This window comes from Streptomyces sp. AN091965, assembly GCF_022698285.1.
Lineage (GTDB): Bacteria > Actinomycetota > Actinomycetes > Streptomycetales > Streptomycetaceae > Streptomyces.
This window is the reverse complement of sequence record NZ_JALDMY010000001.1, coordinates 5,246,708-5,303,198: the sequence shown is the minus strand read 5'-3', so window position 1 is coordinate 5,303,198 and position 56,491 is coordinate 5,246,708. Positions and strand designations below refer to the sequence as shown.

Here is a 56,491-nt window from a genome sequence, read left to right as displayed (position 1 = left end):
CGGCCCTCGGCCTTGGGCAGCGTGAAGGAGATGTCGGTGAGGCCCGTCGCGGCGGCCGACACGTTCTGGACGATCATGTCGAGGTTGATCTCGGCGTCGGCGACGGCGCGGAAGATCGCGGCGGCCTCGCCCGGCTTGTCCGGCACGCCGACGACCGTGATCTTGGCCTCGGACGTGTCGTGCGCGACACCAGAGATGATCGCCTGCTCCACCTTGCGGTCCCCTTGCGGTTCGTTGCTGACCCACGTGCCCTGCAGCCCACTGAAGGAGGACCGCACGTGGATCGGGATGTTGTAACGGCGCGCGTACTCCACACAGCGGTGGAGCAGCACCTTGGACCCGGAGCTGGCCAGCTCCAGCATGTCTCCGAAGCTGATCCAGTCGATCTTCCGGGCCTTCTTCACGACGCGCGGGTCGGCGGTGAAGACGCCGTCCACGTCCGTGTAGATCTCGCACACCTCCGCGTCGAGCGCGGCGGCGAGGGCGACGGCGGTGGTGTCGGACCCGCCACGACCCAGGGTCGTGATGTCCTTCTTGTCCTGGCTCACGCCCTGGAAACCGGCGACGATGGCGATGTTGCCCTCGTCGAGCGCGGTCCGGATGCGGCCCGGCGTCACATCGATGATCCGGGCTTTGTTGTGGACCGAGTCGGTGATGACACCGGCCTGGCTGCCCGTGAACGACTGGGCCTCGTGGCCCAGGTTTTTGATCGCCATGGCCAGCAGGGCCATGGAGATCCGCTCTCCGGCGGTCAGCAGCATGTCGAATTCGCGCCCGGCAGGGATCGGTGACACCTGCCCGGCAAGATCGATCAACTCATCCGTCGTGTCACCCATCGCCGACACCACGACGACCACCTGGTGGCCGTTCTTCTTGGCGTCGACGATGCGCTTGGCGACCCGCTTGATGCCCTCGGCATCGGCTACGGAGGAGCCTCCGTACTTCTGCACGACAAGGCCCACGTGCGCTCCTCGCTCAGTTACGTCTCTTCCCGCCCACGGCGGTCGGCTCAGTCTAACGAGCGGCCGAATTCCGCCACGGAAGTATCAGATCGTGAGATGTCCCGCTCACGCCTTGATCACCCGGTGCTCCTTGCCCTCCGGCCGCTCCGGACACTCCACTGCCCGCTACGGAGCGGAGCACTCCGTAAAGTGGGGTGGGTCACAGGGGCGCGCGAGGGCCGCACGGGACTCCCCCTCAGTCCGCGTACTCCTTGAGCTTCTCCGTGTCGAGGGTGAAGCCCACCCAGCGCATCGAGGCGTCCTCGATCGTGAGGTGTTCCTTGATCCAGCGCAGCTGCCCCGCCTCGGCCAGGCGGCCCACCGACGTCCGCAATACGAAGGGCTTCCCGATGGCCGCGGAGGGGCTGCGGGCTAGCGGACGGCGGGGTTCGTGGACGGGGGGCCGGTCTGCTCCAGCGCCTCGGACAGGCTGCTCCGGACACTCCCTGTCAGCCCGTGCCCGTCGCCCAGCGCACGGACGCAGACGTCCAGCGTCCGCTCGAGCAGCGTGATCGCTCGCGACGGGTCGCCCGCCGCCTGGTGGACGCGGGCGAGGTGCAGCTGCGACCGCAGCGCGTCCGGGTGTTCTCCGCCCAGCGTCCGCGCGCGATCGGCGACCGTCTGCTCCAGCAGGGCCACCGCGCGCTCCAGGTCTCCCGCGGCCTCACAGCAGTACGCGACGTTGCTGCGCACGACATGGGTGAAGGGGTGATCGCCGCCGAGCACGCGCACGCAGTCGTCCAGCGTCTCCTCGAACATCGGGGCCGCACGCGCCAATTGCCCCGACAGGAGATACGCGTCCGCGAGATTGTTGCGCGAGAGCAGCGTGCTCAGATGGTCGGAGCCCAGGAGGCGCATGCGGTCGGACAGGTTCCGCTCGTGCAGCGGGGTCGCCCGCTCCAGGTCCCCCGCTGACTGATAGGCACTCGCGAGGTTGTTCCGCACGATGAGCGTGTGCGGATCGTCGTCGCCGCTCACTTCGATCCGGGCCGTCAGCGTCCGCTCCAGCAGCGCGATCGCCTCGTCCAGGTCCCCCGCCGCCTCGTACGCGCTCGCGAGGTTGTTGTAGGCGGTCAACGTGCTGGTGTGCTTCTCGCCGAACAGGCGGGACGAAGCGTCCACGGAGCGGTGCAGGAGTGCGATGGCCCGGCCCCGCTGCCCCTGACCCGCCAGGTACTGCGCCCACTCGTTGAGGGCGAAGTCGGTGTCCTCGGTGTCGTCGGCGGGGTCGACCGCGTCCAGCAGGGCTTCGACGTGCGGCAGCAGGCGCCGCCACCCGGGCCAGCCCGCGACGTTGAGGCGCGGGTCGAACGGCAGTACGCGCCGCAACGCCGCTGCCGCCCCGTCCCGCGCCCGGGTGATCCGCTCGGGTGTCCGGTGCGGATCCTCGGGTGAGACCGTGCGCGCCACCCGCTGGACGAGGCGGTGCACGCCCAGCGTCCCCCGGCCCAGCACGATCAGGTTGTAGTCGGCGAGCAGCCCGAGGAGTTGGGCCAGGTCCAGCTCGTCCTCGGCCAGCTCCGTGAACAGTTCCCGGGGGATCTCCGTGGGCGCGTACCACGCGGCCGTGCACAGGAGGTCCACCGCGCGGGGGTCCCTGGCATGCACGGCGTCGAGGGTGATGCGCCAGATCCGGGCCACGGTCCGCGTCGGGTCCGCGCCGCCGGGCGCGGCGGCCGTCGTGCGCTCCGGGTACCGCCGGAGCATGAGCCGGTACTCCCCCAGCGTGCTCCCGGTCTGCGCGACGAACGCTCCCGCCTGCTCCAACGCCAGGGGCAGATGGCCGAGTTCCTCGGCGAGGGCCCGCGCCTCGGCCTCGGCATCGCCGTCGTCCGTCAGCCGGGCGAGGAGGTCGAGCGACGCGCCCTCGTCCAGGACCGGCAGGGCGATCGGGGCACCCGGCCAGCCGCTCCGGTAACGGCTGGTGATCAAGTACCGGCCGGAGGAGCGCAGTTGCCCCGTCACCGTCGCCGCGTCCTCGGGCCGCTCCACGTTGTCGAACACCAGGAGCCAGCCCGGGTGGGTCTGGAGCCAGCCGACGGCCCAGTCGGCTGCCTGGGTGGTGGTCAGGTCCGAGGCGGCGGCTCCCTGGATGCGCAGGGCAAGGGCGGCGAGGCTCGCCTCGATCAGTTCGCGGCTGTCCGAGCGGATCCACCACACCAGGCGGTACGACCCCACGTGCGCGTGGGCGTAGTGCAACGCCAGGGTCGTCTTGCCGACGCCCCCCAGGCCGTGCAGCGTCTGAGTGATGGTCTGGGAGTCGGCGGCGAGGGCTCGCTCCAGCTCGGCCAGCACGTCCGCACGGCCCACGAAGTGGCGGGACGGCAGCTCGGGAAGGTTGTTGAGGCCGGGCGGGGCCTCGACGTCGTACGCCGTCCACGCGCGCGAAGGCTCCGTGGTCAGGCTCTCCAGGACCAGGTCTCCCACCGCCCGTGCGAAGCCGGGCCGCGCCGCGAGCGACTCCACCGACACCGCCGTGAGCTGGTTCGCCTCGTAGTCCCGGGCCCGGTCCGTGGCGAGGACGCCGATCAGCCGCCCCTGTGCGAACAGGGCGGCACCGGAGGCCCCGGCCCAGCGCCCCTCCCCCCTGCTCGGCGCGGCGACTCCGTCGACGTACACCGTGATCACGCCGTTCGCCTTCAGCCCCGTCAGGGTCTCGACGTGCCCGCGGACCTCCTTCGTGTCCCGGACGCCGTCCCGTACCTCCGAGCGGGGAAAGCCGACGGCCAGACAAGAGAGCCTGCCCTCCGTCGGAGGAGCCGCTCCGTCGACGCGGCCCCATCGCACCGGCTCGCCTCCCGGTGGCGCCCAGCACCCACCCACGAGCCGGACCAGTGCCGCGTCCGGGGCGCCGGCCTCCTCCACGGGCCAGAGCACCTCGGCCCGCGCCCACGCGTCGCCGCCGAGGAGCCTGACCTCCACCTCCCCGGCGCCCCGCACGGTGTGGAGCGCCGTCAGGACCAGCCGGTCCGCGACGAGGTAGCCGGTGCCGGAGAGGCCCGCGTCCGGGTTCCACAGCTCGACGACCCGTCGTACGTCCATCGCGCGCTACCGGGGGCGCCCCTGCGCGTCGTGGTCACCGATGACACGGTCCTCGCCCGCCCCGTCCACCGGCTGGAGGGTCACCTTGAGGCGGTGGGTCGCACCGGTCGAGCGGGCTCCCTTCGCCTCCGCCCCGAAGGGGAGCACGAAGACCTTGGCCCGTGCCTCGCCCTCCTTGCGGACGTCGACGGAGAACTCCAGCTCCACGGGTCCCGTACGGAACCGCACGTTCTCGTCCCGGCCCGCTTCCTCCGCCCGGCGCAGCTCCGCGCGCACCGCGCCGATCGCTTCCGCGAGCCCCGCCCAGGATGTCTCGTCCGCCACCAGCAAGCCCCCTCACCACACGGCAGTAGGGCGCAGCGTAACGCCACGCCCTGCCCCGCGAGCCCGGAAGGCGGCTACTGGACGGGGCGGAGGCCGAGGGGGCCGGCGATTTCCTCGGCCATGACCTTGCCTGCGGCCTCTTCCAGGGTCTCGTCCGCGAGGTCCTGGTCGGTGTCGAGGCCGTTGAGGTCCTCCAGGGGCTGGTTCAGCCGGACGTGGGCGACCAGGGACTGGAGGGCGCGCAGGGACGCGGAGGCCGTGGAGCCCCAGTTGGAGAAGTAGGAGAACTGCCACCACCACAGGGCCTCCGTGGTGCGGCCCTCGCGGTAGTGGGCCAGGCCGTGGCGGAGGTCCGTGACGACGTCGGCCAGGTCGTCGGAGATGCGGCAGGCGACCGGGGCCTTGCGCGGCTCGTAGGGGTCGAAGACCTCGGAGTAGACGTCGATCGGGTCGAGCAGGACGGCCAGGCGCTCGCGCAGCTCGTCCACGTCGCCCTCGGGGCCCAGGTCAGGCTCGTAGCGCTCGTCGGGGACGATGTCCTCGTGCGCGCCGAGGCGGCCCCCGGCCAGGAGCAGCTGGGAGACCTCCAGGAGGAGGAAGGGGACGGCCGAGTCCGGCTCGGCGCCCCGGGCGACCTCCGTGACCGCGACGATGAAGCTCTCGATCTGGTCGGAGATCTGGACCGCGAAGTCGTCCGGGTCCTGGGACGCGGCGTGCACCAGCGTCTTCGGCTGCGGCTCAGGTGACTTAGACATCTAGGAGTCGTCTCCCCTCGAAAGCGCGGCCCAGGGTGACCTCGTCCGCGTATTCCAGATCTCCCCCGACAGGGAGTCCGCTGGCCAGGCGGGTGACCTTCAGGCCCATCGGCTTGATCATGCGCGCGAGGTACGTCGCCGTGGCCTCGCCCTCCAGGTTCGGGTCCGTCGCCAGGATCAGCTCGGTGACCGTGCCGTCGGCGAGGCGCGCGAGGAGTTCCCGTATGCGCAGGTCGTCGGGGCCCACGCCCTCGATGGGGCTGATGGCGCCGCCGAGCACGTGGTACCGGCCCCGGAACTCGCGGGTCCGCTCGATCGCCACGACGTCCTTGGGCTCCTCGACCACACAGATGACCGAGGGGTCCCTGCGGGCGTCACGGCAGATGTTGCAGAGCTCCTCCTGCGCCACGTTCCCGCAGGTCGCGCAGAAGCGGACCTTCTCCTTGACCTCCAGGAGCGCGTGCGCGAGGCGCCGGACGTCCGTCGGCTCCGCCTGGAGGATGTGGAAGGCGATCCGCTGCGCGCTCTTGGGACCGACGCCGGGCAGCCTGCCCAATTCGTCGATGAGGTCCTGGACCACGCCTTCGTACAACGGACTGCCTTTCCTGCGGGTTTTCCGGATCAGTGTTCGGGGGTCAGGGGGCTTTGATACGTACCGTAGTTGGCCGCCGGGCGACTTTGAAGGTAACGGCGATTAGAACGGCAGGCCGGGGATGCCGCCGCCGCCCAGGCCCTGCGCGAGCGGGCCGAGCTTCTGCTGCTGGAGCGCCTGCGCGTTCTCGTTCGCCGCGTGCACGGCGGCCACGACCAGGTCCGCGAGGGTCTCCGTGTCCTCCGGGTCGACCGCCTTCGGGTCGATCACGAGGGCGCGCAGCTCACCGGAACCGGTGACCGTGGCCTTGACGAGGCCGCCGCCCGCCTGGCCTTCGACCTCCGTGCGCGCCAGCTCCTCCTGTGCGCTCGCGAGGTCCTGCTGCATCTTCTGGGCCTGCTGGAGCAGCTGCTGCATGTTGGGCTGTCCACCACCGGGGATCACGATCAGCTCCTGGTGTCGGTCGAGTGCGTACGACGTGCTTGTCGGGCGGGTTGACGCCTGGCACGAGCCTACGTGGTGACGGAGGCGAGCGCCCCGGCACTCCCGGCGGCACTCTTTCGGGTGAGATCGACGGTGCTCCTATACCTGATCAAGCACCCCTTCCAGGAGGAAAAGCCGTGAAAACGGCCGCATAGCCACCCATTGGGCGGTAGGACTTGTGCTCGCGCAGAGGCACCGTCCATTACGTTGCGTCACTTATGCGGAACTTATGCGGAAGCCGAGGGAGTGCCGGGTGAGCCACCACCAGCCGGAGATGCAGCCTGAGGGGGTGCCCCATGGGCACGAGGCAGGGGCGGGGGCGCCGGGCGGCGCGGGTGGCGGGCTCGGGGGTGCCCCGGGCGGCCGGGAGTTCCCCACCGGCGACTGGGGCGAGCCCGCGGCGCGGCTCGACGAGCTGTACCGGTGGGTGGAGCGGGGTGCGCTCGACACCGCCGGGTGGTATCTGCGCGACCGCGTCCGCAAGCGGCGCGGGGCCCGGATCCTCCGCGGCGGCGCCGCGCTCGGGGCGCTCGGGGCCGGGGTGCTGCCGCTGCTCGACCTGGTCGGGGCGGCGGGGGGCGTGGCCACGTGGGGATTCGTTTCGCTGCTCGCGGGGGTCGCGTGCGTGGGGTGCGACCGGTACTTCGGGTTCACGTCCGGGTGGATGCGGGACGTCGCCACCGCGCAGGCGGTGCAGCGGCGGTTGCAGGTGCTGCAGTTCGACTGGGCGTCGGAGAGCGTGCGGGAGGTGCTCGGGCCGACGGAGGGGACCGCGAGCGAGGCGGCGGAGCGGTGCCTCGGGGTGCTGCGGAGGTTCTCCGACGACGTGACCGAGCTGGTGCGGGCCGAGACCGTGGACTGGATGGTGGAGTTCCGCGCGGGGGCCGCGCCGCTCGCCATGCAGACCGGCGCGGGCGGGGCCGTGCCCGCCCCCGCCCGCGAGCCCGGCGGGGCCTCCGGCCGCTTCCCGCTGCCGCCGGGGGCCCGGCCGAACATGCCCCGGCAGCGGCCGCCGGAGCCGCGCTGAGGCGAGGGCGCCTCGGCTGCGCGGCGGGCCCCGGTCTCACAGCTGGGCGGCGCCCGGGGACGCCCCGCGCGCCCGCCGGGCGGACCGGCCGCCCGGCGGCGGCACGGCCCGAGGCTAGCTGTAGATGATCATTGAGCCCTGGGCCAGGCTCCGGGTCGTGGCCGCGTGGAGGCCGAGCCACACGTGGCGTTCGCGGGCGAACGGGCTGGAGTCGTGGGGCGGCGGCGGAGCCGGCTCCTCCAGGGTCGTGGGGGACCGGGGCGGGGCCGGGGGCAGCGGCGGGTTCGCGGGGTCTATGCCGAGGGACGGCGCCACGAACTCCAGCTCGCGCAGGAGCGCGTGGGAGGACCCGAGCGGACCCCCGCCCGCGAGCAGCTCGTCGTTGGCGAGCGGCGCGGGGAAGTCCACGGGCACGTACGCCCCGGCGTGGTCGTAGTGCCACACCAGGTGCGACTGCTGGGCGGTCGCGTCGAACATCTCCAGGAGCTGTTCGTAGTCCCCGCCGAGTTCGTCGACCGGAGTGACCTCCAGGCCGCAGACGCGCAGCAGGTACGCGCGCCGCAGGAAATGCAGCGCGTCGTAGTCGAAGCCCGCCACCGGTGCCACGTCGCCGGACAGGCCCGGCATGTACGCGTAGACGGGGATCGTCGGCAGCCCCGCCTCGGTCAGCGCCTTGTCGTACGCGGCGAGTTCCTCCGCGAAGGGGTTGTCGGGGCTGTGGCACAGCACATCGACGAGCGGGACGAGCCACAAGTCGCAGGCCAAGAAGGGCTCCTCGGGTCAGAACGTCGGACGTCGGACGACGCGGGGGTTCGGACGGGTCGGGTGGGGGGTCGGTCGCGCGGTCGGGGCGGACGGGGAAGGGGCGGAAGCGGGGGGGCGGACAAGGTGGTGGACGGGCGCGCGGGGGCGCACGCGGGGGTCGGCTACCGTGCGTGTTGTTCCCGCAGCGTAGTGGCAGCGGGGCCGCTCGGACTCCCCCCTTGCACGTCCCAGATCCACACCCCGTCTACCCACTTTCCGCGCTGTCCAAGAAGATCGTCGAGGGAGCTGCGCAGCGCCGTGTCGGCGGCCTGCGGGGCGAGCACGACGACGCCCGCGTTCCAGTACCGCAGGTCCTCGCGCACGGCCCGCCGCCAGGCGTCCGTGGCCCGCACCGCGCGGCCGGTGCCCCGGATGTCGCGCAGCAGGTTGGAGGTGTTGCGGGGCGGGGCGCCGTAGATGCCGACGCGGTCCGGGCCCCAGGGCCCGTTGAAGTACCCGCCGGGGAGCCGGAAGCCCAGGCCCGCGGTGGTCTGCCAGTGCAGCGCCTCCGCGTTTCCGGGGTCGGGCAGCGGCACCGGGACGAGTGTCTCGCCCGCCGCCGTGTCGACGTACCGCTTCCAGGTGCCGTCGGCGATGAACGCCGGGACCTCGATCCGGTCCACGGCCTTCAGGGGCAGCGGTACGAGGGGCAGCAGGGCGGCGGCGACCGCGCCGAGGCCCGCGTACCGCAGGACGGCGGCCCGGGTGCGGCCCGGTGTCGCGGCCCACGCCGGGGCCCGTCGGGTCCGCTCGACGAGGCCCTCGACCGCGAGCGCGACGAGCATGCCGAGCGCCGGAGCGCACACCATCGCGACGCGCCCCTCGATGACCGACTCGAACAGCGGCCGGTCGGAGAGGAGGGCCCACGGCCCCGGCAGGACCACGTCCGTCAGCGGGATGCGGAACTTCGGGCCCAGGGACAGGAACGCCGCCGCGACCGCCGTGAACGCGAGCGCCTTCACCGCGGGGCGCCGCCACAGCCACACCACGATCGCGAGGGCGAGGGCGACCAGCGGCCAGCCGTAGAAGGCGTTCTGCTCGGTCGGGTTCATCGAGAGCGAGGCGGCCGTCCCCGCGTCGCCCGCGAGGGAGCGCTCGGCGAAGGACAGCAGGGCGAGCGGGCTGTTGCCCGCGTCGTCGCCGTGCAGCACGCTCTTGTAGCTCTGCGGCCCGAAGAACTGCCACCACAGCGGGAAGGCGACCAGCGGCAGACAGACGCCGATGCCGATCGCCAGGCCCCGCGCCAGGGGGCGCCAGGCGGCGCGCGCGACATCGCGGCGCACCACCGCGTAGGCGAGGGTGAACAGCACCATCCCCATCGCCGCGAGCAGCAGCGGCTCCTCGCCGAGGAAGATCTGGTACGTCGTGAACAGGCCGAGGACGACGCCGTCCCGTACGACGTGACGGCCCGCGCACAGGCGCAGCGCCCGGTCGATGATCAGCGGGATCATGAACAGGACGATGAAGTTCGGGTGCGCGTGGGCGTGGCTGACCATCGGCGGTGCGAAGGCGGCGAGCGCCGCGCCCACGGCGGCGGCTCCCCGGTGCCGCACGAGACGGCGGCGGAGCAGCCAGTACCAGGCGGTCGCGGTGGCGGCGAGGCCCAGGGTCATCGCCACGTTCAGGCTGACGGCCGGGCCGAGCGTCCAGGTCACGGGGGCCAGCGGGACGGACAGGCCGAGCATGACCGTGTTGGCCATGAGGTTCACGCCGTCCGGGACGTTCTGGAAGGTCGTGAACAGGGGGTTGTCGAGGTGTCTGACGTTGTGGGCGGTGACCTCGAAGAACCACTCCCACTGGTTCTGGTCCTGGAGGGCGTGCGGCAGGTACCGGGTGTCCGGGGAGATCCAGCGCCGCGCGTACAGGGTGGTCGACGCGATCAGGAACAGGGCGGCGACGAGCAGGTCGGCGGGGCGCAGCGCGCGGGCGCGCAGCGCGGTCAGCTCGGCCAGGACGCGGACGTAGTCCGTGGGCCGCACCTTGGAGCCCTCCTGGTGCGACCACCGCACCGGCACCTCGGCGACCGGCCAGCCGCGGGTGCGGAAGTGGTGCAGGATCTCGACGTCGATGCCCCAGCCGCGCAGCCGGGCCGAGGCGAAGGCCTCGCGGGCCCGGTCGCCGTCGAACAGCTTGAACCCGCACTGGGTGTCGCGGATCCCGGGGACGGCGACCGTGCGTATCAGGAGGTTCCCGCCCCGGCCCAGCAGCTCGCGCAGCCGGTGCTGGTGCACGCCGATCGTCGCGCCGGGGCGCGCCCGGGAGCCGACCGCCGCCGCGTTGCCTTCGGCAAGGGCCTTCTCCAGGGCCTCCAGCTCCTCGATGGGCGCGGCGAGGTCGGCGTCCGTGACCAGGACGCGGCGGCCGTAGGAGGCGAGGACGCCCTGGCGCAGGGCGTGGCCCTTGCCGCGGTTGCTCTCGCCGCGGATCAGCTGGATGCGGGGGTCGGCCGCGGCGGCCGCGGCGGCGATCTCCGCCGTGCGGTCCGTGGAGCCGTCGTCGACGACGATCAGCTCCCACGTCGGGGACTGCGGGGCCGCGTCCAGATAGGCGCGGACGGCCTCCAGGGTGGGGGCGAGGCGGCGTTCCTCGTTGAAGGCGGGGATGACGACGCTGAGGTCCACGGCGGTCATCCGGAGGCCCGCTCGTCGTCCCCGGCGGCCAGCGTCTCGATCAGCTTCAGGGAGTGCGCGTTGTACTCCACGACGATCGCGTGCGCGGCGAGCGGGTCGCGGCGCGACACGGCGTCCACGAGCTCCGTGTGCCGCGACCACAGGCGGCCGCGCAGATCGCCGCCGCGCTCCGCCTCGCGGCGCAGGTGCGGGACCGCGCACACCCAGGACTTGACGCGCAGGCGGTGCAGGAAGTCGGCGAGGTAGGCGTTGCCGAAGAGGGCACTCAGCTCGCGCCAGAAGCGCAGGTCGTAGCCGATGAGGACGGTGAGGTCGCCCGCGGCGGCCGCGCGGGCGGCCTCCTCGCCGCGGCGGCGCACCGACACGAATCCGGCCGGCGGGACGGTGCGGCGCTCCGCCGTCACGGCGAGGTCGCGGAAGATGCCGTCCGCGACGAGGCCACGGGCCTCGATCATGCCGCGGTAGTCGGCGAGCGTGTGCTCGTGCACGCGGAAGCCGCGGTGCTGCACGGAGTCGAGAAGGCCCTGCGCGGAGAGGTTCACGAGCGCCTCGCGGACCGGCGTTGCGGAGACGCCGTACTGCTCGGCTATCTCCTTCACCGTGAACTCCTGCCCCGGTATGAGGCGGCCCGCGAGGATCTCGTCGCGCAGGGCGTCGGCGATCTGCTGGCGCAGGGTGCTGCGGATGACGGCGGGGCCGTCGGCTCCGGGCATGGTGGGTGGCCTCCCCCTGCGAGGTCTGGTGCGGCTTCGCTCGACGACGTCGGCACGCGTCGTCGCTCACGAGCACGTCAGACTACGCGGTCGGGGTTCCGCCTCCCGAGCCACGCCCGGCGCCGGGGCTCAGGCCACGTGGGCGTCGGCGACGTCCAGGGCCCGGTCGAGGGCGGCGAGGCCGTCCTTCGCCTCGGCGTCCGTGATGGTGCACGGCGGCACCACGTGCGTCCGGTTCATGTTCACGAAGGGCCACAGGCCGTTCGCCTTCGCGGCGGCGGCGAACGCGGCCATGGGGGCGTTGGCCTCGCCGCTCGCGTTGTAGGGGACCAGGGGCTCCCGGGTCTCCCGGTCCCGGACGAGCTCCAGGGCCCAGAACATGCCGACGCCCCGCACCTCGCCCACGCTCGGGTGCCGCTCGGCCAGGTCGCGCAGGCCGGGTCCGATGACGTCGGCGCCGACGCGCGCCGCGTTCTCGACGACGCCCTCGTCCGCCATGACGCCCAGGGTGGCGACGGCGGCGGCGCAGGCCAGCGGGTGGCCGGAGTAGGTGAGCCCGCCCGGGTAGGGCCTGCGGGCGAACGTCTCGGCGATCGCCGACGAGATCGCCACGCCGCCCAGCGGCACGTACCCGGAGTTCACACCCTTGGCGAAGGTCAGCAGGTCCGGTACGACGCCGTCGTAGTGGTCCACGGCGAACCACGCGCCGGTGCGGCCGAAGCCCGCCATGACCTCGTCCAGGATCAGGACGATGCCGTGCCGGTCGCACAGCTCGCGCACGCCCGCGAGGTAGCCGGGCGGCGGGGGCATGATCCCGGCGGTGCCCGGGATCGTCTCCAGGATGATCGCCGCGATGGTCCCGGGCCCCTCGAAGGCGATGGTGTCCTCCAGGTGCGTCAGGGCCCGCTCGCACTCCTGGGTCTCGTTCTCGGCGTAGAACGGGGACCGGTAGAGGAACGGCGCCCAGAAGTGCACGACGCCCGCCGAGGCGGTGTCGGACGGCCAGCGGCGCGGGTCACCGGTGAGGTTGATCGCGGCCGCGGTGGCCCCGTGGTACGAGCGGTACGCGGAGAGCACCTTGGGGCGGCCGGTGTGCAGCCGGGCCATGCGGGTGGCGTTCTCGACGGCCTCGGCGCCGCCGTTGGTGAAGAAGATCTTGTCCAGGTCGCCCGGGGTGCGCTCGGCGATGAGCCGGGCCGCCTCCGAGCGGGCCTCGATCGCGAACGCCGGGGCGAACGTGGCGAGCTTCCCCGCCTGCTCCTGGATCGCGGCGACGACCTTGGGGTGCTGGTAGCCGATGTTCGTGTAGACGAGGCCGCTGGTGAAGTCGAGGTAGCGGTTGCCCTCGTAGTCCCAGAAGTACGAGCCGTCCGCGCCGGCCACCGCGAGCGGGGTGATCAGTTCCTGGGCCGACCAGGAGTGGAAGACGTGCGCGCGGTCGGTTGCGGCGACCGCTGCGCCGAGCTGGGGGTTGGGCTGAGGGGTCATGGGGGCGAGGGTAGGTGTCCGGAATGCGCCCCCGACATGGGCGCGGTGTCTGGCGACCGCCCCATAACGCGACAACCTGTCGCCCGCCACAGCCGCGGGGGCCACCACCCTCACCGCGCCCGCGCCGGGGGCGCAGGGCCTCAGTCGTCCGGGGCCCGTCGGGCCCGGGGCCTGCCGTTCGAGCAGGTGATGTCGTAGGGAAGGTCGTCGCCGTCCTCGGCGACGTCCGCGTCGTCGCTGGGCTCCGCCTCCAGGCGGGCGACGAACCCCGGCCCCCGCACCACGTCCTCGTCGAAGTGATAGCCGTCCGCCGGGCTCCAGGACACCAGGTACACCCGCCCGTCCGACCGGCACTCCACCGTGGCCGAACCCCCGGTGAAACGGACCGTCGACCGCTCGGGGGCGTTCGGGCGCGGGGCCCCGGTCGGCTGCTTCGAGCGCGACGGGCCGGCGCTCGGGCTCGACGGACCCGGGCTCGACGGACCCTGCCCCGAAGGCTCCGGATGCGAAGGCGTCGTGCGCGAGGACCCCGGCCCCGACGCCCCCTCCGCCGTCAGCGCCCTGCGCACCGCGCCCTCGTCCAGCGGGCGGCTGTGCGCCGCGCCGCCGCCGTCCGCGCTCGCCAGCTGCCAGGCCCCCAGGCCGCCCGCGGCCGTGCCGACCGCCACCCACGCGACCGTGCCCGCGGCACTCCACCACTTCCGCATCCGCCCACCCTCCCCCGCCGTTCCCTAACGGCCGGTTAAGAGCCCGGTTAAGAGCCCGGTCAAGGGCCCGGTTCGGGACAGTCAGACGGGAAACCACGGGTGAACCGGACCCGAACTCCTGGCTACCGTGGCCCCATGGCCCATCTTCTCGTCGTGGAGGACGATCCCCAGCTGCGCGGCGCCCTGCTGCGCGCCCTGCGGGACAAGGGACACGCCGTGGCGACGGCCCCGACGGGCATGGCGGGGCTCGACGCGGCCGTGACGCATCCGCCGGACCTGGTGGTGCTCGACCTGGGCCTCCCGGACGTGGACGGGGCGCGGGTGCTGCGGATGCTGCGCGCCGTCAGCGACGTACCGGTCATCGTGGCGACGGCCCGCGACGAGGAGCCGGAGATGGTCGCGGCCCTGGGCGACGGGGCGGACGACTACATCGTGAAGCCGTTCGGCGCCGCCCAGTTGGACGCCCGCGTCAAGGCGGTGCTGCGGCGGCTCGGCGCGGGCGCGGCCGAGGAGCCGCTGCGCGTGGGCGGCCTCACCGTGGACCCGGCCGCGCGCGAGGTGACGCTCGACGGCGCGGCCGTGGACCTCACGCCCCGCGAGTTCGACCTGCTTGCCCATCTGGCCCGGCGCGCGGGCCGGGTGGTGTCGCGGCGCGAGCTCCTCGCCGAGGTCTGGCACCAGCCGCTCGGCGGCGCCGACAAGACCGTCGACGTCCATCTGTCGTGGCTGCGCAGGAAGCTGGGCGAGACCGCGCAGGCCCCGCGCTATCTGCACACCGTCCGCACCGTGGGCGTCAAACTCGCCGCCCCCGGGCCGTCGTAGGACCCGGCCGCCATGCGCCGTCGGCTGCTGCTGCTCACCGCCGCCACCACCGCCCTGGTCCTGGCCGCCCTGCTCGTGCCCCTCACCCTGCTCACCCGCAGCCACGCAGCCGACCGGGCCACCGCCGAGGCCACCGCGCGGGCGCAGTGGGTGGCGCACGCCATCGGGCCGGCCCTCGCGTCCCGCAAGGAGCGGCCGACCGCCGAGCAGACCGTGGAGAGCGTCAACGGCCCCGGCCTGCCGCGCACTTCGCTGGTCCTGGGCAGCGACGCGACCATCGGCCCCGGGCCCGCCGAGATCACCGACGCCGTGCGGCTCGCCCGCACCGGGCGGGCGTTCACCTACGAGCCGTCCTCCGGCGGCCGTGAGGTGCTGGTGCCCGTGCACGGCGCCGCCGACGGCACCGCGGTCGTCCACGTCACGCTCACCCGCCGGCAGTTGTACGCGGGCACGCTCACGTCGTGGCTCGTGCTCGCCGGGATCGGCGTCGGGCTCGTCCTGCTCGGCCTGCTGCTCGCCGACCGGCTCGGGGCCCGCCTCGTGGGCGCGACGCGGGGCCTGGCCAGGACCGCCGACCGGCTCGCCGCCGGGGACCTGTCGGCCCGCGCCGCCCCGGAGGGGCCGCCGGAGCTGCGGCTCGTCGCCGCCGAGCTGAACCGGCTCGCGGCCCGCATCGACGGCCTGCTCACCGCCGAGCGCGTCACCGCCCGCGAGAACGCCGCCGACCTCGCCCACCGGCTGCGCACCCCGGTGGCCGCGCTGCGGCTCGACGCGGAGACGCTGCGGGACCCCGAGGAGGCCCGGCGCATCGCGGCGGACGTGGACGCCCTCGCGCGCAGCGTCGACGACGTCATCCGCAAGGCCCGCCGCCCGCTGCGCGCCGCTCCGGGCGCGGACCTGGCGGCGGTGGCCCGCGAACGCGCCGCGTTCTGGCAGCCGTTGGCCGAGGACCAGGGGCGCCGCGGCGACGTCGACACCCCGGCCGGCGGCCTCACCGTGCCCGTCCCGTACGACGAACTCGCCGCCTGCCTCGACGCGTTGATCGGCAACGTGCTCGACCACACGCCCCAGGGCACCGCCTACCGCGTGACCGTCGCCACCGGCCCCGACGGCCGCGCCCGCCTCACCGTCGGCGACGACGGGCCCGGCTTCCCCGACTCCTGCGCCCGGGCCGCCGCGCGCGGCACCAGCGGCGGCGGGTCGACGGGCCTCGGCCTGGACATCGCCCGGCGCACGGCACAGGACGCGGGCGGCACGTTCGCCGTCGAGCGCCGCCCGACCCGGGTGGTCCTCACCTTTCCCCGTCCGACACATCCGGTACGTCCGACACATCCGGACCGCCCAGTTCCGCCGGACCGCCCAGTTCCGCCGGACCGCCCGGATCCGCCGGACCGCCCGGATCCGCCGGACCGCCCGGATCCGCCGGACCTCCGGGACCCGCCGGATCCCCCGGCACCACCGGCCCTCCCGGAACCCCCACCGCCCGCGGGAACGCGACCCGCACCGCCCGCGCCCAGCGGTTGATCCCCAGCTCCGGGCGCACGGCCGCGAGGCCGCCGCAGTACTTGGTGAACTCCGCGGCCCGCAGCCCGTACCGGTGCAGGACCCGGTCCGCCTCCGTCAGCTTGCCGCGCGTCTTCGTCTCGACGAGGACGAGGCCGCTGTCGGCCGTCGCCGTCCGGCCCGTCGCCACGTCCCGTACGACGAGGGCGGCGTCGCACGTGACCCGCTGCCCTTCGGCCACGAACGTCGCCCGGCGGTAGTGCGTGACCAGGGAGGGCGTCAGGGACGTCGGCGCCTCCACGCCGTACGCACCGCGCAGCACCCCGGCGAGGAAGCCGCGCCGGGTGTCGTCGAGCGCGTGCGCGGCGCCCTCCATGCGCTGGCGGTGCTTGACGGTCTCGCCGCGCCCTGTCTTCAGCTTGATCTCGAACTGCCGCTCCCCGCTGTCCTGGTAGACCCGCTCCCGGATGCGGAAGCGCAGCCTGCGGCCCTGGCGGTGGTCGTGGAAGGTGCGAAGGCCCGGGGTGTCGTAGTACGTCGAGTGGTACCCGAAGCTGCGGCGGCCGCCGATGCTCAGCGCCCGGAAGGGGCCGCCGCGTCTGCGCGGGTCGGTGAGCAGCGCCGCGAAGTCCTCGAAGACCTCGACGGGGACGAGATAGCCGTGGTCGTAGCGGGCGAGCAGCTCCGCGCGGGCGTTCAGCTCCGCGAGGGAGAGGGGGTGTGCGGCGAGCGCGGCGCGGCTCAGGGCACGAAGGGCAGGGTTCACGCGAGCTCCTAGCTGAGGCGTGCGGCCGGTCGTGACGTCGTGGTCGTAGTCGTACGTGCACTCGTACTCCGCGTGAACGGGCGGGAGCCCTCCGTGAGTTCCGGTTGCCGGAAGCGGACTTCCAGGACCATGAGATCGCGGACGAAGTCCACTTCGTGCACGGTCCAGCCGAGCGGCCGCCCGACGCGGCGCTCCAACTCGGCACGCAGGGCGCCCTCGTCGCGGTACACGGCGTCGAGCGTGACGACGGCGCGCCGATCGCGGGCGTACAGGCGCGGGTGGTCGGAGACGTACATCACGAGCAGGAGCACCGCCGCGAGGCCCGCGGCCGACGGCAGGGACAGCCCGGGGAGCCCGCACAGGAGCCCGAGGACGAGCGTCGTGAAGTAGTACGCGACCTCCTGGTGGCGCACCGCGTCGGAGCGGAGCCGGACGATCGAGAGCACCCCGAAGAGCCCGAACCCCAGCGCGAGGCCGCCCCCCTTGGCCTCCGACAGGGCCGCGACGACCGAGAACAGCGCGACGTTCAGGGCCAGGTACGCGGGCACCAGCTCGCGCCTGTGGTGGCGCGGATAGAAGACGGCGAAGGTCAGCAGCGTGACGGCCAGGAGGTCGAGGCCCAGATGGGCGGCGAGTGTCTGCAGGTCCATGCGCCGGACGCTAGGCGGGCCCGGGTTAAGGGGGCTTCCTGGCGGCCGTTAAGCCCCCCCCCCCCCCCCCGGCTCCGGCGTCGGCCCGGGACCCGCCTTCCGCCAGTCCATTGACAGCATGTTGTCGTAATGACAGCATGCTTACATACCCACTCGGGCACGGGCCCGGGTCCGGGAGTCCGGCACTGGAGGTCACCATGAGCAAGGCCGTTCACCTCGCCGTCTACGACACGCTCGCCGACTGGGAGACCGGGTACGCCACGGCGTTCCTCGCCCGCACCGGCCACACCGTCCGCACGGTCGCCGTGACCGCGGACCCCGTCACCAGCATCGGCGGCGTCCGCGTCGAGCCCGATCTCACGCTCGACGCGCTGCGCCCCGAGGACAGCGAGCTGCTCATCCTGCCCGGGGCCGACCTGTGGGACAGCGGGGACGGCCTCGCGCCGTTCGCCCGCACGGCCAGGGCCTTCCTCGACGCGGGTGTGCCGGTCGCCGCGATCTGCGGGGCCACGGCGGGGCTCGCCCGCGAGGGGCTGCTCGACGAGCGCGCCCACACCAGCGCCGTACCGATGTACCTGGACGCGACCGGGTACAAGGGCGCGGACCGGTACGTCGAGTCCGACGCCGTCACCGACGGCGACCTGATCACGGCGGGGCCCACCGAGCCCGTCGCGTTCGCACGCGAAGTGCTCAAGCGCATGGGCGCCTTCGAGGGCGAGCGGCTCGACGCCTGGTACCGGCTGTTCCACGACTCGGACCCGGCCGCGTACGAGACGCTGAACTCATGAGCTCCGCGACCGGCGCCGAGCGCGCCGCCCAGGACCTGCTCAGCCGCACCGCGCTCGGCGTCTTCCGGCTCAACGGCCAGTTCCTCGCGGTCTCCGAGGAACTGGCCAGGCCCGCCGGGCTCACCGCCGCCTGGTGGCAGGTGCTCGGCGCCGTCCTGCGCGAGCCCCTGCCGGTGGCGGGCATCGCCCGCGCCATGGGCATCACCCGGCAGAGCGTGCAGCGCGTCGCCGACCTGCTCGTGCGCGACGGCCTCGCCGCGTACGAGCCGAACCCCGCGCACCGCCGCGCCAAGCTCCTTCGCCCCACCGACGAGGGGCGCGCGGCCGTCGCGAGGATCGACCCGGGCCACGCGGACCTCGCCGCCCGGCTCAGGGACGCGCTCGGCGCCGAGCAGTTCGAGCAGACCGCCCTGGCCCTGGAGCGGCTCTCGGCCGCCCTGACCGCACTGGAGCCGCCTCGCTGAACTCTCCCTGAGCCCTCTGCGGCACCCCCTCCGACACCCCTCGTGGAATTTCCCCCTTCGAGGCCTCGCCATATACCCCCCGGGGGTATATGGTCATGATCGTAGTCCTGAAGGGGCGACGCCGGAAGGCGCACCACGACCATGGGAGATGTCATGAGGAACCACACCGGCCACGACCACACCAGCCACACCGCTCACGGCGCTCACGGCGCTCACGGCGACCAGGCGGCTCATGCCGCCCACGGCGGACATGGCGGTCACGGCAACCACGGCGGTCACGGCGGCGCCCAGCCCGGCGGGCTCGCGGTCTCGCAGGACGGGTACACCCTCGAACTCGACGCGACGGTCCTCGGCGCCGGTGTGCAGCCGGTCAGCTTCCGGGTGGTCGGGCCCGACGGGCGGGCCGTGACCGAGTACGTGGCCGAGCACGAGAAGGAGCTGCACTTCATAGCCGTACGGCGGGACACGGCCGGTTTCCAGCACGTGCACCCGGTGCGGGACGAGCACGGCACCTGGAGCGTCGAACTGGCCCTGGAGCCGGGCGACTGGAGATTCTTCACCGACGTCCACCCGGTCGGCCACGACGGCACCATGACGCTGGGGATCGACGTCGCGGTCGCCGGCCCCTACGACCCGCGACCGCTCCCCGAGGCCACCGGGGTCGCGCGGATCGGCGCGTACACCGTCACGCTCGACGGCACGCTCCTGCCCGGCGAGACGAGCCAGCTCACCCTCACCGTCAGCCGGGACGGCCACCCCGTCACCGACCTCCAGCCCTACCTGGCCGCGTACGGGCACCTGGTGGCGCTGCGGGTCGGCGACCTGGGCTACCTCCACGTCCACCCGGAGGGCGCGCCCGGCGACGGCAGCACCGCGCCGGGGCCCGAGATCGCCTTCATGGCCGCCGCGCCCTCGGCCGGGACCTACCGCCTGTACCTGGACTTCCAGCACGAAGGCGTCGTCAGGACCGCCGAGTTCACGGTGCGGACCGCCGAGAGCGCCGCCCGCACCGGCCAGCCGCACGGCCACCACGCCCACCACTGAGCGCGTGAACGCACCGCGCAGGAAGGGAGCGTCATGCCCCGCCTGACCCCCCTCACGCCCGACACGGCGGTCGGCGCCTCGCGCGACCTCCTCGCCGGCCTCACACCGGGGAGCGACACCGGTGCGTAGGGAAGACACCCCCGTCTGTCTCCGCGGGGCACGGCCGCCACCCCGGGTCCGGGCCCCGCCGCATGGACACGGAAGGAACCCGCCATGCGTCTGTTCGCCATCCGCGACTACCGCCGCCTGTTCGGCGCCCAGGTCATCGCCCTGTTCGGCACCGGACTCACCACCGTGGCCCTCGGGCTGCTCGCCTACGACCTCGCGGGCCCGCGCGCCGGTCTGGTCCTCGGCACCGCCCTGACCATCAAGATGGTCATGTACGTCGTCATCGCCCCGCTGGCCGCCGCGTACATCGACCGGCTCCCCAGGAGACGGCTCCTGGTCCTCCTCGACGTGGTCCGCGGCGCGGTGGTCCTGGCCCTGCCGCTGGTCACCGAGGTCTGGCACGTCTACGTCCTGATCGGCCTCCTCCAGGCCGCCTCCGCGGCGTTCACCCCGACCTTCCAGGCCGTCATCCCCGACATCGTCACCGACGAGTCCGCCTACACGCGCGCCCTGTCCGCCTCCCAGGTCGCCTCCACCATGGAGAGCCTGCTCAGCCCCGTCCTCGCCGCGCTCGCCCTGACGCTCATCAGCTTCGACCGGCTGTTCCTCGGCACCTCCGCCGGATTCCTCGTCTCCGCCCTGCTCGTCCTCGCGACGCGCGTCCCCGACGCCCGTCCCAGCGCCCACACCAAGGCGTGGGACAAGGCCGCGTCAGGGATCAGGACCTTCTTCAGGACACCGCGGCTGCGCGGCCTGATGGCCCTCAACCTCGTGGTCGCGGCGGCCGGTTCGATCGTCGTCGTCAACACCGTCAACCACGTCCGCGACGAACTGGGCGGCTCGCAGTCCGACGTCGCCTGGATGCTCGCCGCCTCCGGCACCGGAACCCTCGTGGCCGCCCTCGCGCTGCCGCGCGTCCTCGACCGGATCGCCGCCCGCACCGTCATGACGACCGGCGCCGGAGTCCTCGTCGGCGCCACGGCCGCCGCCGTGACCCTCAGCGCGCTCGGCCTCGCCACCTGGACCGGTACGGCGGTCATCTGGACCGCGATCGGCATCGGCATGGCCCTGGTCATCACCCCGACCGGCAAGGTCCTGCGCGCCTCCGTCGCGCGGAACGCGGTCCCCGAGGCGTTCGCCGCCCAGTTCTCCCTCTCGCACCTGGCCTGGCTGATCACCTACCCCGTCGCGGGATGGCTCGGCACGGCCGCGGGCACCACCCCCGCCTGGTCCGTCCTCGCCGTCCTCGCCGGGGCGGGAGCGGCCGGCGCCCTCCTCCTCTGGCCGCGCCACGACGGCCCCGGAGCCGTCACCACGCCCGTGGCACCCGCCCTGCGCGCGCCCGGCACGGACCGGTCCGCCCTGTCCAAGGCCGCGTGAGGCCCCGCGTACAGTGCTCTCGCGCGCCGCGCCGCGCCCGGTCCCCCTCGCGGGGCCGGGCGCGGCGCGACCGCGCGCCGTCTCACGGATGGGTCACAGATTCCGTCGACGGCTGCGGAGAAGGCGCCCATGATGTGGGCTGGACGAACCGGAGAAGTCCCTGCTGGACGGGGTGGACGGTCCGTAGACTTCTCGCTCTGTCGTACGGCGGACACGCGCAGTGGCCGCCGGAAAGTGGCTGGAATCTGGGGGAGGACGGCGCCGCGATGGCCATGGAGAAACTGGGCCCGGGGGAACCGCAGCGGATAGGCGCCTACCGCCTGCTCGCGCGGCTCGGCGCGGGCGGCATGGGGCAGGTGTACCTGGCGCGTTCCGGACGGAACCGCACGGTCGCCGTCAAGCTGGTGCGCGAGGAGCTCGCCGCGCAGGAGGAGTTCCGCAGCCGCTTCCGGCAGGAGGTGCAGGCCGCGCGGCGCGTCGGCGGCGCGTGGACGGCGCCGGTGCTCGACGCCGACACGGAGGCCGCGATCCCGTGGGTCGCCACCGGGTACGTCGCCGGGCCCTCGCTGCAGGCCGTCGTCTCGCACGACCACGGCCCGCTGCCCGAGCGGTCCGTGAAGATCCTCGCCGCCGGGCTCGCCAACGCCCTGAAGGACATCCACGCGGCCGGGCTCATCCACCGCGACCTCAAGCCGTCCAACGTCCTGGTGACCATCGACGGCCCGCGCGTCATCGACTTCGGGATAGCCAGGGCCCTGGAGACGGTCACCGACGGCGGCCTCACCCGCACCGGGGCGCTCGTCGGATCTCCGGGGTTCATGGCACCCGAACAGGTGCGCGGCGACCGCGTCACCGAGGCCGCGGACGTCTTCTGCCTGGGATCCGTCCTCGCGTACGCCGCGACGGGCCGGCTGCCCTTCGGCACGGCCAACAGCGGTGTGCACGCGCTGATGTTCCGCATCGCGCAGGAGGAACCGGACCTGGAGCCGGTGCCGGAGTCGCTGCGCGAGCTCATCGAGCACTGCCTGGCCAAGGCGCCGGGCGACCGGCCCTCCCTCGACGACGTGCTCGACCGGACGGGGGCCGAGGACACGGTCTTCGAGGGGAAGTCCCGGGAGCCGTGGCTGCCGGGGGCCCTGGTCGCCCAACTGGGGCGGCACGCGGTGCAGCTCCTTGAGGTCGAGGACCCCGAGGCGGAGCCTCCGGACGGGGCCGCGGCCGCCGCCGGAGCCGGAGCCGGAGCCGCCGGGGCCTCGCCGGAAGCGGAGGGCACCCCGCCCCCGCCCCTCCCCGCGGCACCGCCCGCCACCCCGCCGGGCACCCCCGCACAGCCCGACACCCCGCCCCCGCCCGGCGTGCCCGGCCAGGGCTCCGTCGACCGGCTGCCGACCATGGTCAGCGGAGCGCCGCCCACGCCCGCCCCCACGCCCGCCGCGCCCGCCGCCACGCCCCCGCCGGGCCACACCCCCGCTTACGCCTACCCCCACCAGCCCGCGGGCCCGGCGGGACCGGCCGTCTACGGCTACCCGCATCCGCAGGGGCCGTACGGCACGGGCACCGGCACGCCCCCGTACGGCCCGCCGCCGCTCGACCCGCCGCGCCGCAGCGCCCGGTCGACCGCCCTGCTCGTCGCCGTGGCCCTGATAGTGGCCCTCGGCGCGGGCGGCACCGTGTACGCGGTGATGAAGGGCGACGGCGACCCGAAGGCGCACGGCGGGAGCAAGAACCGCGAGAGCTCCGCGCCCAGGACGCCGGGCACCCCGTCCGACTCCGCGGGACCCGCCTCACCGACGCCCTCCGACTCCGCGTCCGCCGACGAGGGCACCGTGCCGGACAAGTACCTCGGCACCTGGAACGGCACCGTGTCCGGCGAGGCCGGGACCAGCACCCGCCGGCTGACCATCCAGCAGGGCGAGGTCGGCGACACCGTCCTGTCCCTGACCGCCGACGGCCCGCTCAAGGGCGGCGGCACCTACCACTGCGTGTTCCAGGGCACCCTGACGTCCGCGTCCGACAGCGAGCTCCAGATCTCCGGGACCGAGGTCACCGTGGGCCCGCCCCGCACCTGCGAACCGGGCGCCCCCAGCGTCGTCAGCATCCTGCCGAGCGGCGAACTGCACCGGGTCAACACCGACGGCGGCAAGGCGCTCACGTACTCCAAGGGCTGACCCGGCATGACCGCCGCCCGTCCCCCCGTAGGCCGGGCGGCGGCTCCACCCCACGGCGATTCCAACCCGCGGCGGCGTTGTCCCGCACCCCCTCCCCGTGCTCCGGGACAAAAACCCGGGACAAAACCCGGAGCCCCGGTTTTGGCTCGCTCGCGGCTTCCGCGAGGGCGGGCGGCGGAGTTGGGTGGGTGCCCGTCACGCACGTACGGGGCACGCGGGGGGATGCTCGTGGGACGTCGCGAGAAACCGATCGACCCGGCGGCGGGGCCGGTGGAGCGGTTCGCGCACGCGTTGCGCACGCTGCGCCGGGAGGCGGGCACGCCCACGTACCGGGCGATGGCCGCCGACTCCGCGTACTCCGCCACCACGCTCGCCTACGCCGTCGCGGGCGAGAGACTGCCCTCCCTGCCGGTCGCCCTCGCCTACGTGAAGGCCTGCGGCGGCGACCTCGCCCTGTGGGAGCGGCGCTGGCGCGAGGCCCGCGTCGAGGAGGCCGCGCTCCGGCCCCGCGACGCGGCGGAGGACGGCGAACCGCCCTACCGGGGGCTCGCGCGCTTCGACACCGGCGACCAGGACCACTTCTTCGGCCGCGACCGGCTCACCGGCGAACTCGTCGGCCTGGCCCGCGAGCACCGCGTCACCACCGTCTTCGGCCCCTCCGGCAGCGGCAAGTCCTCGCTGCTGCGCGCCGGGCTCATCCCCCGGCTGCGGCAGCCCGCGCCCCCGGCGCCCCGGCCCGCCGCCATCCGCGTCCTCACTCCGGGCCCGCGGCCCCTGCGCACCCACGAGCGGCTCTTCGCCCCGGCCCCGGGCGAGGGCGACACCTGGCTGGTGGTCGACCAGTTCGAGGAGGTCTTCACGCTCTGCCACGACCCGGACGAGCGGGAGGAGTTCATCGCCCGCCTGGTGTCCGCCCGCGCCCCGGCGCTGCGCCTGCGGGTGGTGCTCGGCGTGCGCGCCGATTTCTACGGCCGCTGTCTGCAGCACCGCGAGCTCGCCGACGCCGTCCGCGAGGCCAGTCTGCCGGTGGTCCCGATGAGCCCCGCCGAACTGCGCGAGGCCATCGTCCGCCCGGCCGCCGCACACGGCCTCATCGTGGAGCGCGCCCTCACCGCCCGGCTCATCGAGGAGACCCTGGACGAGCCGGGCTGTCTGCCCCTGACCTCCCACGCGCTCCTGGAGACCTGGCGGCGGCGCCGGGGCCGCACCCTGACGATGGCCGCGTACGAGGCGTCCGGCCGGGTCGCGGGGGCGCTCGCCCGCACCGCCGAGGACCTGTACACGCAGCTGCCCGCCGGACAGCGGGACGTGGCGCGCCGCATCCTGCTCCGGCTGATCACACCGGGGGACGGCGTGCCGGACACCCGGCGGCCGGTGCGCCGGGCCGAACTCGACGACGGGGGCGCGGCGGACGCCGCCGCCCCGGCCGCCCGCGTCCTGGACCGGCTCGCCCGCGCCCGCCTGGTCACGCTCGACCACGACACCGCCGATCTGACCCACGAGGCCGTCATCACCGGCTGGCCCCGGCTGCGCGGCTGGATCGAGGAGGACCGCGAGCGGCTGCGCTGCCACCGCCGCCTCACCGAGGCCGCCGAGGCCTGGGCGGAACTCGGCCGCGACACCGGCGCCCTGTACCGGGGCACCCGCCTCGCCACCGCCGAGGAACACTTCCCCGGCGCCGGCGCCCACCCCGAGCTCACCGCCCTGGAGCGGGACTTCCTGGTCGCCGGCACCGCCGCCCGCGACCAGGAGCAGCGCGCCGCGGCCCGGGTGACGCGCCGCCTGCGCCGGTTCACCACGGCCCTGTCGGTCCTCCTCGCCCTCGTGCTCGCCGCGAGCCTGATCGCCTGGCAGCAGAGCCGGGACAGCGACCGCGAGCGCGACCGGGCGCGGGCCGCGCAGCGCGTGGCCCAGTCCCGGCAGCTCGCCGCGCAGTCGGCGGCCCTGCTCGGCAGCGACCCCGACCTGGCCTCGCTGCTCGCGGTGCGGGCCCACCGCACGGCCGCCACGCCGGAGGCCGCGGGCAGCCTCTACGCCGCCGCCGAGCTGCCGCTGCGGCGCCGCTTCACCGCCGCCGACGGGCCCGTCCTGTCCGTCGCGGTGAGCCCCAGCGGGCGCACCGTCGCCACCAGCGGCTACGACGGCACCGTCCGGCTGTGGGACCCGGCCACCGGCAGGCTGCGGGCCGACCTCGGCAGCGACGCCGGTGACGTCTACTCCGTGGCGTTCAGCCCCGACGGACGCACCTTGGCCGCGAGCGGCGACTCCCGGGTCCGGCTGTGGGACGTCGCCTCCGGCACGGTGCGCCGGGCCCTCCCCCGGCACACCGACGCGGTCTTCACGCTCGCCTTCAGCCCCGACGGCCGCACCCTCGCGACCGGCAGCGACGACGGCACCGTACGCCTCTCGGACGCGGCGACGGGCAGGACCCGGGCCACCCTCAGGGGCCACAAGGGCGAGATCTCCGGAGTGGCCTTCGGCCGCGCCGGGCACCTGCTGGCCTCCAGCGGCGCCGACCGGACCGTACGCCTGTGGGACACGGCCACCGGCGAGCGGCGCGCCACCCTGCGGGGCCACAAGGGCGAGGTCTCCGCCGTGGCCTTCAGCCGCGACGGCCGCACCCTGGCCTCCACCGGCTACGACCGGACCGTACGCCTGTGGGACGTGGCGGCGCGCCGGACGCGGGCCGTCCTGCGCGGGCACACGGGCGAGGTCTCCGCCGTCGCCTTCAGCCCCGACGGGCACACCCTGGCCTCCAGCGGCGCCGACCGGACCGTACGCCTGTGGAACACGGCCACCGGCCGCGCCCGGACCGTCCTCACCGGCCACACCGCGCCCGTCTCCGGGATCGCCTTCGGCCCGGACGGGCACACCCTGGCCTCCAGCGGCTACGACCGGACGGTACGGCTGTGGAACACGGCCCCGCGCACCCCGCACACCACGCTCACCGGCCAGGGCGCCCCGGTCTCCCTCGTGGCCTACGGCCCCGACGGACGCACCCTGCTGACCGGCGGCGAGGACGGCGGTGTACGGCTGTGGAACACCGCCACCGGCCGGACGCGCGCCACCCTCACCGACCGCACCGGGCCCGTCCTCGCGGTCTCGTTCAGCCGCGACGAGCACACCCTGACGACGGTCAACGACACCCAGCGGGTGCGGCGCTGGGACCTGGCCACCGGCAGGCCGCGCAGCACGTCCGTCGACAGCGCCGAGGCCGTCGTGGCGGCGGCCATCGGCCCGGACGGCCGGACCCTGGCCGTCGTCACCGGCCAGCGGACGGTCCGGCTGTGGGGCGGGACGGCGGGCCGGACCCGGACCGTGCTCGACCACCCGGGGGCGGTCCTGGCGCTCGCCTTCAGCCGGGACGGGCACACCCTGGCCACCGGCAGCGCCGACGGTTCGGTACGGCTGTGGGACGCCGCCGGGGGCACGCCGCGCACCACCCTGACCGGGCCCGCCGACGCGGTCGGCGCGGTCGCCGTCAGCCCCGACGGGCGCACGGTCGCCGCGGGCAGCGACGACGGCACGGTCCGGCTGTGGGACGCGCACACCGGCCGGACCCTGGCCGCCCTCACCGACCGCACCGGGCAGGTCCTCACGGTGGCCTTCAGCGGGGACGGGCGCACCCTGGCGGGCGGCGGAGCCGACGGCACGGTCCGGCTGTGGGACACGGCCACCGGGCGTCTGCGGGCCCGCCTGCGCGGGCACGCCGGGTCCGTGCGCACGGTGGCGTTCAGCCCCGACGGGCGCACCCTGGCCACCGGCGGCGAGGACGCGACGACCCGGCTGTGGCGGACCGACCTGCCCACGCCGTCCGGGGCGATCCGGCGGATCTGCCGCGCGGTCGGCCGCGACCTGACCCGGCAGGAGCGCGCGAGCCACCTGCCGGACCATGAGCACGGGCGCACCTGCTGAACGCGCGCGAGCGCCCGGCGGCCGTGGCCGCCGGGCGCTCGTACACGCGACGAACGGGACGGACTAGATGAACGAGTTGATCTCGATCGTCTCGTCGCGGCCCGGGCCCACGCCGATCGCGGAGATCGGGGCGCCGGACATCTCCTCCAGGGCCTTCACGTAGGCCTGCGCGTTCTTCGGCAGGTCGGCGAAGGTCTTGGCCTTGGTGATGTCCTCGGACCAGCCCGGCAGCGTCTCGTAGATCGGCTTCGCGTGGTGGAAGTCCGTCTGGTTGTACGGGAGCTCCTCGACGCGCTTGCCGTCGATCTCGTACGCGACGCAGACCGGGATCTGCTCCCAGCCGGTGAGGACGTCGAGCTTGGTGAGGAAGAAGTCCGTCAGGCCGTTCACGCGGGTCGCGTAGCGGGCGATCGGGGCGTCGAACCAGCCGCAGCGGCGGTCACGGCCGGTGGTGACACCGCGCTCGCCGCCGATGGTGCGCAGCGCCTCGCCGTCCGCGTCGAACAGCTCCGTCGGGAACGGGCCCGCGCCGACGCGCGTGGTGTACGCCTTCAGGATGCCGATGACGCGGCTGATCTTCGTCGGGCCGACGCCGGTGCCCGTGCAGGCACCGCCCGCGGTCGGGTTCGACGAGGTGACGAAGGGGTACGTGCCGTGGTCCACGTCCAGGAGCGTGCCCTGGCCGCCCTCGAACAGGACGACCTTGTCGTCGTCGAGCGCGTTGTTGAGGATCAGCGTGGTGTCGGCCACGTAGCCCTTGATGTTCTCGCCGTGCTCCAGGAGCTGCTCGACGATCTGCTCCGCCTCGATGGCGCGGCGGTTGAACACCTTGGTGAGCAGCTGGTTCTTCTGCTCCAGGGCCGCTTCGACCTTCTGCTTCAGGATCGACTCGTCGTAGAGGTCCTGGACGCGGATGCCGGTGCGGTTGATCTTGTCGGCGTAGGTCGGGCCGATGCCGCGCCCCGTCGTGCCGATCTTCCGCTTGCCGAGGAAGCGCTCGCCGACCTTGTCCACCGTCACGTTGTACGGCGTGATGATGTGCGCGTTTCCGCTGATCAGCAGCTTCGACGTGTCGACGCCGCGCTCGTTCAGACCGCTCAGCTCGGAGAGCAGGACCGACGGGTCGACGACGACGCCGTTACCGATGACCGGTACGCAGTCCGGCGAGAGGATTCCGGAAGGGAGGAGGTGCAGCGCGTACTTCTGGTCGCCTACGACGACCGTGTGGCCGGCGTTGTTGCCGCCCTGGTAGCGCACTACATAGTCCACGGATCCACCGAGCAGGTCGGTGGCCTTTCCCTTGCCTTCGTCACCCCACTGAGCACCGAGCAGCACGAGTGCGGGCACAGGCGTACACCCCTTCCGGGCGGGGCATGTCCAAGGTCAGGGGCCACGGCTCGATGCCGTCGCCACCGGTGTGGGTGTGCCTTGGTCGCCCCGGAATAGACGAAGCCCCTGGCGCAATAGCGCAAGGGGCTCTTGCACAAAGATGCTACCCGAGGACTAAAGAAAGGGCGCACGTGTCGGCTCGCGGCCAGCGCGATGACCTCATCGTGATCATCGACCCGGTCGCCCGGCGCACGGACGGCGAGTCCGTACGCATCGCCAAGGACGTGCTTGGCGCGGGCGCGGCGCTCAAGCTCTGTCTGCCCGAAGGTCCCGAGGAATTCGCCCGTGCCCTGGCCAGACGGGGGACGCGGCGCCCGGTCGTGGTCGGCGACGACGCGGCCCTGCGGCGGGCCGTCGCCGTCCTGCACCGGGAGCGGGCGCTCGGCGCGACCGATCTGGCGGTCGTGCCCGTCGCGGGCGGCGCCACCGGGGTGCGGCTCGCCCGCGCCCTCGGCGTGCCCGCGGGGGCGGTCGCCGCGGCGCGCACCGTGCTCGACGGGGTGCCCCGGCGGCTCGACCTGCTCGTCGACGACCGCGACGAGGTCGTCCTCGGGGACGTGCGGATCCCGTCCCCGGGCGCGGGCCTCGCCGAGGAGCCCGGCGCCGAGCGGCACGGCCACCCCTGGCTGCGGACCTGCCAGTCCCTCGTCCGCACCCTCGGCTCCCGGCCCGCGACGGGCCGGAGCGGGCCCTCGCGGCTGCGGGTGGAGGCCGACGGGGTGACCCTCGTCGACCTCGACCAGCCCGTCGAGGGCGTGTCCGTGGCACCGGGCGGCGGGGGCCTCGCCCGGGTGGAGGTGCGGCCGTCGTCCGTCGGGGCCGGGATGGCTCCCGTGGGGGCGCGGGCCCGCTCCGTGACGGTGTCGGGCCCCGACTTCCGCTACCGCGCGGACGGGACGACGGCCGGACCCGTCCGCACCCGCACCTGGACCGCCCGCCCCCAGGCCTGGGGCCTCACCCTGCCCGCGGACCCGCCCCGCTAGACCTCCACGAGCAGCTCCTCAAGGCCCCGGATCACGAAGTTCGGCTTGCGCCGCGGCTCGGCGGCCAGGCGCAGGTGCGGCGCGCGGCGCAGCAGGGCCCGCAGCGACGCGGCGAGCTCGACGCGCGCCAGGGGCGCCCCGACGCAGTAGTGGATGCCCGCGCTGAAGGAGATGTGCGGGTTCGCCTCGCGGGGGCGGGCGAGGTCGAGCGCGTCGGGGTCGCGGAAGGCGGCCGGGTCCCGGTTGGCCGAGCCGAAGAGCAGCGCCACCTCGCTGCCCCGGGGGATCGGTGTGCCGCCGACCTCGATGTCGTCGAGCACCCACCGTTCGAAGAGCTGGAGCGGGGTGTCGTGGCGCAGCAGCTCCTCCACGGCCGTGGGGAGCAGCCGCTCCGGCTCCGCGCGCAGGGCGGCGAGCTGTCCGGGGTGGCGGAACAGCGCGTACCAGCCGTTCACAGTGGCGTTGACGGTGGCCTCGTGCCCGGCGTTCAGGAGCAGCACGCAGGTGGAGACCAGCTCCTGCTCGCTGAGCCGGTCGCCCTCCTCGTGGGCGGCGATGAGGTCGGTGAGCAGGTCGTCGCCGGGCCGCGCCCGCCGCTTCGCGATCAGCTCCCGCAGATACGCGGAGAACTCCAGGGACGCGCGCACGGCCCGGGCGGCGGTCTCCTCGCCCGGGTTGAGCTCGTACATCCCGCAGATGTCCGCCGACCAGGGGCGCAGCGGCTCCCGGTCGCCCTCCGGGATGCCGAGCATCTCGGCGATCACCGCGACGGGCAACGGCTCCGCGACCCGCGCGAGCAGGTCGCCGCCGCCGTCCGCGACGAGGCCGCGCACCAGGTCGTCCGCGAGGTCCTCGACGTAGGGGCGCAGGCGCTCCACCGTCCGGGGCGTGAACGCCTTCGCGACCAGGCGCCGGACGCGGGTGTGCGCGGGCGCCTCCAGGTCGAGCATTCCGTGGTCGTTGAGGACGTGGAACGGCTCGTGCGCGGCCGGGGGCGCCGCGCGCCCGAACTCCTCGTGCCCGAACCGGTGCAGATAGGTGCGGCCGAGCCGCCGGTCGCGCAGCAGCGCGGCGACGTCCGCGTGGCGCGGGATCAGATACTGGTCGCTCGGCCCGTAGTAGTGCACCGGCCCCCGCGCGCGCAGCCGGGCGTAGGCGGGGTAGGGATCGTCGAGGAAGGCGCCCGACGAGGGCGCGAACACCTCGGCGGCGTCTGCGGGTTCGGCCATGCACGGACGCTAGCCGCGGTCACCCGGGCGTGACCAGCCTCGCCTCGTAGGCGAACACCGCGGCCTGCGTGCGGTCCCGCAGGCCCAGCTTCACCAGGATCCGGCTGACGTGGGTCTTGATGGTGGACTCGGCGACGACGAGCCGCGCGGCGATCTCCAGGTTGGAGAGCCCCTGCGCGATGAGCACGAGCACCTCCGTCTCGCGCTCGGTCAGCTCCCCGTACCGGTCCTGCGCCTGCGCGGTCCCCGCGGGCCGCGGCCGGTCCGCGAGCCGGGAGAACTCGGTGATGAGGCGGCGCGTCACGCTCGGCGCGAGCAGCGCCTCACCGGCGGCGACGACCCGGACGCCGTCCGCGAGCTGCCGCGCCGACGCGTCCTTCAGCAGGAAGCCCGACGCGCCCGCGCGAAGCGCCTGGTACACGTACTCGTCGAGGTCGAAGGTGGTCAGGACGAGGACCTTGGTGGCGGTGCCGTCGGCGGCGACGATCTCGCGCGTGGCGTCGATGCCGTTCAGCTCGGGCATGCGGATGTCCATGAGCACCACGTCGGGGGCGAGTTCGCGCACCCGCTGGACGGCCTCGCGGCCGTTGACGGCCTCGCCGACGACCTCGATGCCGGGCATCGCGTTGAGCAGCACGGAGAAGCCCTCGCGGACCATCATCTGGTCGTCCGCGATCAGTACGCGGATGGTCCCGCCGGTCACGCCGCCTCCCCCTCGGCCGCGCCCGGCGCCACCGCCACCGGGACGGGCAGGAACACCGTGACCTCGTACCCGCCGTCGGCCGTCGGCCCGGCCGTCATCTCCCCGTCCAGCATCCCGACGCGCTCCCGCATGCCGGTGATCCCGTGCCCGGCGCCCATCGCAAGGGGCGGGCGAAGCCCTCGTTGAGGGTCGGTGGCCGGGTGACGGGCGGGCGGCTTGACGAGCCCGGTCGCGGGCCCGTTCACGATCCGCAGGCCGAGCCCGCCGAGCACGTATCCGATCTCCACCCGGGCCGTCGCCCCCGGCGCGTGCCGCAGGCTGTTGCTGAGCGCCTCCTGCACGATCCGGTACGCGGACAGCTCGACGCCCTGCGGCAGCTCGCGCACGCCCCCGGTCACGGCCTTCTCCACAGTCAGGCCGGTCTCCCGGACGTTGTCGATGAGGCGGTCCAGATCGGCGAGCGTCGGCTGCGGGGCGTCGGGCGCCTCGTAGTCCTCCGCCCGTACGACGCCGAGCACGCGGCGCAGCTCGGTCAGGGCGACCACCGCGTTCTCGCGGATCGTCGCGAAGGCCTGCGCCAGCTCCGGCGGCGGGTTCTCCACCCGGTACGGGGCCGCCTCCGCCTGGATGGCGACGACCGACATGTGGTGGGCCACGACGTCGTGCAGCTCGCGGGCGATGTTCGTGCGCTCCTCCAGGAGCGTGCGGCGGTCCCGCTCGACGGCGGTCACGGTGCGCTCGGCGACGACCTCGCGGCGGGCGTCCCGGTTCGCCGACACCAGCGTCACGATGGCGATGACGACGCCGCTGAACGTCAGCATCTCCAGGGAGTCCGAGTTCCAGGCGACGGTCGCGTCGACGAACATCGAGTACAGGGCGGTCAGGGCCCACATCCACGCCGCCGTGCGCGGCCTGGTCCGCGCCGCGACCACCGCCATCACCGCCGTGTGCCCGAGGATCGAGCCGGGCGGCCACGGGGCCCAGCCGCCGCCGCTCAGGACCATCATCAGCGGGGTCATCCCCAGCGAGCACCACCAGGCGAGCACCGGCCGCACCAGCGTGAGCAGTACCGCCCCCGCGGGCAGGAACCCGGTCAGCGCCCAGGCGAACTCCCCGCTCGCGTCCCAGCCGCCGAAGCCGCCCGCGTAGGCGGCGAACAGGGTGAGGAGCGCGAGGGCCGTCACCACGCCGTGCGGCAGCCACACCTCGGCCTGCCCCACCCGTCCCGGCCGCCCCGCGGCACCCCGCCGCAGCGGTTGCAGCGGCCGGTACGCGAACACGTCCTGGAACAGGTCGCCGCGCAGGCCCTGGAGGGCGTTCTGCGCGAGGTGGAACTCTGGGCTGCGCGTCTTCTCGGTCACGTCCAGAACGGTACGGGGGCCCTGACCTCCCGGGCGTCCCCTCTGGGACGGGTTCCCGGGGGTCCGTCGCAAGTACTACGCGGCGGGCCGCGCGGCCCCCTCGGCTCAGAACGCGAGCTGGGCGATCTCCTCCGCGACCACCGCGCACGCGTCCGCCGCCGGGTCGATCAGGGGGAAGTGGCCGACGTCCTCCAAGAGGGTCAGACCGACCACCTCGCCCGCCTTCGCGGCGGCGTCGGCGTAGGACTCGGCGACCGCCTGGGGGACGACGATGTCGGTGCGGCCCTGGACGACGGTCGTGGCGATGCCGGTGGGCAGGAGCGCGGCGGGGTCGGCGTGGGCCAGGCGCTCGGCGAAGCGGGCCTCGGCCGCCGTGCCCTCGGCGTCCAGGAGCTGGCGCACGGCGCCGGAGCAGACGCCGAGCTCGTCCGCCACGCGGAAGTCAGCGATGGGCGCGAGCGCGACGACGCCCCGCAGCGGCGCGGGCCTCGCCGTGCGCCACGGCGAGCCCTCCGGCAGGACGTGCCGGGCCGCGGCCCACAGGGCGAGGTGGCCGCCCGCCGAGTGGCCGACCACCACGGTCCGGCGGGGGTCGGCGACGGGCAGCGCCGTGCGGGCGAGCGCGGGCAGCGCGTCGAGGGCGGCGGCCACGTCGTCGAAGGTCTCCGGCCAGCGCCCGGCCACCGGCCCGGCGGCGCCGCCCTGCGCGGGGATCGGCCCGGCGACGCCGCCCCTGCGGTACTCGACGTTGGCCACGGCGAAGCCGCGCCGGGCCAGGAAGTCCGCGAACGGCGTGATGTGCATCCGGTCGTAGGGGGCCCGCCACGCCCCGCCGTGCAGGACGACGACGAGCGGGGCCGGGCCCTCGCCGCCGCCGCGCGGCGCGTAGAAGTCCACGATCTGGTCCGCGTGCGGACCGTAGGCGGCGGTGGCGTCCGGCCGCACCTCGGGGTGCGAGAAGGCGGACTGCTCCTCGGCGGCGTCACGCGCCACGGCGGCGTCGTCCGGCATGCGGTGGCCTCCCGGCTCGGCGGAGTGCGGAACCGCCGGGCGCCGGTGACAACTGACCGGCACCCGGCGGGCGTTCGTACGACAGTCGGGACCATCCGCCCCGTCGGGCCATGATCCGGATTCGCCGGACGCTATCAGGTGTCCCGGCCGCCCCCGGGGCCCGGCTCCCCGTCGCCTCCGAGGATGCCCCCGAGGACCCGCGCGGCCCGCTCCGCGTCCGCGAACGACACGTACAGCGGGGTGAAGCCGAAGCGCAGCACGTCCGGTGCGCGGAAGTCGCCGACCACGCCTGCCGCGACGAGCTTCGGCATGACCTCCCGCGCGTCCGGGCAGCGCAGCGCGATCTGGCTGCCGCGCTCCGCGTGCGCGGCCGGGGTGACGGACTCGGCCCGCCCCTCGGGCACGTACGCCTCGACGCACTCCAGGAAGAAGTCCGTGAGCGCCAGGGACTTGGCCCGCACGTCGTCGAGCGAGACGCCGTCCCAGACGTCGAGGGCCGCCTCCAGGGCGAGCAGCGACAGGATGTCCGGCGTGCCGACGCGGCCGCGCACCACGCCTTCGGCGGGTTCGTAGCCGGGCCGCATGCCGAAGGGGTCGGTGTGCGAGTTCCACCCCGGCAGCGGCGAGTCGAAGCGGGACTGCAGGTCACGGCGTACGTAGAGGTACGAGGGCGAACCCGGGCCGCCGTTCAGGTACTTGTACGTGCAGCCGACCGCGAGGTCCACGCCGTGCTCGTCGAGAGCGACGGGCAGCGCGCCCGCCGTGTGGCACAGGTCCCACACCACGCGGGCGCCCGCCGCGCGCACGGCCGCCGTGAGCCCCGCCAGGTCGTGCAGGCGGCCCGACTGGTAGTCGGCGTGGTTGAGCAGCACCGCGGCCGTGCGCGGGCCGAGCAGGCCGGGCACGTCGGCCGGGGCGGCCGGGACCACGCGGCAGCCGGTGAGGCGGGCGGCGGACTCGGCGACGTACCCGTCCGTCGGGAAGGTGGTGGCGTCGACGACGACCTCGTCGCGCGCGGCGTCGTCGGCCTGGGCCAGGCGCACGGCGGCGACGACCGCCTTGAAGACGTTCACGCTCGTCGAGTCGGAGACGACCACCTGGCCCGGGGCCGCGCCGATGAGCGGGGCGATCCGCTCCCCGATCCGCTCGGGCGCGGTCCACCAGCCGCTCTCCTCCCAGGAGCGGATGCGCAGGCTGCCCCACTCGCGCGTGACGACGTCGGCGACGCGGTCCGCCACGTGCGCGGGCAGCGCGCCCAGGGAGTTGCCGTCCAGGTACACCGTGTCGTCGAGGACGAACTCCTTGCGCTTGGCGGCGAGCCGGTCGGCGGCGTCGAGGGCGGCGGCCCGCGCGCGCAGGTCTGCTTCCCTCGGCTCAGACATGGCTGCGCGCCGTCCACAGCTCGGGGAACACGTTCTTCGTGGCGCGCTTCTCCAGCCAGGCCACGCCCGCGGAGCCGCCGGTGCCGGTCTTGGAGCCCATGGACCTGCGGGTGGCCACCAGGTGGTCGTTGCGCCAGCGCCACACCAGCTCGGCGACGTCGGTCAGGGCCTCGCCGAGGCGGGCCAGGTCGGCGTTGTCGTCACCGGAGTAGAGCTCGGTCCACACGGCCTCGACGCGGGGCGACGGCTCGTACCTGGCCGCCACGTCGCGGTCGAGGACCTCGGCGGGGACGTCGTACCCGCGGTGCGCGAGCAGCCGGAGCACCTCGTCGTACAGGCTGGGCTCCTGGAGGGCCTTCTCCAGCTCCGCGTACACGCGCGGGGTGCCCCGGTGCGGGACCAGCATGGACGCGGACTTCTCGCCGAGCAGGAACTCCATGCGCCGGTACATCGCCGACTGGAAGCCCGAGCCCTCGCCGAGCGAGCCCCGGTAGGAGTTGAACTGGCCGGGGGTGAGCTGGCCGAGCGGCTTCCAGGAGGCGTTCAGGGCCTCCAGCTCGCGCACGGAACGCTTCAGGGCGGCCACCGCGGTCGGCACGTCGTCGTCGCGCAGGGCGCGCGACGCGGTCTCCCACTCGTGCACGATGACCGTGAACCACAGCTCCATCACCTGGGTCGTGACCAGGAAGACCATCTCGCCCGGGTCGTCGGAGCGCAGGTGCTGGAGGTGGGTGAGGACGTCCGCCTTCACGTAGTCCTCGTAAGGGGTGCTGCCGGCGAAGTCGAGGTTGGGGCTGTCGGGGCTCTCGGTGGGCGTTTCGCCGGACGTCTGCTGTATCTCGTTCATCTCGAGAGTCTCGCCTGCCGTGCTCGCCTCGTGGGACATCGCTGTCTCCTAGATGCGTGATCCGGGTAGCGGTCCGCCCCTGCCGTAGCGGCACGGGGGCCCCGGTCCCCACCCGCATCCTCCGCAACATCCCGGGAAACGGCAAGACCTGCCTGGTCACACCGGGTGGCCCAGGCAGGTCCGCGACGCGAGGGGCTAGCCCAGGGTGTCCGCGGCCGTCGCCGAGGAGTCCCGCAGGAACGTCGAGCAGCGCTCGTACTCCTCCTGCTCGCCGATCGACTGCGCCGCGCGGGCCAGGCCGTGCAGCGCCCGCAGGAAGCCGCGGTTCGGCTCGTGCTCCCACGGCACCGGGCCGTGGCCCTTCCAGCCGGCCCTGCGCAGGGCGTCCAGACCCCGGTGGTATCCGGTACGGGCGTACGCGTACGACTCGACGACGCGGCCCGCCTCGAACGCCTCGTCCGCGAGGCGCGCCCAGGCGAGGGAGGACGTCGGGTACTTGGCGGCGACATCGGCGGCCGCCGTACCGCCCGCGAGCAGCTCCCGGGGCTCCGGGTCGTCGGGCAGATGGGTCGGGGGCGGTCCCCCGAGCAGGTTCTCGTGAATGGCCATGGGCTCCAGTCTGCTCCATGACCCCCCGCACGGGTGCGCCCCGGGCCCCTTCCCCGCCCCGGGGCACCGGGGCCCCGCCGCCCTAGCGCGCGGCGGCCACCGCGCGCACCGCCCGGACCAGGGCCTCGGCGCCCGCCCGCGCCTTGCTCCGCGGGCACCCCACGTTGAGGCGCACGAAGCCCGGGGCGCCGTAGGTGGTGCCCGGCATCACCGCGACCCGCTCCTCGTGCACGAGGTGGTGCTGGAGGGCGTCGTCGGAGGTCTCGCCCAGGACGGGGCGGAGGTCGATCCAGGCCAGATAGCCCGCGTGCGGCGGCCGCCAGTGAAGGGCGGGGAAGGCCGCGTTCAGGGTGGTGGCCACCAGGCGCAGGTTGGCGTGGGTGTAGGCGCGCACGGCGTCCAGCCAGGCGGCGCCCTCACGGTACGCGGCGATGTGCGCGGTCAGCGAGAGGACCGCGGGCGAGGCGAGGCCCTCGCCGGTGTCCATGCGGCGGACGAAGGCGGCGTGGTCGCCGGGGTCGCCGATGAGCCCGTAACTCCCGCTCAGCGCGGGGAAGTTGAAGGCCTTCGTCGCGGAGGTGACGAGGGCCCAGCGGCCCCGGCCGTAGCGGGTCCAGGGCCGGTGGACGTGTCCCTCGTGGGTGAGGTCGGCGTGGATCTCGTCGCTGATGACGGCGACGCCGTGCCGCTCGCACAGGCCGGCCACCGCGCGCAGCTCGGCCTCGGTCCACACCCGGCCGGTGGGGTTGTGCGGGGAACACAGGATGAGGACGCGGCTGTCGGGGCGCGCCAGCTCGGCGTCGAGGGCGGCGAACCCGGGGTCCTCCAGGGGCACGCCCCGCAGTTCGCGTCCGAGCCCGGTCACCGCCTTGCGGAAGCCGTCGTACGTCGGCGTGTGCACGACGACGCCCTCGCCCGGCTCCGTCCACATGCGCAGGAGCTGGGATATCTGGTTGAGCACGGACGGGGCGTACACGAGGGACGCGGGGTCGACGTCCGTGTCGTAGCGGCTCTTGAACCAGTCGTGCACCGCGCCGCGGAAGTCGTCGTTGCGCCAGTCGGTGTAGCCGAACACGCCGTGCGCGACGCGCTGTTGGAGGGCGTCGAGGACCTCGGGCGCGCTGCGGAAGTCCATGTCGGAGATGGTGAAGGGCAGCAGGTCGGGCACCGGGAACCGGTCGCGGATGCCGTCCCACTGGACGCACCAGGTGCCGCGCCGGTCCACAGGAGTGTCGAAGTCGTACGCCACGGTCGGTCGTTCCCTCCGGGTACGCCGACGGGCCCGGCACCCACGAGGAGTGCCGGGCCCGTCGAGCGGTGGACTACTTGAGCTTCGTGCCCGTGGAGCGCAGCGCGCCGCACGCCTCGGTCACGCGCTTGGCCATGGAGGCCTCGGCCAGCTTGCCCCAGGTGCGCGGGTCGTAGGTCTTCTTCGAGCCGACCTCGCCGTCGACCTTCAGGACGCCGTCGTAGTTCTTGAACATGTGGTCCGCGACGGGACGCGTGAAGGCGTACTGGGTGTCGGTGTCGAGGTTCATCTTCACGACGCCGTTCTCCAGGGCCGTGGCGATCTCCTGTGCCGTGGAGCCGGAGCCGCCGTGGAACACGAAGTCGAAGGGGGACGCCTTGCCGTACTTCGAGGCGACACCCTCCTGGAGGTCCTTCAGGAGCTCGGGGCGCAGCACGACGTTGCCCGGCTTGTACACGCCGTGGACGTTGCCGAAGGACGCGGCGAGCAGGTAGCGGCCCTTCTCACCGAGGCCGAGGGCCTCGGCGGTGCGCAGCGCGTCGTCGACGGTGGTGTACAGCTCGTCGTTGATCTCGTGCGTGACGCCGTCCTCCTCGCCGCCGGTCGGGGTGATCTCGACCTCAAGGATGATCTTCGCGGCGGCGGCCTTGGCAAGCAGCTCCTGGCCGATGGCCAGGTTGTCGGCGAGGGTCTCCGCGGAGCCGTCCCACATGTGGGACTGGAACAGCGGGTTCTCGCCGCGGGCGACGCGCTCGGCGGAGACGTCGATGAGCGGCCGGACGTAGGTGTCCAGCTTGTCCTTCGGGCAGTGGTCGGTGTGCAGCGCGATCGTGACGTCGTACTTCTTGGCGACGATGTGCGCGAACTCGGCGAGGGCCACCGCGCCCGTCACCATGTCCTTGCTGTGCTGCCCGCCCAGGAACTCAGCGCCACCGGTGGAAATCTGGATGATGCCGTCGCTCTCCGCCTCCGCGAAGCCACGCAGGGCGGCGTGCAGGGTCTGGGACGAGGTCACGTTGATGGCCGGGTAGGCGAACTTGCCTGCCTTCGCCCGGTCGAGCATCTCGTTGTAGACCTCGGGGGTTGCGATGGGCATGTGTCCGCTCCTTGTGATGTGCGGGGTGGGTGCTGTGCTGCTTGGCCCTGACCTGGGTGTCTAGGGAACCCTGGGACGCCGGGGAACCCGGGGGCGGCGACGGCGATGTCGTCGCCCCCATCCTTCCAGACTTGCGGGACGTGCTCAGTCGAGCCCGAGCTCGTCCTTCGAGTACGCGAAGAGGTACGGGACCCCCGCGCCTTCGGTGATCTTCACGTCGGCGCCGGTGGCCCGGTCCACGATCGTGGCCACGCCCACGACCTCGGCCCCGGCCTCGCGCACGGCCTCCACGGCGGTCAGCGGGGAGCCGCCGGTGGTGGAGGTGTCCTCGACGACGAGGACGCGCCGCCCCTTGATGTCCGGGCCCTCGACGCGCCGCTGCAGGCCGTGCGCCTTGGCGGCCTTGCGCACCACGAAGGCGTCCAGGCGGCGGCCGCGCGCGGCGGCCGCGTGCAGCATCGACGCGGCGACCGGGTCGGCCCCCATCGTCAGGCCGCCCACGGCGTCGAACTCCAGCTCGCTCGTGAGGTCGAGCAGCACCTGTCCGACGAGCGGGGCGGCCTCCCCGTCCAGGGTGATGCGGCGCAGGTCGACGTAGTAGTCGGCCTCCAGGCCCGAGGAGAGGGTCACCTTGCCGTGCACGACGGCCTTGTCCTTGATCTGCCGCAGCAGGTCACCGCGTACGTCGTTCGTCATGGCTACGAGCTTAAGGGCGCGGCCGGGCCTTCAGAGCCGCCGCCAGGTCCAGGTGGTCGACGTCTCCAGGGGCTCCAGCGGGGTGACCAGGCGCGGCAGGGTGTTCAGGCCGTTGGGCGGGCCGCTCTGCGGCTCCACGCACACGGCGGCCTCCTGCTCGTCGTACACGACGACCCACTCCTCGCGGCTGGCCACGTTCAGCTCCAGCTCGCCCGGCCAGGTCAGGGTGACGTCGACGCCGTCCGGCATCCCGAAGCAGTCGTCCCAGGGGCCCGGCAGCGGGTCGATACGCGCGCCGGTGGGCAGGTGGTCCTCGCCCCGCTGCTCCTGCCAGGCCGCGTCGAAGGCGATCCGGACGTCCTCGCCGCCGTCGGTGAGGCGCCGGTTGAACCACGGGTGCCAGCCCGCCTGCGCCGGGAAGGAGTCGCCGTACGTCTCCACGGACATCCGCAGCGTCAGCGCGCTCTCCGTCAGCTCGACGATCTGGGTGACCCGTCCCGGGTAGGGCCACGGGTCCGCGAGGTCGTAGGTGAACACGGCCTCGCGGCCGCTGACCCGGGCGGTCTTCCACGCGGTGTCCCTGCCGGTGCCGTGGATGGCGTGCGGCGGGGAGTTGAGGGGGAGCTGGTGGGGGTGGCCGCCGTTCAGGAAGCGGCCGTCCCTGGTCCGGCCGCACCACGGCACCATCGGGAAGCAGCCGTAGCGCTCCCCCTGCCGCAGCAGCTCGACGCCGCCCACCTTGAGACTGCCGAGGCGGGCCCCGCTCCCCGGCCGCACCGAGACTTCCGCGTCACCCGCGGCCAACGTGATCTCTTCGCTACTCACGCTCCGACCCTAGTCGTGCCTTTAAGGATCTCCGGCTGGGCCGGCGTAAGAATCAGCCCCTCCGGCGTTTGAGGAGCGGGGGTCTGGGGGCGGAGCCCCCAGGAAGCGGGAAGGGGCGGGCCTGGGGCGCACCCGCGAGGGCTTCAGCGACGCTTGCGCAGGGCCCGGGTGACCACGATCGCCGACGCGACGAGGACGGCCGCCGCGGGCGCGGCCCAGCGCAGGGCGGCGCCGCCGCCGAGCGTCTCGGGCGCGGGCACGGGCGCGTACCGCCCCCGGGGCGGCGCGTGGTCGACCTCCTCCGCACTGCGCCCGATCATCGTCCGCCGCGCGTGCGCGGCCTCGGGCCCACTGGCCGCGTCATCCAGGGAATCGACGGAATCGACGTCGGAGAGCGGATCCAGCGCCGGCGGCGGCACCTCGGCGTCGAAGACGCGGGACGGCGCCGGGGCGGGGGCCGGTTCCGGGGCCGCGGCCGGGCCGGGCGCCGCGAGGCCTTCCGCGAAGCGCGCGAGGAGCCGCCGGACCGCGCTCTCCACAGCCTGTGGAGAACTCTTCACGGCCTCGGCGACCCGCCCGTCGGCGGACGCGGTCCCGCTGAAGGCGACCTGCGTGCCCCCCTCCGCGGCGGCGGCCAGGCGCAGCACGAGGGAGAACGTTACGGCGCCGCTGCCCCGGGCCTCGTGGGCCTCCCCGGTCACCGCGTACCCGCCGTCGCCGCGCGCGGCGACCCGCAGGCCACCGCGGTAGGTGATCGTGTGGCCGCCGACGCGCACCTTGAGCCGCCCGGTGACGGGCAGCGCGTCAGGCCCTGGGTCGGCGTCCCGCTGCAACCCGGGCACCGCGCGGGCGACCCGCTCGGGGTCGGCCAGTGCCTCGCGGAGCGGCTCTTCCGGAACCGGTACGAACACCTCATGCTCCATGACAGTTGAGCGTACCGACGCCGCCGCCGTGATGTACGCCACTTCGCCCCGCCCGGCCTGCCGCGGGCCGTCAGTCGGCGTAGCGCGGATGCACCAGCGTGGACGGCTCGATGGTGCGCCAGTCGGACGGCCGCAGCCGCTCGGCGGCGCGGGATCCGGCGCGCAGCACGGCACAGGAGCGGGCCGCGCCGAGCACCGGCTCGGCGCGGGCGGCGAGCACGAAGCCCCAGTCGCGGGGCGCCCCGCCGGGGTCGGGGGTGCGGTCGGGCCCGGCGTAGGAGCCGCGGCGGCCGGTGAGGCGGTAGGGCTCGGTCCGGTACCCGGCGGCGCGCAGCGTCGCGTCGACGGTCCAGTAGGTGTGCGGCCGGGTCGCGGCGGGCCCGGCGTGCACGGCGAAGCGCCCGTCGTCGGTGAGGACGCGCGAGACCAGGCCGTAGAACTCCTGCGAGTACAGCTGGGTGCTGGCGGTGATGCCGGGGTCGGGCAGGTCGGCGACGACGACGTCGTACACGCGCGGGTGCGGTCCGCGCAGCCAGCGGAAGGCGTCGGCGTGGACGACGCGCACGCGCGGGTCGCGGTAGACGTGGCCGTTGAGTTCGCTCAGGCCCGGGTCATGGCGGGCCAGGTCGACGACGGCCGGGTCGAGTTCGACGATGTCGACGCGGCGCACCCCGGCGTGCCGCAGCACCTCGGCGGCGGCGAGTCCGTCGCCGCCGCCGAGGACGAGGACCCGCTGGTGGCGGCCGCCGTGCAGGGCGGGCTGTACGAGGGCCTGGTGGTAGCGCCGCTCGTCGCGGCCGCTGACGCGCAGCCTGCCGTCGAGGAAGAGGTGCAGGGACTCCCGGTCGCGGCCGGTGAGGACGACTTCCTGGACGTCGGTGCGGACGGCGACGCGGATCCCGGAGCCGTACACGGCCCGGCGCGCGGCCCGTTCGAAGTCGTCGACGAGCACGGCGGCGGAGGCGAGGACGGCGAGCACGACGGCGTTGACCACGAGCAGCAGCCAGCGCCCGCGCGGACTCAGGTCGCGGCCGAACAGGCCGAGGACGAGCGCGCCGCCCGCGAGGACGTTGACGGCGCCGGTGAGCAGCGCCCCGGTGAGCTGCCCGAACCAGGGGAGCAGCAGGAAGGGGAAGGCGAGGCCGCCGACCAGGGCGCCCACGTAGTCCGCGGCGAACAGGTCGGCGACGGCGCCGCCCGCGTCCTGCCGCCGGACGCGCTGGATGAGCACCATGAGCAGGGGCACTTCGGCGCCGATGAGGACGCCGATGGCCAGGGAGAACACCACGAAGAGATAGCGGGATCCGCTGGCCCACATCTCGCCCCGGTCGCCCGCCCACGCGAACGCCGCGTACAGGACCATGGCGCTGCACCCGCCGACGAGCGCGAGGGCCGCCTCGACGAGCCCGAACCCGGCGGCGGCCCGGCAGCGCAGGCGCTTGGCGAGCAGCGAGCCGATACCCATCGCGAAGACCATGACGGACAGGACGACGGAGGCCTGGGTGACGGAATCGCCGATCAAGTACGAGGCGAGGGCGACGAGTTCCAGTTCGTACACGAGTCCGCAGGCGGCGCAGATGAACACGCCCGCGAGGACGAGGAAGCGGCCTGTCCGGGGCGTGACGGGAAGACGCTGACGCGGCTCGATCACGCTGGGAACGCTACGTCACCGTTCGCTCACGCCAAGTCCCCCACAAGAGTGGAGGTGACGGCGAGAATGTGTGAACCGCCGTCCGCCGGGCCATCGCGGCGCCGCGAACCGAGCACCGCGAACCGCCGCCCGGCCCAGCTCAGAGGGGTGCGGGCATTCGCACGCCGACCCGCGTACGGGTCGCCACGAGCTGCCCGTCCTGGGGATAGGCGTGCCAGGTCCGCCACATCACCGAGCCCTCGTGCCGCTGCGCCAGCATCGCGGTGAACGCGTGCGGGATGCCGGGGAAGACCCCGGCGAGCCCGTGCGGGTGCTCCGTGACGAGGGCGAGCAACTCCTGCGCCCGGCCCGCGAACTGACCCCGCGACAGCGTTTCGACGCGGGCCGCGAACTCGTACTCCCACTCGCCGACCCGCTTGGAGACGCCGAGCGGCAGCGGCGTGCTGCTGCCGGGGATGCAGGCGACGGTCTCGGAACAGCTGCCCCGGTCCTCTTCGAGCAGCACTTGGTGGGAGGCCCCGAGGAGTCTCAACTGGACGGCCGCACCGGTCAGTTCGAGGTCGAGAGTGGCGAGCGCGGGCAGCGGCTCGCGGCCGAGGGCCCAGGCCAGGTCCCCGGCGCGCGTGTCGGTGTAGACAGTCTTCAGGGTCGTGAGCATGGGTCGGCTCCGCTAACACGCAATGGAGGTGGGGGGGCCGGCGCGCCCGGTCGGACACCAGGCGGAGGGGGTTGCCGGCGCGTGCCCACGGAGACGTCCCGCTGCCTGCCGAGCGGGTGCGTCCGAGGGCGGTGTGACGGTTAAGAGGGAATCATGAACTGCGACACTGCCACAGCGCTTTTACCCAACTTCGTAGGGTTTCCATCCCCTAGAGGGCCGAACAGTTCATCTGTTCACGTTTCATGGAAAGCAGTCAGTCCGGAAATGGCATCCTATGGACGCCAATCGGTCCGTCAACGACGAAGCGCCCGGCGGGAGTTGTCTCCCGCCGGGCGCTCGGCCCAGTGGACCAGCTGCCCCGTGTCAGCTGCCTCCGCCGCCGCAACCTCCGCCCCCGCCACCGCAGGACGAACCGCCGCCGCAGGACGAGCCGCCGCCACAGGAAGAGCCTCCGCCACAGGACGAACCACCGCCGTCGTAGGTCGCGGTCCCGCTGCTGGAGCTGGACCCCGCCCACCAACTGCGGCTCCCCGACCCGGTGCGCCTGCGGCCGTTCCTGCTGACATGCACGAGCAGCCCGATCACCACGAACCAGCCGATGAAGAACAAGGCCACAACCATCGCCCCCATCCTTCACTTCCTTTCCCCCGAGACGGCCCCGGACCGTTCCCCCGAACCGGCGCCGCTGTGCGGATATGGTCCCGCGTCGTTGCGTGACAAGGGGATGCCCCCGCCCGGCCGCCGCCAAAGCAGAGTTGAGGAAGTCCAGAGGTTCGGCGGAGGATGACGCTCATGACGTCATCCCCCGGTGCCTCCCGCGACGGCCGCCCGCTGCTCAACCGCCGCCTCGCGGAATTCGGTACGACGATCTTCGCCGAGATGTCCGCGCTCGCGCTGCGGACCGGGGCGATCAACCTGGGCCAGGGCTTCCCGGACACGGACGGCCCCGAGCAGGTGCGCGAGGCCGCGGTGCGCGCCCTGCGCGACGGCCGCGGCAACCAGTACCCGCCGGGCCCCGGCGTCCCCGAGCTGCGCGCCGCGATCGCCGCCCACCAGGAGCACCACTACGGCCTGTCCCACGACCCCGACCGCGAGGTCCTCGTCACCGCGGGCGCCACCGAGGCCATCGCCGCCTCGCTGCTCGCCCTGGTCGAGCCGGGCGACGAGGTCATCGCCCTGGAGCCGTACTACGACTCGTACGCCGCCTCGATCGCCCTCGCGGGCGGCACCCGGGTGCCGGTGACGCTGCGCCCCGGGGACGGACGCTTCAGCCTCGACCTCGACGAGCTGCGGGACGCCGTCACCCCGCGCACCCGGCTGCTCCTGCTCAACACCCCGCACAACCCGACCGGCACCGTCCTCACCCGCGCGGAGCTCGCCGAGATCGCGAGGCTCGCCGTGGAGCGCGATCTGCTCGTCGTGACCGACGAGGTGTACGAGCACCTGGTCTTCGACGAGGGCGGCCACGTCCCGCTCGCCTCCTTCCCCGGCATGCGCGAGCGCACGGTGACGATCGGCTCGGCGGGCAAGACGTTCTCGTTCACGGGCTGGAAGGTCGGCTGGGTCACGGCCGCGCCGGACCTGGTCACGGCGGTGCGGTCGGCGAAGCAGTTCCTCACGTTCGTGTCCTCGGGCCCGTTCCAGTACGCGGTCGCGGAAGCGCTCGCGCTGCCCGACACGTACTTCGCCTCGTTCCTCGACGACATGCGCGCCAAGCGCGACCTGCTGGCCTCCGGGCTCACGGCGGCGGGCTTCGAGGTCTACCGCCCGGCGGGCACGTACTTCGTCACCACCGACATCCGCCCGCTCGGCGAGAGCGACGGCTTCGCCTTCTGCCGCGCCCTGCCCGAGCGCGCGGGCGTCGTCGCCATCCCCAACGCGGTCTTCTACGACCACCGCGACCAGGGCGCCCCCTTCGTCCGCTTCGCCTTCTGCAAGCAGACCCCGGTCCTGGAGGAAGCGGTCGCCCGCCTGAAGTCGCTGTAGCCCGTTCCGCCCCCTGGGGAAAACCCCCACCCACACGGCCCCGCCTAACTCGCGCCCGCCCCAGGGGGACCGCAAGGTTCCGATGTGACCCACCCCAGCCCCACCGTCCCGGCCCCCGTCACACGCGCCCGCCGCACGGAGTGCGAGCCCACCCCACCGGCCAAGCGGGCGGCAGCCCACGCCGCGCACGCCCTGGGCGCCTTCGCCGCCGCCCGCCTCACCGGTCTGCTCGCGCTCGCGATCGCCGCCCACACCAGCCACCAGGACGCCTTCCGCCTCCTGGGCCGCTCCTGGGACTCCCGCTGGTACACCGGCATCGCCGCCCACGGCTACGGCCGCACCCTGTACTTCGAACCCGGCGTCGTCCAGAGCGACCTGGCCTTCTTCCCGCTCTACCCGGCCCTGATCCGCGCGGTGGAGACGCTCACGCCGCTCGGCTACGGCGCCGCGGGCCTGCTCGTCTCCTGGCTCGGCGCGGGCGCGGCCGCCCTCGGCATCTACAAGATCGCCGCCCGGCTCCACGACCACCGCACGGCCACGGTCCTCGTCCTGCTGTGGGGCCTCCTGCCGCACTCCGTGATCCTGACGATGGCGTACACCGAGCCGGTCCTGACGGCGCTCGCGGCGGGCTCCCTGTACGCGCTGCTCACCGGCCGCTGGCTGACGGCGGGCGCCCTCGCCGCGCTCGCGGGCCTGGCCCGGCCGAACGGCTTCGCGGTGGCCGCCGCCGTCGCGGTGACGGCGGTCTGCGAGATCGTCCGGCACCGGGGCCGCGTTCCCCACAGGCTGTGGACGGGCGCGGCGCTCGCCCCCGTCGGCTGGGGCGCGTACGTGCTGTGGGTGGGGGTGCGCAGGGGCGATCCGCTCGGCGGGTACTTCGCGGTGCAGCGCGACTGGGGCTCCCGCTTCGACTTCGGCCGGGGCTCGCTCGCCTTCGCCCGCCATCTGCTCCTGCACGGCGACAAGCTCGTCTTCGCCGTGACCCTGATGATCGTCGCGGCGGCGCTGCTCCTGTACGGGCTGCTGCTCTGCGACCGCGCCCCGCTGCCGCTGCTCGTCTACACCGGGGTGCTGCTGCTGGTCACGGTCGGCGGCTCCGGCTTCTTCGAGTCGAAGCCGCGCTTCCTGCTGCCCGCGTTCCCGCTGCTGCTGCCGCTGGCGTGTGCCCTGGTGCGCACGGCGAGAGCCCGGCCGATCCACGCCGTCCTGGTGGTCGGCGCCCTGGCCGGGCTCTCGCTCGCGTACGGGACGTATCTGGTGACGACGGCCCGCATGCCGTTGTAGTGCTGTGTGCGGTACGGAAACCGCGGCCGTCAGGCCTGCTCGTCGCCGGGCTCGGCGTCGTCCGCCGCGTCGGCGTCCGTCTCCAGGCCCAGCTGCTCCACGAGCCAGCGGTCGAACTCGATCGCGGCCCGCACCCAGCTGACCGTCGACGACACGAAGTGCTCCAGGGAGACACCCGTGCCGATCAGCATCTGGGCCTCGCCGATGAGGCGGACGGTGCCGTCGTCGTGCGTGTGCGTGTAGACCTTGGGCCAGAGCGTGCGGCGGTTCCAGTCGTCGATGGACTCCAGGATCTGCGGCTTCTCCTCGATGCCGTGCGGCCTGTCGTAGAAGGTCCTGACCGAGAAGACCTGCTGGTCGTCCTCGCCGCGGAACATGAAGTACGTCCGGAACTCCTCCCACGGCGCCGCGAGGTCACCCTCGTCGTCGACGACGTACTTGAGTTCCATCTGCTCCAGGAGCTGCTTGACGAGGTCCTGGTCAGGGACGACGGGGCCCGCCGGTCCTGCGCCCTGCTGCGGTTCGGGCTGGCCCCCGAAATTCGGAATCGAGGACGGGTCGATGCTCACCGTTATTTCCCTTCGTACTTCGTACGGATTGAGCCATCCTCCCCCATGGCGGGCGGGGGCCCGCAACCCCCGCCCCTGGATGTGACCGGTTACGGCGCCCCGCCGGGCGCCTACAGGGACTTTCCGGGCGCCGGGGCGCTCGCGGGGCCCACGATGAGGTCGTCGCCGAAGACGTCCACGCGCACGGTGTCGCCGTCCTTGACCTCGCCCGCGAGGATCTCCTTCGCGAGCCGGTCGCCGATGGCCGTCTGGATCAGGCGGCGCAGCGGCCGGGCGCCGTACGCCGGGTCGTTGCCCTTGTCCGCGAGCCAGGCCAGCGCCTCGGGCGTGATGTCGAGCGTGAGCCTCCGGTCGGCAAGCCGCTTGGCGAGCCGGGAGATCTGGAGCTCGGCGATCCGCGCCAGCTCGTCCTTGTCGAGCGCCGAGAAGACCACGAGGTCGTCGAGCCGGTTCAGGAACTCCGGTTTGAAGGAGGCCCGCACGACCTCCAGGACCTGCTGCTTCTTCTCGTGCTCGCTGGTCAGGGGCTCCACCAGGAACTGGCTTCCCAGGTTCGACGTGAGGATCAGGATGGTGTTGCGGAAGTCCACCGTCCGTCCCTGGCCGTCCGTGAGCCGCCCGTCGTCGAGCACCTGGAGCAGCACGTCGAAGACCTCCGGGTGCGCCTTCTCGACCTCGTCGAGCAGGACGACGGAGTACGGCCTGCGCCGCACGGCCTCGGTGAGCTGGCCGCCCTCCTCGTACCCGACGTAGCCGGGAGGCGCGCCGACGAGGCGGGCCACGCTGTGCTTCTCGCCGTACTCGCTCATGTCGATGCGGACCATCGCCCGCTCGTCGTCGAAGAGGAAGTCGGCGAGCGCCTTGGCCAGCTCGGTCTTGCCGACGCCGGTGGGGCCGAGGAAAAGGAAGGAGCCGGTGGGGCGGTCGGGGTCGGCGATCCCGGCCCGGGTGCGCCGGACGGCGTCGGAGACGGCCCGCACGGCCTCGGCCTGCCCGATGAGGCGCCTGCCCAGCTCGTCCTCCATGCGCAGGAGCTTCTGCGTCTCGCCTTCGAGGAGGCGCCCGGCGGGGATGCCGGTCCAGGCCGCCACGACGTCGGCGATGTCGTCGGGCCCGACCTCCTCCTTGACCATGGTGTCGGCCTTCGTCCCGGCCTTGGCGGCCTCCTCCTCGGCCTCGGACGCGGCCTCCAGATCCCGCTCCAGGGCGGGGATCTCGCCGTACAGGAGCTTGCTCGCGGTGTCGAAGTCGCCGTCGCGCTGGGCCCGCTCGGCCTGGCCGCGCAGCTCGTCCAGCTTCTCCTTCAGCTCGCCGACGCGGTTGAGGGACTGCTTCTCCTTCTCCCAGCGGGCGGTGAGCCCGCGCAGCTCCTCCTCCTTGTCGGCGAGGTCGCGGCGCAGCTTCTCCAGGCGCTGCCGGGAGGCCGGGTCGGTCTCCTTGGTGAGGGCCAGCTCCTCCATGCGAAGCCGGTCGACGGCGCGCTGGAGCTCGTCGATCTCGACGGGCGAGGAGTCGATCTCCATGCGCAGCCGCGACGCCGACTCGTCGACGAGGTCGATGGCCTTGTCGGGCAGGAACCGCGAGGTGATGTACCGGTCGGAGAGCGTGGCGGCGGCGACCAGGGCGCTGTCCGCGATCTGCACCTTGTGGTGGGCCTCGTAGCGCCCCTTGAGCCCGCGCAGGATCGCGATGGAGTCCTCGACGGAGGGCTCGGCGACGAGCACCTGCTGGAAGCGCCGCTCCAGGGCCGGGTCCTTCTCGATCCGCTCGCGGTACTCGTCCAGCGTGGTGGCGCCGACCATGCGCAGCTCGCCGCGGGCCAGCATGGGCTTGAGCATGTTGCCCGCGTCCATGGCGGAGTCGCCGCCCGCGCCCGCGCCGACGACGGTGTGCAGCTCGTCGATGAACGTGATGACCTGCCCGTCGCTCTCCTTGATCTCGGAGAGCACGGTCTTCAGGCGCTCCTCGAACTCGCCGCGGTACTTGGCGCCCGCGACCATGGCGCCCAGGTCGAGCGAGACCAGCCGCTTGTCCTTCAGGGACTCGGGCACGTCGCCCTTGACGATGCGCTGGGCGAGGCCCTCGACGACGGCGGTCTTGCCGACGCCGGGCTCGCCGATGAGCACGGGGTTGTTCTTGGTGCGCCGGGACAGGACCTGGACGACCCGCCGGATCTCCTGGTCGCGCCCGATCACGGGGTCGAGACGGCCCTCGCGGGCGGCGGCGGTGAAGTCCGTGCCGAACTTCTCCAGGGCCTTGTACTGGCCCTCCGGGTCGGGGGTGGTCACGCGTCGCCCTCCACGGCTCTGCTCAAAGGCGGCGAGCAGCTTCTTGTCCGTCGCGCCGTTCTCGGTCAGTACGTCGCCCGCCGGGCCGCCCTTGGCGGCGAGGGCGATGAGCAGGTGCTCGGTGGACAGATAGTCGTCGCCGAGCTCCTTGGCCCGCCGGTCGGCGTCCGCGATCACGGCGAGCAGGTCGCGGTTGGGCTGCGGCGGGGCCACCGTCGACCCCGTGACGCTCGGCAGGGCGGCGAGGGCGCGCTCGGTGGCGGCGCGCACGGCGACCTGGTCGGCGTCGACCGCGGCGAGCAGGTCGGTGATGTTCTCGTTGTCCTGGCCCTCCAGCAGGGCGAGGAGGAGGTGCGCGGGGGTCAGGTCCGGATGGCCTTCGGACACGGCCCGGCTCGTCGCCGCGTTGATCGCGTCCCGGCTCCTGTTCGTCAGCTCGGCGTCCACTGGGGGCTGCTCCTCCTTGCTGCCTGCGGCTTTCGGTACGGGTGCGTACGCGGCCGCGCACGGGGTGCGCACGGGTCGGTACGCGTGCTGTCGGATGCTGTGCGGGTGCCCTCGGAGGGCCCCCTCATACTGACTCACCCAACGTACACAAAGTTGAGTCTATTCCACTCAAGGAGGATGTCGGAAGTCCGACCGGGCTACCTTCCGCCCATGGCCCTCGACCTCGGCGCCCTGCCCGCGCCCTACCTCAGCTTCTGGCGGGAACGTCACCTCTGCACCCTGACGACGCTCCGCCGCGACGGCACCCCGCACGTGGTGCCCGTCGGCGTGACGTACGACCCCGAGGAGCGGATCGCCCGGGTGATCGCGAGCGGCACCAGCCGCAAGGTGGCACACGTCCTTGCCGCCGCCCCGGCGGGCGCGCGGGTCGCGGTCTGCCAGGTGGCGGGCCGCCACTGGGCCACGCTCGAAGGCCGGGCGACGGTGTCGGCGGAACCCGCGCGGGTGGCGGACGCGGAGCGCAGGTACGCCGAGCGGTACGGCAGGAACCCGCGGGAGAACCCGGCCCGGGTGGTCATCGAGATCGCGGTGGACCGCGCGCTCGGCCATGTGAAGGAACCCGCCGCGGCGGCGCAGCGGCCCGCGGCCTGAACCGGCACGCCGCACACGACGCGCACACCCCGCACACACCACAGCGGCGCCACCGTGTTCAGGTCCACGGTGGCGCCGCTGCTGGGGGAAGCACCTGCGCGATTTACAACGACGGGGGAATCGCGTCAGGCGCTGCGGGGGGTGGCTGTGAGGGGGTCGGAAGCGGCGGAGTGCCGCTCGGCATCCCGCTTCCGCTTCCCGATCAGCTGGTGGTCACGCTGGTCGAGGTTGACGAAGACCATGCCGTAGCGCACGGCGCAGCGCACCGGCTGGGGCGCGCCGCGGGGCCGGCGCAGGCACCGGTAGGCGCGGATGTCCTCGTCGTCGTCCCGTACGATGATCACCGGCTCGCCGACCAAGGTGACCATCAACGAGTCACCGGGGTGGGGGATCGCGGTGGCGAGGTCGATGAAGTGCCAGCCCGACCGGTAGGCCGTGGCCATTTCCCGGCGGAAGGTGCGGTCATCGGGAGGGGTACTCATGCCTTGTCACCCGCCGGCGTGATCCAGGCAAGGTCAGACGGCGCGGCTGTGCTCTTCGCTGGGTGGCTCCAGGCGAGATCCATGGCACTCACCGCACCCAGGCCAATCCCTGCGGAGAGAGCGGTCACCAGGACCGCGCGAAGCATGCGCTTGAACATGGTCGGCTTCGTCCTCACTTGGTAGGTTCCTCTCCCCCGGCACAACAAGACGATGTCTCAATCGAGCACGTCAAAGCCACAGGGTGGATGCATCATGTTCCTGCACGTTCAGGACCCTGGGGGGTGGAGAATTGCTCACAACTGACGCTAAACCGACACATCCTCACCCCGAGAGCCCACTGTGTGGCGAAGGAGCGAGGCTGTACGCCTCCGCACTGAGCAACGGGCGGCTCGCGCGGGCCGAGGCTGAGAACGCACCGTGCCTTCTGGAGTCCGCGCTCGTCCATCCCGACCCGGATGACGCGGACTGGCTGCGACCCGTTCCACCGGCCACGGCACTCGCTCAGCGACTGCATCCGCTGGAGCGCGAGATCCAGGACCGGAGGCGGCTCGCGGTCGAGCTGACCGACACCTTCGAGCCATTCATGGCCATCCCCACCCGCGTGGAACCCACGAGCCACGCGATCACGGTATTGGAGGGCGAGGCCCGCATCAACGAAGCGATCGAGCAGGCCACGGCCGAGTGCCGGCACGAGGTCCTGACGGTCCAGCCCGGCGGCGGCCGAAGCGAAGAGAGGTTGAATATCGCGCTCCGGCGCGGGCAGACCATCCTCGACCGCGGCATCTCGATGCGTACCCTCTACCAGCACACCGTCCGGCACAGCCGGGGCACCCTCGCCTACGCGGCCTACATGTCGCACGGCAACGTGCAGATACGCACGCTGGAGGAGGTGATCGACCGACTGATGATCTTCGACCGCAGCGTCGCCATCCTCCCCGCGCGCGCCGACCGCCAGGACGCCCTGGAGGTCCGGCACCCCGCCCTGGTCGAATACCTCTTCAAGGTCTTCGAGCAGCAGTGGCAGCAGGCGACGCCCCTGCTCGACGAGGACCCGTACCCGCCCTCCGCCGACGGGATCACCGGCGTCCAGCGCTCCATCGCCCGGCTGCTCATCGAGGGCCACGTGGACGAGGCGATCGCCCGCCGCCTCGGCATGAACGTCCGGACCTGCCGTGCCCACATAGCGAAGATCGCCGCCGCCCTGGGCAGCGGCAGCCGCGCCCAACTGGGCTATCTGATCGCCCAGTCCGGCATCCTCGGGCAGGACAAGTCCACATGACCACCGAACCCCGGCACCCCCACCCGCACGGACCCGACGAGCTGTGCGCGGAGGGTTCCGCCCTCTACACCCGCGCGCTGCGCGAGGGGCGCGTCACCCAGCGGGACGCCGACTCCACCCCCTGCCTCATCGACTTCGGCCTGCTCCACCCCGACGTCGAGGACATGCGCTGGCTGCGCCCCACCGCCCCCGCCATCGCCCTGCCCCAGCTCCTGCGCGGCATCGAGGACCGCATCGCCCAGCAGCGCCGCCGCGAGGAGCGCCTGACGGCGATGTTCGAGCCCCTGATGGCGCTCGACGCCCGCCAGACCGTGGGCGCGGAGCACCAGGACATCACCGTCCTCGACGGCTTCGACCGGATCAACGAGGCGATCACCCGGGCCACCGGCGACGCCGCCCACGAGCTGCGCACCGTCCAGCCCGGCGGGGCCCGCTCCCCCGAGATACTGGCCGACGCGCTCCCGCGCGAGCAGGAGTTCCTGTCCCGCGGCTGCCGCATGCGCACGCTGTACCAGCACACCACCCGCCACTCCCTGCCCGCCCTGGCACACTACGAACAGCTAGACGGCGACGTAGAGGTCCGCACGCTCAACGAAGTAACCGAGCGCATGGTCGTCCTGGACCACACGGTGGCATTCATACCGGCGAGCAAGGACCGCACGGCGGCCCTGGAGATACGCCAGCCCGCGATCGTCGACTACCTCATCACCACCTTCGAACGGCTGTGGCGCCTCGCGACCCCCATGTACCCGCACGCGGCCCAGCTCCCCGCGGAGAACGGGGTCACGACCCGCCAGCGGGCCATCGCCGAGCTCCTCATCGAGGGCCTCACGGACACCGAGATAGCCGAGCGGCTCGGCATGAACGTGCGTACCGCACGCGAACACATCGCGAAGCTCGCCGCGATCCTCGGCAGCAACAGCCGCGCACAACTCGGATATCTCATTGGCCAGTCAGGAATCCTGAACCAGAATCACTAGCTGCTGAGCGTGGGAGCCGGCGGGGACCGGCGCCGGCGAGCCGTGAGGAGGGGCAGCGACGTGGCGAGGGATCACAGTCCGCACGGCGCCGGGGAGCTGTGCGGAGTGGGCAGGACCACGTACGTCCGTGCCCTCCAGGACGGCGGCGTCCCGGCCGCCGACGGCGACCGGGCCCCTTGTGTCGTCGACCTCGGGCTGCTCCGCCCCGACCCCCGCGACGCCTCCCGGCTGCTTCCCGTCGCCCCGTCCGTCGCGCTCCCCCGGCTCCTGCACGCCCTCGACGCCGACGTCACCGACGAGCGCGCCCGGCAGCGGCGGCTCGCCGAGGTCTTCGCCCCGCTGATGACGCTCGGGGAGGGGCAGTTCACGGGGGCCCGCTCGCCGGGCGCCACCGTCCTCAAGGGCCTGCCGCGCATCAACGAGGCCATCGACCACGCCGCCGCCGGTGCCAGCCGGGAGGCCCTCGCCATCCAGCCCGGCGGCAGGCGGGTCCAGGAGACCCTGGAGCAGGCGGTGCCGCGCGCGGACGGCGTCCTCTCCCGGGGTGGCCGGATGCGGTCGCTCCACCCGCACACCGGTCTGCACGCCTGCCCCGTGTACGCCTACTTCCAGCGGCTCGACGGCGACGTGGAGGCCCGCACCCTGACGGAACTGCCCGGACGGCTGCTCGTGTTCGACCGCTCCGTCGCCTTCATCCCGGCGGGCGAGAGCCGGGACGTGGCCCTGCGGATACACCAGCCCGCCGTCATCTCCTACCTGGTGACCACCTTCAAACTGCTGTGGCAGCTCGCCACACCCATGTGGCCGGACGCGGCCCCCGAGCCGCCCCGGCAGGGCATCACCCCCCGCCAGCTCGCCATCGCCGAGCTGCTCACCGAGGGCCTCACCGACACCGAGATCGCCGCCCGGCTCGGGATGAACGTACGGACGGCCCGGGTGCACATCGCCAAGCTGTCGGCCGTCCTGCACAGCCAGAGCCGGGCCCAGCTCGGCTATCTCATCGGCCAGTCGGGCATCCTCGGCGAGGGCCGGGCCTAGGGCGCGTCCGACGGGCCTGCCCGGCGGGCCCGCCCTAGATGGCCCGCTGGAGCGGCAGGCCGACCGCGCGCAGGGCCTCGCGCACCACGCGCTCCCCGTCCAGGCTGTCGGCGCCCAGGTCGAGCACCGCCGACTGTTCCCACCGCACCGAGGAGGGGCGCCCCATGCTCACCCGCCACACCACGGCGGGGGCGGCGCCCTCGCCCCGGGTGTCCAGCGCGATGTTCAGGACCCGCACCACGGAGACCTTCGCCACCACCTGGAGCGGGAAGTCACCGGCGAGCAGCTGTCGGTCGACGACCCAGGTCACCGGGTAGCCGCGGCCGTTGAGGTCGTCGGCGATCACGTGCACGGCGGCCGCGTGCCGGTCGGGCGTGCGGGACGCGTCCGCGCGCCCCGGCGTCGCGTCCCGGCCCGAGGGCTCGGCGGGCATGCGTACCCCGGCTGCCTCCATGTCGCCATCACCTCACCGTTCAGGGGCCGTTCAGGGCGTTCAGGTCCGGTCGGCCTCGAAGAGCAGGACCACGTGACGCGCTCCCCGCGAGCTCACGGGTTCCGACAGGAGCACCGTGACGGTACCGGGGCCCCGCGTGGGGTGCCGCAGCGGCAGCGCCTCCTCCTCGCAGCGCACGGACAGGTCGGTGCCGCGCCGGTAGATGGGCCCGGCGACGCCGTCGCCGAGGACGTCGTGGTGCAGCTGCGCGAGCGCGCGGTTGCCGGGGTGCTGGATGCGGGCGAAGCGCAGCTGGTTGAGCACGGACGGCGCCCACCGCGTCGACCACTGCACGAGCACGCCCTCCCGGGCCTGCGGGGTCAGCGCGACCCAGCGCAGCGCGTTCGCGGGCACCGCCCCCTCGGGAAACAGCTCCGCGAACCGGTCGTTGTACGCGACGAGGTCCCACTGGGCGTTCACCACGTACGCCATCTCGCGCTGGCCCGCGACCGCGCGCTGCCAGGCGGCGGCCGACGGCACGGCGATGCCGACGTCGGGGGAGAGCGGGTGCGGCGGCTGCTGGCCGAGCGCGAGCAGATACACCTGGGTGAACTCGTCCTCGGACATACGGAGAATGTGGCCCACTTGGCGCAGATAGTCATCGCGCGGGGAAATGCGGCCGCTCTCGAATCGGTGGTACGTGCCCACCGACCGGTTCATGAGAATGTCCATATCGGGCTGGGAGAGGCCGGTGACGCGCGGGCCGGGCCTGCGCGGTGGTTTGGCATTCAGCCCGACTTCCTCGGGCCTGATTCTGGCGCGCAGTCTCCGGAGTATTCCCCGCAGCCCGGTCTCCTCCACTCCTGCCCCCCTTCTCCGCGCGCGCGGGCACTCGGGTCCGCGGGCGCGTTCTCTGCACCATAAGCCCAAGGGCGGCACCGACCAATGGAGCCGCCCGCGCGTCCGGCGCGCCGCGGGACCCGGCCCCCGGCGCCGGTGGTCTCCGTGCCGCGCGGTGGCACGCGGGAAGGACGGAGGGCCCGCGGGGCGCCCCGCCCCAGAGCTGCCGTCGGCCTGCCGGGGCATCCGTTGAAGTCTGAATAATTGGCTGTGGAATGCTAGGAATAGCCCCGCCATTGAAGGCAGTTGCCGCGTTGGCAACAATGGCCACTCACGTGCCGCACCGGCGGGAGGAGCAAGGGGAGCGCCGTGCCGGACGGAGCGATGCGCGAGACGGACGCGGGCCCTTCGGCCCACCCGCCGCACGG

At 73.6% G+C, this 56,491-nt stretch carries 51 protein-coding genes and 1 pseudogene (2 of these 52 cut by a window edge); 17 read left to right on the top strand and 35 right to left on the bottom strand.

Features of this window, described 5'->3' with window-relative positions:
* The 7 genes from MQV74_RS22500 to MQV74_RS22470 all read right to left on the bottom strand — a co-directional run.
* Window positions 1-962, bottom strand: partial view of an aspartate kinase gene (locus MQV74_RS22500; protein WP_030682780.1) — the 5' portion only. 310 nt of this gene lie to the left of the window's left edge; 962 of the gene's 1,272 nt are visible here — the first part of the coding sequence; its start codon is at window positions 960-962; its stop codon lies off the left edge, out of view.
* Window positions 963-1,197: 235 nt separating this feature from the next.
* A complete protein-coding gene (locus tag MQV74_RS22495; RefSeq protein ID WP_242720322.1) occupies window positions 1,198-1,335 on the bottom strand; it encodes a hypothetical protein in 138 nt (45 codons plus the stop codon).
* A 38-nt stretch (window positions 1,336-1,373) separates the two neighbouring features.
* Window positions 1,374-4,043 (bottom strand): tetratricopeptide repeat protein, encoded by a 2,670-nt coding sequence (locus MQV74_RS22490; RefSeq protein WP_242720321.1) that lies wholly within the window; start codon window positions 4,041-4,043, stop codon window positions 1,374-1,376.
* Between the two features lie 6 nt (window positions 4,044-4,049).
* Window positions 4,050-4,367, bottom strand: a complete 318-nt coding sequence (locus MQV74_RS22485) for a trypco2 family protein (protein WP_242720319.1) — start codon at window positions 4,365-4,367, stop codon at window positions 4,050-4,052.
* Window positions 4,368-4,441: 74 nt separating this feature from the next.
* Window positions 4,442-5,122 carry a DUF5063 domain-containing protein gene (locus tag MQV74_RS22480; RefSeq protein ID WP_242720317.1) on the bottom strand — a complete coding sequence of 227 codons (681 nt, stop codon included), beginning with the start codon at window positions 5,120-5,122 and terminating at the stop codon, window positions 4,442-4,444.
* Window positions 5,115-5,714 (bottom strand): recombination mediator RecR, encoded by a 600-nt coding sequence (recR, locus tag MQV74_RS22475; RefSeq protein WP_030682774.1) that lies wholly within the window; start codon window positions 5,712-5,714, stop codon window positions 5,115-5,117. The genes MQV74_RS22480 and recR overlap by 8 nt, the downstream gene beginning before the upstream one ends.
* Before the next feature lie 102 nt (window positions 5,715-5,816).
* Window positions 5,817-6,158: a YbaB/EbfC family nucleoid-associated protein gene (locus MQV74_RS22470; RefSeq protein ID WP_242720315.1), complete on the bottom strand. Its 342-nt coding sequence runs from the start codon at window positions 6,156-6,158 to the stop codon at window positions 5,817-5,819.
* 268 nt (window positions 6,159-6,426) lie between these two features.
* Here MQV74_RS22470 and MQV74_RS22465 point away from each other — a divergent pair, with 268 nt between their 5' ends.
* Window positions 6,427-7,224 carry an SLATT domain-containing protein gene (locus MQV74_RS22465; protein WP_242720313.1) on the top strand — a complete coding sequence of 266 codons (798 nt, stop codon included), beginning with the start codon at window positions 6,427-6,429 and terminating at the stop codon, window positions 7,222-7,224.
* 114 nt (window positions 7,225-7,338) lie between these two features.
* On the opposite strand, the gene MQV74_RS22460 is transcribed toward MQV74_RS22465, so the two are convergent.
* The 5 genes from MQV74_RS22460 to MQV74_RS22440 all read right to left on the bottom strand — a co-directional run bounded on the left by MQV74_RS22460 (window position 7,339) and on the right by MQV74_RS22440 (window position 13,566).
* Window positions 7,339-7,989: a hypothetical protein gene (locus tag MQV74_RS22460; protein ID WP_138960977.1), complete on the bottom strand. Its 651-nt coding sequence runs from the start codon at window positions 7,987-7,989 to the stop codon at window positions 7,339-7,341.
* 161 nt (window positions 7,990-8,150) lie between these two features.
* Window positions 8,151-10,658 carry a dolichyl-phosphate beta-glucosyltransferase gene (locus MQV74_RS22455; protein ID WP_242720311.1) on the bottom strand — a complete coding sequence of 836 codons (2,508 nt, stop codon included), beginning with the start codon at window positions 10,656-10,658 and terminating at the stop codon, window positions 8,151-8,153.
* Window positions 10,655-11,371: a GntR family transcriptional regulator gene (locus MQV74_RS22450; protein ID WP_242720309.1), complete on the bottom strand. Its 717-nt coding sequence runs from the start codon at window positions 11,369-11,371 to the stop codon at window positions 10,655-10,657. The genes MQV74_RS22455 and MQV74_RS22450 overlap by 4 nt, the downstream gene beginning before the upstream one ends.
* 129 nt (window positions 11,372-11,500) lie before the next feature.
* Window positions 11,501-12,859, bottom strand: coding sequence for an aspartate aminotransferase family protein (locus tag MQV74_RS22445; protein ID WP_242720307.1), 1,359 nt, complete (start codon window positions 12,857-12,859; stop codon window positions 11,501-11,503).
* A gap of 140 nt (window positions 12,860-12,999) precedes the next feature.
* On the bottom strand, window positions 13,000-13,566 hold the full coding sequence (locus MQV74_RS22440; protein ID WP_242720305.1) for a hypothetical protein: 567 nt from the start codon (window positions 13,564-13,566) through the stop codon (window positions 13,000-13,002).
* A 135-nt stretch (window positions 13,567-13,701) separates the two neighbouring features.
* Between MQV74_RS22440 and MQV74_RS22435 the strand changes: the two genes are divergently transcribed.
* Entirely contained in the window at window positions 13,702-14,388 is a 687-nt protein-coding gene (locus MQV74_RS22435; protein ID WP_242720303.1) for a response regulator transcription factor, read from the top strand.
* A 12-nt stretch (window positions 14,389-14,400) separates the two neighbouring features.
* Window positions 14,401-15,912 (top strand): sensor histidine kinase, encoded by a 1,512-nt coding sequence (locus MQV74_RS22430; protein ID WP_242720300.1) that lies wholly within the window; start codon window positions 14,401-14,403, stop codon window positions 15,910-15,912.
* On the opposite strand, the pseudogene MQV74_RS22425 reads toward MQV74_RS22430, so the two are convergent.
* Both MQV74_RS22425 and MQV74_RS22420 read right to left on the bottom strand, forming a co-directional pair.
* Window positions 15,869-16,657: pseudogene (locus MQV74_RS22425) on the bottom strand (VTC domain-containing protein); the annotation flags it as partial. The gene MQV74_RS22430 and the pseudogene MQV74_RS22425 sit on opposite strands and share 44 nt — an antisense overlap.
* Before the next feature lie 8 nt (window positions 16,658-16,665).
* Window positions 16,666-17,307, bottom strand: a complete 642-nt coding sequence (locus MQV74_RS22420; RefSeq protein WP_242720298.1) for a DUF4956 domain-containing protein — start codon at window positions 17,305-17,307, stop codon at window positions 16,666-16,668.
* 197 nt (window positions 17,308-17,504) lie between these two features.
* On the opposite strand from MQV74_RS22420, the gene MQV74_RS22415 reads away from it, so the two are divergent.
* From MQV74_RS22415 to MQV74_RS22390, 6 genes are all read left to right on the top strand, one after another.
* Window positions 17,505-18,095, top strand: a complete 591-nt coding sequence (locus MQV74_RS22415; protein WP_242720296.1) for a DJ-1/PfpI family protein — start codon at window positions 17,505-17,507, stop codon at window positions 18,093-18,095.
* Window positions 18,092-18,559, top strand: a complete 468-nt coding sequence (locus MQV74_RS22410) for a MarR family winged helix-turn-helix transcriptional regulator (RefSeq protein ID WP_242720294.1) — start codon at window positions 18,092-18,094, stop codon at window positions 18,557-18,559. The genes MQV74_RS22415 and MQV74_RS22410 overlap by 4 nt, the downstream gene beginning before the upstream one ends.
* 153 nt (window positions 18,560-18,712) lie before the next feature.
* Complete coding sequence (locus tag MQV74_RS22405) at window positions 18,713-19,603, top strand: hypothetical protein (RefSeq protein WP_242720292.1); 891 nt, start codon at window positions 18,713-18,715, stop codon at window positions 19,601-19,603.
* Between the two features lie 213 nt (window positions 19,604-19,816).
* Window positions 19,817-21,091 carry an MFS transporter gene (locus MQV74_RS22400; protein ID WP_242720291.1) on the top strand — a complete coding sequence of 425 codons (1,275 nt, stop codon included), beginning with the start codon at window positions 19,817-19,819 and terminating at the stop codon, window positions 21,089-21,091.
* Between the two features lie 272 nt (window positions 21,092-21,363).
* Window positions 21,364-23,259 carry a serine/threonine-protein kinase gene (locus MQV74_RS22395; protein WP_242728995.1) on the top strand — a complete coding sequence of 632 codons (1,896 nt, stop codon included), beginning with the start codon at window positions 21,364-21,366 and terminating at the stop codon, window positions 23,257-23,259.
* Window positions 23,260-23,481: 222 nt separating this feature from the next.
* Window positions 23,482-27,174 carry a WD40 repeat domain-containing protein gene (locus MQV74_RS22390; protein WP_242720289.1) on the top strand — a complete coding sequence of 1,231 codons (3,693 nt, stop codon included), beginning with the start codon at window positions 23,482-23,484 and terminating at the stop codon, window positions 27,172-27,174.
* A gap of 63 nt (window positions 27,175-27,237) precedes the next feature.
* Here MQV74_RS22390 and MQV74_RS22385 read toward each other — a convergent pair whose 3' ends face one another.
* Window positions 27,238-28,521 carry an adenylosuccinate synthase gene (locus MQV74_RS22385; RefSeq protein WP_242720287.1) on the bottom strand — a complete coding sequence of 428 codons (1,284 nt, stop codon included), beginning with the start codon at window positions 28,519-28,521 and terminating at the stop codon, window positions 27,238-27,240.
* Window positions 28,522-28,694: 173 nt separating this feature from the next.
* Between MQV74_RS22385 and MQV74_RS22380 the strand changes: the two genes are divergently transcribed.
* Entirely contained in the window at window positions 28,695-29,546 is an 852-nt protein-coding gene (locus tag MQV74_RS22380) for a diacylglycerol kinase (protein WP_242720286.1), read from the top strand.
* Here the strand turns inward: MQV74_RS22380 and MQV74_RS22375 are convergent.
* From MQV74_RS22375 to MQV74_RS22310, 14 genes are all read right to left on the bottom strand, one after another.
* A complete protein-coding gene (locus MQV74_RS22375; protein WP_242720284.1) occupies window positions 29,543-30,775 on the bottom strand; it encodes a cytochrome P450 in 1,233 nt (410 codons plus the stop codon). The genes MQV74_RS22380 and MQV74_RS22375 overlap by 4 nt on opposite strands.
* A gap of 19 nt (window positions 30,776-30,794) precedes the next feature.
* Window positions 30,795-31,478, bottom strand: a complete 684-nt coding sequence (locus tag MQV74_RS22370) for a response regulator transcription factor (RefSeq protein ID WP_308402301.1) — start codon at window positions 31,476-31,478, stop codon at window positions 30,795-30,797.
* Window positions 31,475-32,839, bottom strand: a complete 1,365-nt coding sequence (locus MQV74_RS22365) for a sensor histidine kinase (RefSeq protein ID WP_242720282.1) — start codon at window positions 32,837-32,839, stop codon at window positions 31,475-31,477. Before MQV74_RS22365 ends, MQV74_RS22370 begins: the two co-directional genes overlap by 4 nt.
* Before the next feature lie 105 nt (window positions 32,840-32,944).
* On the bottom strand, window positions 32,945-33,850 hold the full coding sequence (locus MQV74_RS22360) for an alpha/beta hydrolase (RefSeq protein ID WP_242720280.1): 906 nt from the start codon (window positions 33,848-33,850) through the stop codon (window positions 32,945-32,947).
* Between the two features lie 134 nt (window positions 33,851-33,984).
* On the bottom strand, window positions 33,985-35,232 hold the full coding sequence (gene kynU, locus MQV74_RS22355; RefSeq protein ID WP_242720278.1) for a kynureninase: 1,248 nt from the start codon (window positions 35,230-35,232) through the stop codon (window positions 33,985-33,987).
* Window positions 35,225-36,079 (bottom strand): tryptophan 2,3-dioxygenase family protein, encoded by an 855-nt coding sequence (locus tag MQV74_RS22350; protein ID WP_242720276.1) that lies wholly within the window; start codon window positions 36,077-36,079, stop codon window positions 35,225-35,227. Before MQV74_RS22350 ends, kynU begins: the two co-directional genes overlap by 8 nt.
* 195 nt (window positions 36,080-36,274) lie before the next feature.
* Complete coding sequence (locus MQV74_RS22345; protein ID WP_242720274.1) at window positions 36,275-36,688, bottom strand: DUF3151 domain-containing protein; 414 nt, start codon at window positions 36,686-36,688, stop codon at window positions 36,275-36,277.
* A gap of 82 nt (window positions 36,689-36,770) precedes the next feature.
* Complete coding sequence (locus MQV74_RS22340) at window positions 36,771-37,937, bottom strand: MalY/PatB family protein (RefSeq protein WP_242720272.1); 1,167 nt, start codon at window positions 37,935-37,937, stop codon at window positions 36,771-36,773.
* 73 nt (window positions 37,938-38,010) lie between these two features.
* Window positions 38,011-39,033, bottom strand: a complete 1,023-nt coding sequence (fbaA, locus tag MQV74_RS22335; RefSeq protein WP_242720270.1) for a class II fructose-bisphosphate aldolase — start codon at window positions 39,031-39,033, stop codon at window positions 38,011-38,013.
* Window positions 39,034-39,177: 144 nt separating this feature from the next.
* Window positions 39,178-39,729, bottom strand: coding sequence for an orotate phosphoribosyltransferase (gene pyrE, locus MQV74_RS22330; RefSeq protein WP_030682693.1), 552 nt, complete (start codon window positions 39,727-39,729; stop codon window positions 39,178-39,180).
* A gap of 30 nt (window positions 39,730-39,759) precedes the next feature.
* Window positions 39,760-40,554, bottom strand: a complete 795-nt coding sequence (locus MQV74_RS22325) for an aldose epimerase family protein (protein ID WP_242720268.1) — start codon at window positions 40,552-40,554, stop codon at window positions 39,760-39,762.
* Between the two features lie 143 nt (window positions 40,555-40,697).
* Window positions 40,698-41,477 carry an SRPBCC domain-containing protein gene (locus tag MQV74_RS22320; protein ID WP_242720266.1) on the bottom strand — a complete coding sequence of 260 codons (780 nt, stop codon included), beginning with the start codon at window positions 41,475-41,477 and terminating at the stop codon, window positions 40,698-40,700.
* A gap of 70 nt (window positions 41,478-41,547) precedes the next feature.
* Entirely contained in the window at window positions 41,548-43,128 is a 1,581-nt protein-coding gene (locus tag MQV74_RS22315; RefSeq protein WP_242720264.1) for a polyamine aminopropyltransferase, read from the bottom strand.
* A gap of 139 nt (window positions 43,129-43,267) precedes the next feature.
* Window positions 43,268-43,786 carry a DUF2617 family protein gene (locus MQV74_RS22310; RefSeq protein ID WP_242720262.1) on the bottom strand — a complete coding sequence of 173 codons (519 nt, stop codon included), beginning with the start codon at window positions 43,784-43,786 and terminating at the stop codon, window positions 43,268-43,270.
* 783 nt (window positions 43,787-44,569) lie between these two features.
* Here MQV74_RS22310 and MQV74_RS22305 point away from each other — a divergent pair.
* On the top strand, window positions 44,570-45,772 hold the full coding sequence (locus MQV74_RS22305) for a pyridoxal phosphate-dependent aminotransferase (protein WP_242720260.1): 1,203 nt from the start codon (window positions 44,570-44,572) through the stop codon (window positions 45,770-45,772).
* Window positions 45,773-45,856: 84 nt separating this feature from the next.
* Window positions 45,857-47,056, top strand: coding sequence for a hypothetical protein (locus MQV74_RS22300; protein WP_374120667.1), 1,200 nt, complete (start codon window positions 45,857-45,859; stop codon window positions 47,054-47,056).
* Between the two features lie 29 nt (window positions 47,057-47,085).
* Here MQV74_RS22300 and MQV74_RS22295 read toward each other — a convergent pair whose 3' ends face one another.
* Both MQV74_RS22295 and clpB read right to left on the bottom strand, forming a co-directional pair.
* Entirely contained in the window at window positions 47,086-47,625 is a 540-nt protein-coding gene (locus MQV74_RS22295) for a YbjN domain-containing protein (RefSeq protein ID WP_242720258.1), read from the bottom strand.
* A 110-nt stretch (window positions 47,626-47,735) separates the two neighbouring features.
* Complete coding sequence (clpB, locus tag MQV74_RS22290) at window positions 47,736-50,360, bottom strand: ATP-dependent chaperone ClpB (RefSeq protein ID WP_242720256.1); 2,625 nt, start codon at window positions 50,358-50,360, stop codon at window positions 47,736-47,738.
* A gap of 210 nt (window positions 50,361-50,570) precedes the next feature.
* Here clpB and MQV74_RS22285 point away from each other — a divergent pair, with 210 nt between their 5' ends.
* The gene (locus MQV74_RS22285) at window positions 50,571-51,011 is read left to right on the top strand and encodes a pyridoxamine 5'-phosphate oxidase family protein (protein WP_242720254.1); all 441 of its coding nucleotides are present in this window, start codon (window positions 50,571-50,573) and stop codon (window positions 51,009-51,011) included.
* 125 nt (window positions 51,012-51,136) lie between these two features.
* Here MQV74_RS22285 and MQV74_RS22280 read toward each other — a convergent pair whose 3' ends face one another.
* Together MQV74_RS22280 and MQV74_RS22275 are read right to left on the bottom strand one after the other, a co-directional pair.
* Window positions 51,137-51,493 carry a hypothetical protein gene (locus MQV74_RS22280; protein WP_078869065.1) on the bottom strand — a complete coding sequence of 119 codons (357 nt, stop codon included), beginning with the start codon at window positions 51,491-51,493 and terminating at the stop codon, window positions 51,137-51,139.
* The gene (locus MQV74_RS22275) at window positions 51,490-51,651 is read right to left on the bottom strand and encodes a hypothetical protein (RefSeq protein ID WP_170316475.1); all 162 of its coding nucleotides are present in this window, start codon (window positions 51,649-51,651) and stop codon (window positions 51,490-51,492) included. The genes MQV74_RS22280 and MQV74_RS22275 overlap by 4 nt, the downstream gene beginning before the upstream one ends.
* A 131-nt stretch (window positions 51,652-51,782) precedes the next feature.
* Here MQV74_RS22275 and MQV74_RS22270 point away from each other — a divergent pair, with 131 nt between their 5' ends.
* The 3 genes from MQV74_RS22270 to MQV74_RS22260 are packed head-to-tail and all read left to right on the top strand — an operon-like array spanning window position 51,783 to window position 54,790.
* A complete protein-coding gene (locus MQV74_RS22270; RefSeq protein WP_242720252.1) occupies window positions 51,783-52,772 on the top strand; it encodes a helix-turn-helix transcriptional regulator in 990 nt (329 codons plus the stop codon).
* The gene (locus tag MQV74_RS22265; RefSeq protein ID WP_242720250.1) at window positions 52,769-53,752 is read left to right on the top strand and encodes a helix-turn-helix transcriptional regulator; all 984 of its coding nucleotides are present in this window, start codon (window positions 52,769-52,771) and stop codon (window positions 53,750-53,752) included. Before MQV74_RS22270 ends, MQV74_RS22265 begins: the two co-directional genes overlap by 4 nt.
* Before the next feature lie 60 nt (window positions 53,753-53,812).
* On the top strand, window positions 53,813-54,790 hold the full coding sequence (locus MQV74_RS22260; protein ID WP_242720249.1) for a helix-turn-helix transcriptional regulator: 978 nt from the start codon (window positions 53,813-53,815) through the stop codon (window positions 54,788-54,790).
* A 34-nt stretch (window positions 54,791-54,824) separates the two neighbouring features.
* On the opposite strand, the gene MQV74_RS22255 is transcribed toward MQV74_RS22260, so the two are convergent.
* Together MQV74_RS22255 and MQV74_RS22250 are read right to left on the bottom strand one after the other, a co-directional pair.
* Entirely contained in the window at window positions 54,825-55,244 is a 420-nt protein-coding gene (locus tag MQV74_RS22255) for a hypothetical protein (RefSeq protein ID WP_242720247.1), read from the bottom strand.
* 39 nt (window positions 55,245-55,283) lie between these two features.
* A complete protein-coding gene (locus MQV74_RS22250) occupies window positions 55,284-55,850 on the bottom strand; it encodes an MmyB family transcriptional regulator (RefSeq protein WP_242720245.1) in 567 nt (188 codons plus the stop codon).
* Window positions 55,851-56,432: 582 nt separating this feature from the next.
* Here MQV74_RS22250 and MQV74_RS41200 point away from each other — a divergent pair.
* Window positions 56,433-56,491, top strand: partial view of a helix-turn-helix transcriptional regulator gene (locus tag MQV74_RS41200; RefSeq protein WP_242720243.1) — the 5' end (the start) only. The gene runs 973 nt beyond the window's last position; the window shows 59 of its 1,032 coding nt (coding positions 1-59); it begins with the start codon at window positions 56,433-56,435; its stop codon lies beyond the right edge, outside the window.

Bases quoted from the DNA above. Each gene is read 5' to 3' on its own strand.
- MQV74_RS22275 (WP_170316475.1), bottom strand. From the start codon at position 51,651: ATGTTCAAGCGCATGCTTCGCGCGGTCCTGGTGACCGCTCTCTCCGCA.
- MQV74_RS22310 (WP_242720262.1), bottom strand. From the start codon at position 43,786: ATGCTCACGACCCTGAAGACTGTCTACACCGACACGCGCGCCGGGGAC.
- MQV74_RS22435 (WP_242720303.1), top strand. From the start codon at position 13,702: ATGGCCCATCTTCTCGTCGTGGAGGACGATCCCCAGCTGCGCGGCGCC.
- MQV74_RS22395 (WP_242728995.1), top strand. From the start codon at position 21,364: ATGGAGAAACTGGGCCCGGGGGAACCGCAGCGGATAGGCGCCTACCGC.
- MQV74_RS22320 (WP_242720266.1), bottom strand. From the start codon at position 41,477: ATGGAGCATGAGGTGTTCGTACCGGTTCCGGAAGAGCCGCTCCGCGAG.
- MQV74_RS22445 (WP_242720307.1), bottom strand. From the start codon at position 12,859: ATGACCCCTCAGCCCAACCCCCAGCTCGGCGCAGCGGTCGCCGCAACC.
- MQV74_RS22250 (WP_242720245.1), bottom strand. From the start codon at position 55,850: ATGTCCGAGGACGAGTTCACCCAGGTGTATCTGCTCGCGCTCGGCCAG.
- MQV74_RS22420 (WP_242720298.1), bottom strand. From the start codon at position 17,307: ATGGACCTGCAGACACTCGCCGCCCATCTGGGCCTCGACCTCCTGGCC.
- MQV74_RS22280 (WP_078869065.1), bottom strand. From the start codon at position 51,493: ATGAGTACCCCTCCCGATGACCGCACCTTCCGCCGGGAAATGGCCACG.
- MQV74_RS22480 (WP_242720317.1), bottom strand. From the start codon at position 5,122: ATGTCTAAGTCACCTGAGCCGCAGCCGAAGACGCTGGTGCACGCCGCG.
- MQV74_RS22450 (WP_242720309.1), bottom strand. From the start codon at position 11,371: ATGCCCGGAGCCGACGGCCCCGCCGTCATCCGCAGCACCCTGCGCCAG.
- MQV74_RS22390 (WP_242720289.1), top strand. From the start codon at position 23,482: ATGCTCGTGGGACGTCGCGAGAAACCGATCGACCCGGCGGCGGGGCCG.
- MQV74_RS22255 (WP_242720247.1), bottom strand. From the start codon at position 55,244: ATGGAGGCAGCCGGGGTACGCATGCCCGCCGAGCCCTCGGGCCGGGAC.
- kynU (WP_242720278.1), bottom strand. From the start codon at position 35,232: ATGTCTGAGCCGAGGGAAGCAGACCTGCGCGCGCGGGCCGCCGCCCTC.
- MQV74_RS22490 (WP_242720321.1), bottom strand. From the start codon at position 4,043: ATGGACGTACGACGGGTCGTCGAGCTGTGGAACCCGGACGCGGGCCTC.
- MQV74_RS22305 (WP_242720260.1), top strand. From the start codon at position 44,570: ATGACGCTCATGACGTCATCCCCCGGTGCCTCCCGCGACGGCCGCCCG.
- MQV74_RS22375 (WP_242720284.1), bottom strand. From the start codon at position 30,775: ATGGCCGAACCCGCAGACGCCGCCGAGGTGTTCGCGCCCTCGTCGGGC.
- MQV74_RS22455 (WP_242720311.1), bottom strand. From the start codon at position 10,658: ATGACCGCCGTGGACCTCAGCGTCGTCATCCCCGCCTTCAACGAGGAA.
- MQV74_RS22285 (WP_242720254.1), top strand. From the start codon at position 50,571: ATGGCCCTCGACCTCGGCGCCCTGCCCGCGCCCTACCTCAGCTTCTGG.
- MQV74_RS22465 (WP_242720313.1), top strand. From the start codon at position 6,427: ATGCGGAAGCCGAGGGAGTGCCGGGTGAGCCACCACCAGCCGGAGATG.
- MQV74_RS22410 (WP_242720294.1), top strand. From the start codon at position 18,092: ATGAGCTCCGCGACCGGCGCCGAGCGCGCCGCCCAGGACCTGCTCAGC.
- pyrE (WP_030682693.1), bottom strand. From the start codon at position 39,729: ATGACGAACGACGTACGCGGTGACCTGCTGCGGCAGATCAAGGACAAG.
- MQV74_RS22350 (WP_242720276.1), bottom strand. From the start codon at position 36,079: ATGAACGAGATACAGCAGACGTCCGGCGAAACGCCCACCGAGAGCCCC.
- MQV74_RS22265 (WP_242720250.1), top strand. From the start codon at position 52,769: ATGACCACCGAACCCCGGCACCCCCACCCGCACGGACCCGACGAGCTG.
- MQV74_RS22360 (WP_242720280.1), bottom strand. From the start codon at position 33,850: ATGCCGGACGACGCCGCCGTGGCGCGTGACGCCGCCGAGGAGCAGTCC.
- MQV74_RS22405 (WP_242720292.1), top strand. From the start codon at position 18,713: ATGAGGAACCACACCGGCCACGACCACACCAGCCACACCGCTCACGGC.
- MQV74_RS22345 (WP_242720274.1), bottom strand. From the start codon at position 36,688: ATGGCCATTCACGAGAACCTGCTCGGGGGACCGCCCCCGACCCATCTG.
- MQV74_RS22430 (WP_242720300.1), top strand. From the start codon at position 14,401: ATGCGCCGTCGGCTGCTGCTGCTCACCGCCGCCACCACCGCCCTGGTC.
- fbaA (WP_242720270.1), bottom strand. From the start codon at position 39,033: ATGCCCATCGCAACCCCCGAGGTCTACAACGAGATGCTCGACCGGGCG.
- MQV74_RS22415 (WP_242720296.1), top strand. From the start codon at position 17,505: ATGAGCAAGGCCGTTCACCTCGCCGTCTACGACACGCTCGCCGACTGG.
- MQV74_RS22400 (WP_242720291.1), top strand. From the start codon at position 19,817: ATGCGTCTGTTCGCCATCCGCGACTACCGCCGCCTGTTCGGCGCCCAG.
- MQV74_RS22440 (WP_242720305.1), bottom strand. From the start codon at position 13,566: ATGCGGAAGTGGTGGAGTGCCGCGGGCACGGTCGCGTGGGTGGCGGTC.